Origin of the sequence: Hymenobacter sp. CRA2, assembly GCF_002007105.1 — a bacterium.
Lineage (GTDB): Bacteria > Bacteroidota > Bacteroidia > Cytophagales > Hymenobacteraceae > Solirubrum.
In genome coordinates this window covers 859793-914158 of the sequence record NZ_MVBC01000001.1, presented here as the reverse complement: position 1 = coordinate 914158, position 54366 = coordinate 859793, and the positions used below count along the sequence as shown (strand labels likewise).

Sequence of the window (54366 nt, the reverse complement as noted above, 5' to 3'; positions counted from 1 at the left end):
ACATTGTCCTTTGGTATATCCGAGAAATCAATTTGAACACTATTTAGAAATACTTCAAATTTAGGATCCACCAAGAACCGCATACCTATTTCAGAGCGCACAAGTGCTTCTGACAATATTGCTTGCTGAGCATGCTCTACATATATTTCTGTTCCATGGCCTGCGCGCGGTGTTGCATCACCTATTTTTTTAAATCTTAGGTTGCCGCCGTTTTTCAGAAACACCCTAAAGACATTTTCATATCCATCCCTCCAAGTCCTCACAAAGTAATCTTTGCCAAAAGCGAAGCCAGAAAAACGACCTTTGCCGTTTTTGCCAAATACAGTTCTAGAACCCTCTATGTTATTATCAAATGGAATTTCAGCATGTAGTCCCTGATATTTAGCTCTATCATAAGATAACATTTGAAATCTAGTCATGAACTGATTTTCAGTCATTCCATGTCCATTGTCCTGTACTGCGAACTTATCACCGTCTTTTTCAGGCCAAGTGATAATAACTTGTGATGCGCCCGCGTCCCAAGCATTGGCAACAAGTTCCATTATGGCAACTTTAGGAGACTTTATTATATGTATACCTGCATATTGCTCCAGGAATCTATCGTCAAATAGTGGTAGCGACGGAATGCTTTTTGGTTTTTTCATGGCCTTAGAATAAAACGCCGAGCAAAATAGATAAAACAATGTAAACTCTCTTGTCTAACCCAAGTTTTGGTATTGCATGACCTATACAGCGGCTCCAAGACACCACCGCCGCCCGGATACTGGCTATCCAGGCGGCGGGGGTTGTTTAGAGATTCAACTTCCCGCTAACTTAAGCCCCCGGCCAACTGGTAAGGCCTTCTGCGGTTTACCTTATGGCTTATGCCTAATCAAACAACCCTACTACGCTACGGCATTGGGCTACTTCTGATCGGTTGTACTTCCAAGAACTCTTCCCAGCTAGCCTACGACTACTCCTTGGCGGTAGAGGACACCAATCCGATGATTGGGCCGGAGGCTAGCCTCGAAGTAGAAATGAGCCCCAATGCCAGTGGCATCAATGCAACGCTTTACGCTTGCTCCCGCTACGATACGCTTTGGGCGACGCATCCCAATGCGCTACCCCGGTTTCGGCGCGTTCCGTTTGATACGCTCCGAATCAGCCTTACCACTAACCAGGTCGATTCTATCTATCAGATGGCCCGGCAGGTGTTTGCGCTACCGGTTAGTTTGAGAACCCGTGACCCAAATGCGCCGCCCCCGCCACCGCCGGCCCACGACCTTGACAACTTCTTAGTAGTGCGCTTCAGACCATACGGCTACGGTGGACCGCATTTTGAATGCGGTGGATACGAAGAGAACAATGCGGCGGCTTACCGCCTGCAGAGCTACCTAACTCGGATAAAGAACCACGCCCCCAAGTAGAGGCTTATACTCAATCGACATGCTGCCCCTCGCTCTGACGCTAAACCCGCGCCAGCTGCTCATTACTAGCCGCTGACTACCGCGCCGCAACCCAGCAGGAAGTACTAAGAGCACGAAAACAATGGTTTCCGTGCTGCTAGGAATTCCCATGAGCCCAGAATCAATGGTTTCTCAGCAACTGGGAATTCTCATGAGCACAAAAACAATGGTTTCTGGGCTCATGGGAATTCCTATAAGGGCAGAAACAATGATTTCCGGGCTCGTGGGAGTTCCTAGCAGCACGGAAACCATTGTTTTCGTGCTCATGGGAATACGGCTGGCTCGCGTGGCGGCCAACGCCTCGCCTGCGTTGCGAAAACGATAAAAAATCGATGCTTGCCCGGTGCACTTTGCTTATAACGAGTGCTATATTCCAGCAGTAATACAATTAATCCGTTTCGTTTATGTCAACTGAGATTACCGGGCTGGCCACTTCGGCGCCCACCAAACCCAAAACCGTGCGGCGCACGGCCCAACTCCCCAGCAAAGGCGTGTCCTTGGGCGCGCTGGCCACTACGGTAGCCGCCGGCTGGCAGGCCTCCAGGCTGCCCGCGCTGCTGTGGCTGACCAAGGACGACTTTGCGGCCCAGGTGGCAGCCTTCGTAGCCAACCACCAGGAGGCCGACAGCGCCGGCGACGCCCGCGCCCCGCAGGCCAAGCGCCTGAAAGCCCTCGACAAGCAGCTAGACGCCGGCCTGCGCTACGTGAAAGGCTACCTGGGCGAGCAGTACGACGACGAAGAAGCCTACTACGGCGAGTTCGGCATCGAGAAGGTGGGCAAAAGCTATCAGCTGCCCACCGCGCGCCCCGAGCGCGTGCAGGCCGTGGGCAAGCTGCTGGCGGCCCTGCGCAAGCACAAATTCGACAAGAACAAGTACGGCACCGCTTACTGGCAGCCCCTCTACGACGAGTACCAGGCCTTGCTGGCCGACGCCACCACCAGCACCGGGCAGCGCAGCGGCAAGGTGAGCCAGAAAGACCAGGGCGAGGCGCAGGTGCGCAAGGGACTGCGGGCGCTCATTCACCACATCAAGGCCAACTACCCCGACACCTACGAGGCCGAGCTGCGCGGCTTCGGGTTCCAGAAGGAGACGTTTGGCGGGTAAGTGCGGCGCGGCTGCGTTGAAGTCACCGGCCCGGTTGCCCGTAGCGGCGGCCGGGCCGGTGTGGTATTAGTCCATGCAATGGGCTTGCTTACTTATGGACTCGTGGCAGCTAGAGCCCGGCAGGTGGTGCAGGTAGCGGTTGCTTTTCCAGGTCGCGTGGGTGCGTGCCCAGCGGATCTATCCCGAGTTGGGCCCGCATGTCTTCGGCCAAGGCATCGGCTGCTCGCCGAAGCTGCACCTTGGTGTGGTCCATGCTATCCAGGTGCTCCCGATTCAAGAAGTTGAATGCATTGCTTTGGTCGGCCAGCTCTTGCAAAAAGCCTGTGGCCTTCCACAGCTTGTTGTAGGTTTCCTGCTGGGCATACAAAATGCCTTTGGCCGTTATCTGGTTAATCAGCAAATGCTTGGGCTGCATATCCCGCCAGGACCGCAAGGCCTCCTCATGGTCATGTTCATTCTGGGCATACTCCTTCAGCGTCGCCGCAACGGCCAAGTTGGTGGCCCCCTGCAACAGGGCACTAATCATTTCCTCGTACCAGGCGAGGCGTTTACCAAAGGCCTGTTGGTCGCGAAACTGTTCGAAGCCGCGTTTGGCGCCAAACGCTCCGCCAATCCAAGCTCCGATGATGGAAAGCACTGCAGTCAGGAGCAGTTTGAGCAAGTCCAGGTTCCCTTCTGTTTTTTCCAAGGCCAGAAACATTCCTAGTAGCATCTCTTTCATAAGACCGAGTCGTTTTTGGTTTCAAATAATTTATATTATTTGTTAATAATATTCAATATAGCTTCTGGATACGTCTGCCGCGAGTTGAGCGCCACGGAACTCGTGACTAGCCAACCAGGGAGGCTGTGGCTGCCTTGTTGACACGGCGGCACCGCGCCGTCCGGACGTCGTCGTGCTGGTAGGCAAGTTGGAAACCCGCGTTATTACAGGCCCGAGTTACACTGCGCTAAACTCGCGGCAGCAGAAGCCGAGCAACTTTGCCCGCAACCTACTAGTAAGCACTACGCAAGCCGCCGAGCTTTCCTTTAACCCCTACCCCAACCCTCCCATGACCCCGACCAACCTCGAAGCCACGCCGTGCAAATCCGTGCAGGAACTGCTGGAGCGCTACAGCGCCATTGCCTACGACAAGCAGAACGACCTGTTCGAGGTCATCGGGGAGAATGACTGGAGCTTCGATATGGCGGCGGGCACGATTTCATTTGGGCCGGCGCTGGTGTTTCCGGTGCAGATTCTGGGTACGTTCTCGCACTCGTCCGAAAGCTGGCTGTGGGCCTGGGCCAACACCCAATCGGGCATCCCAAAGCAGCTGCTGGAGCAGGCCCTGCAGCTCAAAGCCTACGGGGAGCAGCAGGAAATCGACCTGCTCAAGCACGACGCCGTGGATGCGGAGGAAGACGACCTGCACCTGATCGGCGCCATTGCCTCGGGCATGTTCGACGCCAGCGGCTACTACCTGGCCGACTACGGGCAGGGCGTGATGCTCATCACCGTGAAGAGCCCGCTGATCGACCAGCACCGCAAGCACGACGTGGCCCGGCTGCTGCACGCCTTTCCCGAGGCCATTTCCTTTTATGAGATGCACCACCGCCCCGCCTTCATCAGCTACGCCACGCTGAAAGGCTACACCGTAGCCGAGCAGGCCGACACGGTCACGGCCACCGGCGCCGGCGGCAGCCTCACCGCCACCTTCGACGACCTCGGCCGCCTGAGCAACCTGACGGGCAGCAGCGGTAAGTAGCCGTTTCAGCGCCAGAATCTGATGCCGGGCTCTGGCGCTGAAACGTCGTTTCGGGTTGCTTCCTCTGGCTTCTGCCTGGCTGCGCTGCCCTGCCGTTCGACGAGCCTAGGACAGAGCGGAGCCCAGGCCCCTCGACGCCGCTGGCTACCGAGCAGAGCCCGGCAACGCCTGCCGCAACTTGCTGGGGAACTTCAGTTCCTGATCGGCTTAATTTCCTGGTAAGCTCTTGGTAGCTTTGAAGAATGAAGCAACTCTACTTGTTGGCGGCATTAAGCTGGCCTGCTCTTTCCAGCGCCCAATCAGTGGGCATTGGCACCACCACCCCCGTTGCCAGCGCGGCGCTGGAAGTGCGGAGTACCTCCCAGGGCCTGCTGCTGCCCCGCCTGACTACGGCCCAGATGAATGCCATCAGCGGGGCCGTACCAGGACTTCAGATTTTCAATACGACCGACAGCAAGTTCTACGGCTGCACCGCCGCCGCGGTATCCGGCAGCGTGGTGCAGAACGTCAGCAGTCAAACGCTTAACGGCGGCTTTCCAACCTTTGAGCTAGCGCAGAGCTTTGTGCCCACCGGCTCCGGTGTCTGGCAATCGGTTACCGTTTATAGTGGCCGCACGGGCAGCAGCACCGTCAGCGTAAAGCTGTACTCCAGCAATTCGCCTACCGGGACGCCCCGGGGCACGACGACACCCCAGACGTTGAACTTAGTCGCCGGTCAGCCCTTCACCATTTCGGTTGCTTCGCTCGGCGTTTTTCTAGCCTCAGGGCAGCCGTACAGCTTCTCCGTTACGTTTGGTGGCAGTGATGTTTACCTGGCCGGCTCGGGCAGCGACCCTTACCCGAACGGCCAGTGCTACGGCGTCTCTGGCGGGTTTCCGTTTTACGATTTGAAGTTTCAAGTTGACTACGGCACCCCGGCGGTGTGGGTGCCCTTACACTAGCGGGCAAGCTGTAAGCGGCAGGGGCTCATGCGGCGTGCTGATACCGGCTTGCCGTAGCACAACCGTTTGAAGGTTTGGCCCCTACCTGAGAGGCTAGTTGGTAATGCGCAACGTGAACCGGCCCGGGTTACGCGGCGCTACATGCGTATTAGCAACGGGTCCCACCCTGGCGCGTCGGAGGCCAGGGTGGGCCGTACCACTGCGTGAGCTAGTGTTTTGCCTTCCGAAACAGGTACTGGGTGCCCATCCGGTCCGTTGACACGTGGACCAGCTCCCAGCCCGCGACGGTGATACCGCTCAGCTGCTGGTTGACTACTTCCATATTCTTCCGCAAAACCGTATGGTACTTGTTCGATACACCGCCGGGTAACTCCTCCAGCGGCATTTCTGACTTGCCCTGAAAAGCCGGCGCGAAGATAATTTTGGCCTGGCCGCCCATTTGTGACTCTGACTCCAAAACCGTCATAAACTCGTAGGCAGGGGCTGTCTGGGCGAAGCTCGCGGTAGCGCCGCTTAGCAGTAGGCCGGCCGTTATAAGAAGTGCTTTCATAGGTTTAAACATAGCTCTCCCGACGCCAATGTAGCGCCGCGACCAGGCCGGCCGCTACCTGAAGGTCATGAAAAAGCTTGTTCTGCTGTAGGCCTGTCTGCTCGCATTGAGTGCGCATCCGGTGGCATTAGCCGATTTGGAAGTAGTGAAATAGGGGAAATACCCGGCGTTGGCGGAGCCAACAAGGCTTTAGAAGCATTCCATCAGATCGTGCAGCAGCTTTACCAGGAAGGCTATATGTTGCAGGGCAACGCCTTGGCTAGGAAAAACACTGCCTTATTCGTGAAAAGCCGTTAGCCCGTCACACGGGTTCAGGCAGTGTCGGCAAACACCGGCACGTCGTAGCCTCCGCTGGGCATGACTAACGATCTGGGTGTATATTCAGCATCAGCGGGGAGGGCGGGGCATGGACAGCCCGTGCCCGCCGCCCGCCCGGATGACATGGACATCTACTACCAGACCCTGCCGCCGTCGGCGCACCTAAGGCCCTTCATCCGGGAGTACCTGCTGCTGGACGTGACGGCCGCGCCCGGCGAAGCGGTGCCGGCCAAGGCCATGGCCGCCAACGTGGAGCAGTGCCTGGTGTTTTACCTGCGCGGGCATGTCACGGCCGTGGATGCGGCCTCGGGCGCCACGCGGGTGTACGCCCCCACGGCCCTGAACGGCACCCAGTCGGCGCGCTTCGATTTCTACATCACGCCCCGGTTCCGGATGCTGTCGGTGCAGTTTCAGCCGGGCGTGCTCAGCAAGTTTGTGCGCCTGCCCCTGCCCGAGTTTACCAACGCCCGTATCGACGCGGAAGCGGTGCTGGCCGCCGATATCCGGCAGGTGCAGGAGCAGCTGGTGAATGCCCCCACGTACGCGGCCCTCATCGAGCAGACGGAAGCCTACCTGTGGCAGCGCATTCAGCGTCTGCGCCTTGCATTCGAGCCCTTCGACCGGGCCTTGATGCGGCTGGCAGCGCAGCCGCAAGCCTATTCGCTCGACCAGCTGGCCCAGGATGCCTGCCTGTCGGTGAGCCAGCTGGAGCGGCGGTTTCGGCAGCAGCTCGGGGTGGGGCCCAAGCTGTTCGGGCGCATCTGCCGCTTCGGGCAGGCGCACGCGCTGAAAGCGGCGCGGCCCGAGCTGGACTGGCTACAGGTAGCGGTGGAATGCGGCTACTACGACTACCAGCACCTGGCCAAGGACTTCCGGCAGTTTGCCCACGCCACCCCGCCGGCCCTGCTGCTAGCCCAGGCCCAAGCCCCCGACCGCCTGGCGCGGCCACCCCGCTGACATTGCCGATTTTTTACCACTAGCCAGGGCCGGGCGGCGGGTAGGTTAGGGGCATCATTCGCCTTAACCTCCCACGTTGCCATGAAAAAGCTATTTGGCCTGAGCGCCGCCGTGTTGTTGCTGCCCGCCGCGGCGTGGGCCCAAAGCAAGGACGAGACGGAAATCCGCCGGCTCGAAGAACTCGAAATCAATACCGTACAGCGGGGCGACACCGCGGCGCTACTCAGCCTCTGGGCTCCGCAGTTCGTGGTGAACAACCCCTACGGGCAGATCGTGACGCGGCCCCAGATTTTCGGCTTTATCCGCCAGGGCCAGATCGACTATTCGACGGTAAAGCGCATCGTGGAGCGCGTGACGGTGGTCGACAACCTCGCCGTGGCCATGGGCCGGGAAATCGTGACGCCGCAGCGCGGGACGGAGTTTGCGGGCAAAACCGAAACCCGGCAGTACACCGACGTATGGCTGAAAACCCGCGCCGGCTGGCGCCTGACGGCCCGACAGGCCACCATCACGTCCTTGAAGTAAGCGGGCCGGGGCCTTATATCACATGATTATGCGAGGGGCTGATGCCACCTGTGGCACAAAACTGGCATCGGGGGAATAGACAATGTTAACCACCTCATTCCCTATGAAGACCACCTTTTCCCTCCTTGCCCTGCTGGCTACGGTATCGGTACTATCGACTAGCTGCAAGAAATCGGCCCCGACGCCGAAGGAGAGCTACGCCCTTACCCACGAGTTCAGCACGGTGCTGGGCGTGACGCCCGCCGAAACCGAGCGCACGGAGCAGCCCACCAGCAAGCTAATCGGCACGGCCCAGGTGACCGACGACGCGCTGTCGCTGACCATTGCCGTGCCGGAAGAGGAAGAGTTGGTGCTGCGCATCGACCAGGACCGGCTGGCGAAGGATTACGTGGGGCAGTACTTCCTGCGCGGGGCCAATGACCGCAGCGGCGCGGCCGATGTTACTTACAGCTACTCCTTTGCCAGTGGCAGTGCCCGCCAGACGCGGGTGTACGATAACCAGCCCGGCAGCCCCGGCGCCACCAGCGGCTTCGTGCAGATAACCGCCTACGACCCGGGCTCGGCCCTTATCAGCGGCATCTACCACGTGCAGCTCGCCTTCGTGCCGCAGCCCAAGGCCCCGGTGACGGTAACGGCTCCGCTGTGGCAAATCACCCTGGAAGGCAAGTTCAACAACGCGAAACTGACGCGCTAGGAGCTGAGGGCAGTAACTGGAAAGAGTGTGTTTATGCTTTCCGGGCCGTCCTGCTCTATCTGGCGTCCGCGCCGTCGAAGCAGCTCTACCGCTTCGTTGTCTGGCTCTGATGGCATCGTTCAGTAGAGATGCTTCAACGGCGCTCCGCACGACGTTCTTGTGGCTTACTAGCCACACGGCCCGGGATGTGGGAACCGGGCAGCCTTTTCCCGCTGAGCAAGGTGGTAGCCGTACTTTCATCAGCACTGTGGCGCGTGGTATCTTAGCTGAACGCACCCTTAAGGTGCCCGCCGACGCCCCATGGAACAGCATTACAATCTGCCGCAAGACCTGGTAGGCGGCCAGCCGGCCGGGGAGGTGTACATCCTGCGCCATACTTCGCCGGGGCCCAACCATCGCACCCAGATTACCCTGCACTACAACCTGTTCAGCTTTCCGCTGGAGGGCGAGAAATGGGTGCTGCACCCGGTCAGCGCCCTGCGCGTCGACGCCGCGCAGTTCCTGCTACTCTCGACGGGCAACTGCCTGATGAGCGAAAAGCGCGCCGGGCCGGGCGGGGCTTTTCGCAGCACCATGCTCTTCTTTACCGACGCGGCCCTGGCGGCCTTCTTCCACAAGTACCCCGAGCTGACGCCGCCGGGCCCGGCGCAGCCCAAGGCTCCGGCCGCCACGTTTCCGGTCGACGACTTCCTGCGCAACTTCGTGCTGTCGCTGAACCTGCTGCTGGAGGCGGGCACCGCGCTGCCGCCGAGCCTGCTGCAGCTCAAGCTGGAGGAGCTGCTGCTGTACCTGGCCCGGCGCTACCCGCAGTGCCTGCCCACGCTGCGGGCGCTGGCCGCCGAAACCACCGAGAGCCTGGAAATCCGGAAGGTGGTGGAAGCCCACGCCGACCAGCCCATCACGGTGGAAGACCTGGCGTTTTTGTGCAACGTGAGCGTTTCCACGTTCAAGCGCCGCTTCGGGCGGCTCTACGGCACCACGCCCAACAAGTGGCTGGTGCAGCGGCGCCTGGCCACCGCAGCCGACCTGCTGCGGCAGGGCTCCCTGAAAGCCAGCGACGTGTACTACCGCGTAGGCTACCAGAACATGTCCAGCTTCATCCAGTCGTTTAAGCAGACCTACGGCGTGACGCCGAAGAAATTCCAGCGCCAGAGTTTGAACGTTTAGCCACACTTTTTGCCCGTTTGCCCCTAACCCGCCGTCCCCGGGCCGATCTAGCTTTGCAGGGTAAGTAATTCACCTGCAACATGAAAAGGATTCTGACCCTGCTGGCCGCCACGGCCCTGAGCAGCGCCGCCCTGGCGCAGAGCTTCACCCTGAAAAGCGCCGACCTGGGCGGGCAGCTCCCCGCGCGGCAGTACTTCAACGGTATGGGCTTCGGCGGCGAAAACCTTTCGCCTCAGCTTGCCTGGGAGCACGCCCCGGCTGGCACCAAGAGCTTCGCCGTGACCATGTACGACCTCGATGCGCCCACCGGCAGCGGCTTCTGGCACTGGGTGGTATTCGACATTCCGGCGGAGGTGACGGAGCTGAAAGCCGGGGCCGGCGACCCGGCCAGGAAGCTTCTGCCCACGGCCGCCGTGCAGGCCCACAACGACGCCGGCCTGCCCGGTTACTTCGGTGCGGCGCCCACGGCGGGGCCGGCCCACCGCTACATGCTCACGGTGTACGCTCTGGATAAAATGCTGAGCCTGCCCCCAACGGCTACGCCCGCTTATATCGGCTTCAACATGAGCGGCGCTACCCTGGCCAAAGCCTCGCTGCTGGTGTACGGGCAGAAGAAGTAGGCCGCATCTGGGCAGTCCTGCTGGTCAGCTGGCGCAACGCCACTGCCCCGAACGCACGTAGGGGAATAACCGGGCCGCCGACTAGCTGCACGCTCAGTCGGCGGCCCGCCACTATTCGCCGCCCTATGCACCGCACCCTGGAAATCACCGTTCCCCCGGCCGCAACGGATTCGTTGCAGGCCGAGCTGACCGCCCTGGAAGAAGTTATCGGCCTGACGCTGCTGCGCGGCGGCTCGCTCAAGCCCGCCGGCGACGTGCTCACCGTGCACGTGCTCAACCGCGGTGCCGACGCGGTGCTGCGCCGCGTGCGCGACGCCGTGCCCGATCAGCACGGGGTGAGCATCGTCACGGCCGAGGCCACCAGCTTCATCAATCCTGATGACTACGACCTCGTGCGCAGCGACCGGGACGAGGCCATCTGGGAGGAAATGGAGAGCGGGCTGCGGCACCAAGGGCACATCACGGCCAATTACCTGCTGCTGATGGCGCTGGGCGGCATCATTGCCGCCGTCGGGCTGGTATCGGAGCCGGTGCCGCAGGCGGTGGCCTTCGTGGCCTCCGCCATCATCGCGCCGGGCTTCGACCCGATGACCACGGTGGCCTTGGGCCTGGTGCTGCGCCGGAGCCTGCTGGTGAAGCGCGGTTTAGCCTCGGCGCTGGCCGGCTACACGGTGCTCATCCTGGCCGCAGCTGCCACCATGGCGGCGCTGGTAGCCGCGGGCGAGGCCGACGCCGCGCTGCTGGCCGGCAACAAGGAAGTGGAGCACCTGGCTCACCCGAAGCTGATGGAGCTGGCCGTGGCCGCCGCGGGCGCTTTGGCCGGCGTGGTGATGCTGGCGGCTTTCCGGCGCAGCTTTCAGGCCGGGCCCCTCATTGCCATGGCCTTTATTCCGGCCGCGGCCCTCATCGGGGCCGCCCCGGTGGTTGGCCGCCCCGACCTGGCCCTGGAAGGGCTGGCCCGTTTCGGGGCCGACTGGGGCTTTATCTTGGCACTGGGCGCACCGTTTTTGTGGCTCAAGCAACGCTTCCTGCACCGGCGGCAGCCGCTGGTATAGGTTGGCGCACTGACGCTTGAGCACCGGCGTGGCACCTAGCCCCGCTGGTTAAGGAGCGAATAATATAGTTCTGACTTATATCGGTAAAAGATTATATTGACTAAGCAATTCGGCCCGCTTGGCTCCGGGGATCCTTGCCAATCCACAACTATAACCAGCTGCCATGAACAAGATATTTCGCTTGTTACTCCTGAGCTTGCTGCTGACTGGTGCCGGCCCCGCAGCGCTGCACGCGCAAAACAAGTGCTTTGAAAAGGCTTCGGCCGCCGACGTGCAGCAGCTGCGCTTTCTGCTGGGCCAGTGGCAGGGGCAAGTCACTGAGCAGGGCGCTACCCGGACTCTTCAACTGCACTTCTTTGAGCGTGACGGGCAAATCATGGCCACGGCGCTACAAGCCGGCGCGCTGGTCCCGCTGACCCTGCAGGCCAGCCTGTGCGCCCCCGGCAAGTTCCATTTCTTCGGTTTGGGGCCGCACGGGGAAGATTTCCGCTTCAACGCCCGGCAGCTGAACGAGGGCCTGAGCGGTACTTTTACGGCGGGCAGCTCCTGCGGCACCAGCAACAAGCCGACTTTCGCCCTGCGCCGCACGCCTGCGGTGGCCCATTGAGGTATCAGCAACTAGGGGAGGCGCCCTACTCCACTGCGACCCACTGGGTGCGCCGGAGCAACCCGACCTACGAAGCGGCGGGCCCGAGGCGGGTCTTTCCGCCCAGGTCGTCTACCTTGTACTCCGCGCCGTTTTCGATCAGCAGGCCTTTGGTCTGACCGGTGCGCTTGGTCTGGCCGTGCTTGATGTCGATTTTGAGCACCTTGCCCTCGTAGTCAGGCGTGATGTCGCCGACGACGGAGTGGCCGATGACCAGGCGCCCGGCCTGGTAGAAGCGTAGCACCTGCTCCAGCTCCTGCTGGGTGGTGCGGTGGTAAGAGGCACCGCGCGGGTCGTTGAAGAAAAAGAACACCCGGTACAGCCAGTTCAGGGCCAGGCTTCGGTCCCAGTAAGGGCCGTCGTAGGAGCTGAGGACGAGGCCTTCGCGGGTGCCGGCGAGGCGCTTAGCGGCCCGGGTGCCGTAGTAGGTACGGGCAATGCGGTTGAGCTCGGTGAGACCCAGGCCCTGCTGCACCAGCTTGGTTTTGAGGCCGGCGTGCACAAACAGGTAAGGCCCGATGCGCTCGGCTACGTTTTTGGTGCGCAGCCAGCGGCCCAGCTCGGTATTGGCAGCGTACAGGGCGGGGCCGGCCTGGTCCCAGCGCGCACGGCCGCTGATCTGCCGGGCCACCTCGATGTACTTGTACTGTGCGTAGGACTGGTCGCCGTAGAGGTTCATCACCTCGTGGTTGCCGAGCACGTAGTGCACCCGCCCGCCGGCCTGCTCAGCCTGCGCCTCCAGCTTGTAGATCAGCCAGAGCACGGGCGTCACGTTGTCGCCGCGGTCCACGAAGTCGCCGTTCAGCACCAGGTGGCCGGGTCCGAAGGTCCAGTTGTAGCCCGCATCCACCACGCCGTGGCTGCGCAACAGGCTGATCAGGCCGTCGAAGTTGCCTTCGATATCGGAAATGGCCAGCAGCCGGGCCGGCATGGGGTAGGTTTCGGCCGGCCGCAGGTGCGCCGCGCGCAATGCTACGGAGAAGGAGTCTTGGTCCGGATTATTGACCCGAACCTGCAGCGGCTCACCGGCCCGCAGCGGGGCGCTGCGCAGCTGGTTGTGGCGGTCCACCACAAACTGCCGGTTGCCCACCACGTAGGGGCCGTCGACGCCATCGAGGGCCGTGGGCACGGGCTGATCGGTGAAAAAGCCGAATTTCTCCTGGTTGACCAGCGCATCCAGCCCCGACCAATTATACGTGTACCGGCCGGTTAGCTCGTCTACGCTGTTTTGACCCAGAATCAGGGTGGTCAGCACCCCATACGCCACCGCTGCAATCACTCCCCACTTAACGATTTTTTTCAGGATGGACTTGGGTGTTTTCACAGGGCGGAAGTTGGGATGGAGAGTTGGCAAGCAGGAAAAGTCGGCCATTCGGGCAGCGGTGGCCCCGACCAGCAAGGGCCGAAGATAAGCGTCCCGGGCACGCGCTCCGCGGCAGAATTCAAGTTCCGCTATATACCCGCCGTTTTCCTGCCCCAGAGCCACCTGCTGGCTTCGCGCCAATTGGCTAACGGCCCGTGCTTCCTGGTGCTAGCCCTGAATAGCCGACTCAGCAGACGCCAAACAGCCGGCTTCTGCGCGTAGCAAAAGCCGGCTGTTGCTGAGTGGTGTTGGCCGTTTAGTGGCGGCCGTGCCCATGGCCATGGCCATGCCCGTGGCCGCGCCCATGCCCGTGGCCATGAGGGCCGCCAGCGGGCACGTAATACACCGGCTGGGCCGGAACCACCACGACGGGCCGCGGCTGGTAGTAGTGACGATGGTGGTGCTTATGCTTCACCGGGCGGGCTTCGTGCACCACGATTACCGGCGGCGGGGGCGCCGGCTGACCGATGTTGATGACTACCTGGGCACGAGCTGGCGCGGCGCTAAAGGCCAGGGCGCCGCCGGTCAGCAGCAGAGTGGCGAGGAGAAAAGATGGACGCATACGGGGAACGTTGAAGCGGAGGAATAACTGTGGTCCTGACCCGGGACAAAGATTAAGCCAACCCCAACCGCCGCCCAACTCCCGGGCCTAAGGCACGACCAAGCGCTGCCTGAAGCGCGAGGGGTGTATTATTACGCATATCAAGCTCAGGATCATGGCATCTGAACGACAACGGGCGGTTCGACTGGCGGCGTGGTACAACGCCGTGCCCAACGTGCTATGGTCGGTGCTGGGCCTGGCGCCCGTCGTCGTGTTTGCCTACCAGCACATGGAGCGGCCGTGGCTGTACGGGCTGAGCGCGCTTAGTTTGCTGCTGTACCTGGTGCCGGCGGCCGGGCTAGAGCGGCTGCGGCTGAGCGCCCAGCCAGCGGCTTACCGACGGCTGGGCGTGCACCGGCTGAACCGCTTCGCGCAGAACGGTGAGCTGGTGAACCGCCGGCTGCGGCAGCACTTTCCGGAGTTTCGGCAGGTGCAAGGCCGCACCTCGGCCGTGCGGCGGCTGCGGGCTTCGTACCACCTGGAGCGGTTTCACCTGGTGCTGCTGTTGTTCTTTCTGCTTACCAGCCTGTACGCGGCGGCCCGCGGCTACCTGGGCTGGGCCCTGCTGATTCTGCTCGCCAACGTGGGCTACAACCTCTACCCCATGTGGCTGCAGCAGTACCTACGGGCCCGGCTCCGGGCTGCCACCCGGCGCTGAGGGGTCAGCCTGGCGTCAGCATTGCCTTTGGCGCGGTGCCCAGCGGCCTGTACCACATCAGCCAGCCCGTCCCGATGGCACTACGCTCACCAGCAACGTGTAGGTGCCGCGCTGAGTGCGTACCCATTTGTTATGCTCAGCTGGCCCGGCTGCGGCCAGGACGGCCTGCTTTGGCGGGTCAGAGCACCATACACGTGGTAGAGAGTATCGGCAGCGCGCCGGCCTACCCAGCCTTGCTGTCCGCTTCGTCGTCTTCCCTACTCTGAAAGCGCAGGTCGCCGCTGAGCGCTTCGTGCTTGAGAATGGAGTCGTGCACCACCCGGGCCTGGGCCCCGGTCTTCTCGGCTTTGCGGAAGAAGGTGGCCGCCGCCGCGGGGCGGCCGTTTTGCTTGAAGTGGTTCCCGAGCGTCTGCAGCAGCATTTTGGTTTCCTCCAGCCCGCGCATGCTCTGGTAGAGCATGGCTTCCACCGAATCGGCTGCTTCCGAAAGCAGCGTGCTGATGGTGTAGGCGTGCCCGGTGTGGCAGCGGTAGCGGATGATGTTGCCCTCGATGAGCTGCGTAAGGGCGCCGTGGCATTCCGGGCAGGTAAACGGCGTTAGCCGGCCCTTGTCGATGATGCCCATTTCGAAGGCGTTGTCCTGCTTGGCAATGGCGAGTTCGAGCTGCAACAGCTCCAGCTCGGCGGCGGCGCGGCGGCGCGCGCGCGGCGCGGGCTCCAGCGTGAGGCGCACCAGCAGGGCGGCCAGCTCGGCCAGCGGCACCACGTAATCGGCTTTCACGAACTGCAGGGCATTGATGGGCATGGCGGGCGTGACGGCGTCATCCGGGTCTTGCACCACCGTCACGCCGCCCAGGCGCTGCACCGTCCACAGGCCGGAAGTGCCGTCGTCGAGGTAGCCGGTGAGCACCACCCCAATAACCCGCGGCCCGTAGGAGTAGGCCACGGAGCGAAACAACGCGTCAATAGAAGGCCGAAACTTGTTTTCCTTGGGGCCGTGCGTAATCAGAATCCGGTCGTTCTCGACGAGCATGTGGCGGTCGGCGGGGGCAATGTAAATGGTGCCGGGCTCCACCGTCTCGCCGTTGTGGGGTTGCTTAACGGGAAGCGGCGCCACCGCGTCCAGCAGCCGGGCCAGGGAGTTGGATGAATCGGGTGCCACGTGCTGCACCACGAAAATGGGCGCCGGAAAATCGTGGGGCAGCATCTGAACCAACTCCCGCAGGGCTGCAATGCCCCCCGCCGAGGCTCCAATGACCACAATGTCTCGTTGCTGATGTTTGCGGTCAGAGCGGGGAGCCATGTCGTGCACTTGAAGTTACAACCAAGCTATTATACTGACTTCGCAGCCCGCATGGCTGGCGGCGCTCTTACTTTGCTGGCTACTTGGCTTGGTCCGCCCGTTTGGCAACCAGCCGTGGGTGCCTTGCTGCTGGGCTGTAATAGGCCCCTGAGGCCTACAAGGGGCAATGGCTGCGCTAAAGGGATGTTGGCGTTTCCCAGGCTTTGGCCCGCACGCGGCGGGGCTGATTTTCATTGGGTTAGTGCGCTGTTAGTGTGCTTAGGATGGCGCAGAGTTGGCAAAATTGCACTAACTAGGCCGCACGAACTACCTGCATACCCGTCGGCATAGCCTATGCAAACCCAGTTACTTCCCGCCGTGGACGCCCCGGCCCTGAGCACCAAGCCGCACTACGCCATCCTCGACGGCCTGCGCGGCGTAGCGGCGCTTACGGTGGTGGCTTTTCACCTGTGCGAGTCGCACGCTACCAGCCACTTCGATCAACTCATCAACCACGGCTACCTTGCCGTCGACTTCTTCTTCCTGCTCTCGGGCTTCGTCATCGCCTACGCCTACGACGACCGGTGGACGCGCATGACGGTGAAGGACTTCATCAAGATCCGGCTGGTGCGCTTGCAGCCCCTGGTGGTGCTGGGCATGATTGTCGGGGCGCTGTGCTTCTACTTCCAGGATTCGGCCATGTGGCCCGGCATCAGCGAGGTACCCGTTTGGAAGACGCTGCTGGTCATGCTCGTTGGCTTCACACTGCTGCCGCTGCCCTTGTCGATGGACATCCGGGGCTGGCAGGAAATGCACCCGCTCAACGGTCCGGGCTGGTCGCTCTTTTTCGAATACGTAGCCAATCTGCTCTATGCCTTTGGGGTGCGCCGCCTTTCCCGCGGTCCGCTCGCGGTACTGGTGCTGCTGGCCGGCGCGGCGCTGGTGTACCTGGCCCTCACAGCCGGCGACGTGGTCGGCGGCTGGGCGCTGGAGCCCAAGCAGTTGCGCATCGGCTTCAGCCGGGTGATGTACCCGTTTTTTGCCGGGTTGCTGCTGGCACGCGTCGCCAAGCTGCCCCGGGTCGGGCATGCCTTCTGGTGGTGCAGCCTGCTACTGGTGCTGGTGCTGGCCTTTCCGCGCGTGGGCGGCCCCGCGCAGCTGTGGCAAAACGGCCTGTACGAGGCGCTTAGCATCGTAGTGGTGTTTCCGCTGATTGTGTGGCTGGGAGCCGGCGGGCAGATAAGCAGCCCCGGCGCGGCGCGGGTCTGCAAGTTCCTCGGCGACATTTCCTACCCCATTTACATCACCCACTTCCCGCTGGTATACATCTACACGGGCTGGGTCAGCAACCACAAGCTCCCGCTGCAGCAAACCTGGCCCGTAGCCCTGCTTACGTTCTGCTCCGCGCTGCTGCTCGCCTACGCCAGCCTGAAGTTCTACGACGAGCCGGTGCGGCGCTGGCTGCGCCAGAAGCTGCTCACGCGCTAAGCAGCGCCAGAGCAGCTGCTTGCACCTTCTCAGACGTCCTGCCTCATCAATACCCGATGGATGAGGCAGGACATTCCATTAGACTACGCCTAAAGCACTCGGAACGGTCCTGTAGAGCAAAGCAGAAGCATCTCTCCCGCTTCGGCTGGCGCCCCCTCTCTTTTTCGGAGAGGGGGCCGGGGGGTGAGGCGCAACGTCAGCGCTTCGACGGGATTCAGCATAACATTTCAAGATACCACCTGACACCGGCTACCCCATGCGCGACTGGCACGACCTGCGCTACCTGCAAACCGGTACGCCCCGCCAACAGCAAGCCTACGCGGCCATTACGCAACTGGGCATTCTTACTGCCCTGCAGGCATTTGGACCAGTGCTGGCCGGCACCATTCCGCTAGCCATCGATGTGGCCGGCAGCGACCTGGACTTTATCTGTGAAGTGCCTGAGGCAGAGTTGGGCGCTTTCGGGCAGCTGCTGCGCCGCCACTACGGCCGCTTGCCCAGCTTTTCCCTGGCTGAAGCCAGTTTTCAGGGTTTGCCTACCGTCGTAGCGAGCTTTGAGGCAGTCAGCTTCGCTTGGGAAGTCTTTGGTCAGCCGCGCCCGGTGGCCCGGCAGCACGCGGTGCGGCACCTGCAGGTGGAATACGCAGTGTTGCAGGCTGGTGGGGAGCCTTGGCGAGTGGCCGCGCAGCAACTAAAGCAGCAAGGGCTGAAAACGGAACCGGCTTTTGCCCGGCTACTGCAGCTACCCGGCGACCCGTATGAGGCCTTGCTCCGCTTGGAACAACTGTCGCCGGCCGAGCTATATGACTTACTGCAGCAGCGCCCCATTGCTTAAGAGCCTGCACATCGGCAGGCCAAGCTGGTTTTGACTGCTCGGGCGCAACGAAAAAGCGGCTGCAACAGGCGCGCATCAAATAAATCGGGGCCAGCCTGGTGTATTCGGGTACCGCCCGGCCTGCGACGGGCTGGGTCAGGGGGACGGCTTCGGACAACAAACCCTATAAAATAACTCGGCAACTAATTCCTTAACCGCATTCGGGACAATAAGCGGCCACGGACCTTAGCACAAAAATTTACTATTTACTTCGACGCGCTTCAGCATGAATATGCTTAAATTAGCCGGGTCTGACGTAATACAATCAGCCCTCTTAGTTTTCATCTGCACTGCTCCCAGTCATAGGCGTTTCGCGTTCGAATGAGTCATAACGCCTTTTTTAGCAAATACCCCATCAGCTGGCCAACCCGGACTCACCCACCGAAACTGATACGAACCTTCCGCTCGCACCCTTCATTGCCCACCCAAGTCTATGAAAAAAATACTACTTTTCTGCTTCTTTATTCTAGTTGGTGCCGGTATGCTCCGGGCCCAGCAGATAACCATAGCCCCGGATGGCAGCGGGACCTACCGCACCATTCAGGCGGCCCTCGACGCGGTACCACTCGATAACCGCACGCCCATCACCATCTTCATCAAAAACGGCACTTACAAGGAGAAGCTCAACCTGGGCAAGAAGCGCAACTTCGTGAAGCTCGTAGGCGAGTCAGTGGAAGGCACCGTGCTGGTATACGACGACTACAATGGCCGCGTGGTAGAAGGCGCCGCCGAGCCGCTGGGCACTTCGGAGGCCTCTTCGTTCCGGGTGTTTGCCAACAACTTCTCGGCCGAGAATATCACCTTCCAAAACACGGCGGGCCTGGCCGGCCAGGCCCCGGCCATGTGGGTATACGGCGACAAGGCGCAGTTCCGCAACTGCCGCTTCCTCGGCTTCCGCGACACGCTGTACGTGTACGGCTACGGCTCGCGCCAGTACTACAAGGACTGCTACATTGAGGGCACCACGGACTATATCCTGGGCTCGGGCACGGCCTGGTTTGAGAACTGCACGCTGTTCTGCAAGCCCAAGGGCACCTGCATCATGGCCCCGTCGACGCCCGACACGGTGACGTTCGGCTTCGTGCTGCAACGCTGCAAAATCGTTGGCGACGCCCCAGACGACTCGTATTTTCTGGCTCGCCCCTGGAAGCCGTTCGGCAAGACCGTGCTGCTCAACTGCGAGCTGAGCGCCGTCGTCAAGGCCAAGGGCTGGGACCATTGGGGCAAGGAAGACAACAAGCAGGACGCCTTTTTCGCCGAGTACAAGTCGAAAGGCGACGGGGCTGCCAAGCCCAAGCAGCGCGCTCTGTGGTCGAAGCAGCTAAGCCCGCAGCAGGCCGCTCTTTACACCCCGGCCACGGCCCTGCGCGGCTGGGACCCCACGGTGGTAGAATAACCCGCCTGCCTCGTAACGAACGGGCCCGGTTGCCGCACGGCAGCCGGGCCCGTTCGTGTTAAGTGCGGTTGAGCTTAGGCTTTCGGCCGCGACGGGCGCACTTTGGCCTTGCGCAGCCACTGCAGGGCGGCCCGCACCTTCGCGTCCTGGTTGAGGTCGATGAAGTTGTCACCGCCATCGATGGGCTCGTCGGGCAGCACCTGCTCCTGGTAGAGCGTGCCGGTGCGGTCGATTTCGCGCTGGGTGGCAATGCTCAGCCCCGACTGCGCCGACAGCTCAAAGCCCTCGTTAGCGGTGGTAGCGCCGTAGCTCGGTTCGCCGAAAAAGCGCGTGCCGGGCCGCCCCTTCAGGCTGATGGCCACCACTTCGCCGGCGCTGGCGGTGCGCCCGCTCAGCAGAACCGCCACGGGCTGCGGCTTGCGCGGCATGGGGCAAGTGGCGGGCCCTAAGCGGCTGAAGCGCATGGTATCCACGTACAGGTCGCCGCCACGTAGGCGCCACTGCTCCGTGGGCTTACCGCTGGGGTCGACGAAGCCGCCCAGCAGCCCGTCGCCGATAAGCGGGGCCAGCCCGGCCAGCATGGGGTGCATGGCGCCGCCGTCGTTCAGGCGCAGATCGATAATCCAGCCGCGCAGGCGCCGGGGCTGCACGCGGCACAGCGAATCGCGCAGGGCCTGGGCCTGCCGTTGTACATCTTCCAGGCTGCGGATCTGCATGCTGGGCACCCGCACGTAGCCGTAGCGCCCATCGAGCACGCGCACCCGCACGCCGGGCTTCTGCTTCAGGGCCGCTTTCACGGCTGCGTTGGTGTAAGGTGCGCGCGCGGGGCTCCAGCCGTAGCTACGCCCTTTGTAGCTGAACCAGCCGTGCGAATCGCGCAGCTGCTCAAACAGGTAAGGGTATACGGGCAGCGTGGCCTGCACCGACTGCGCCCCGCGCGCCTTCTCGTACACGGCGGCCTGCAACTGCGCCCAGTCGACCTGGTCGCGCTGCAGGGCGTGCTGGCGCAGCAGGGCCAGGCTTTGGTCGAGGTGTTGCTTAACCGAATCGGCTATCTGATAAGGATTGTTCTGGCCAGTGACAAGGTGAGCTCCTCCCAGCAGTGCCGCTAGCACAATGGTTTGTTTCATGCTTAAAGATGCAAACCGCGCCCGCAGGCATCAGCTCTGCAGCCACAAAATCAGTAGCAGGGCGCGCAGCCTGGCGGTAGGCAAGGCTTCTTTTGAGCGGCCTTTAATAGCACGGCAGGCGCAATTTAGCGTCTACAAACCGGCGGCTCTGCGCAGGCGGGGCCGCCGGTTTGCGTTGGGCCTGGGCACTATAAAGGCGGCTACGGATCAGTACCACAGACCTGATGCAGCCCTGCGCCCTGCGCGGGCGTACAAGGAAGGCGCCCAGAACAAACCGGGTGCTTAACTGCTTCGAACCCATGCGCCATTTGCTTGCTTTTACCCTGATGTGGTTGCTGGTGGGCTGGAGCCCGGCCTTGCGGGCCGCGCCGGCCGACGAGCTGCCTTCGCGCCCCAAGCCCTTCCGCTTTGTGAATGACCAAGCCAGCCTGCTCAGCGCGGCGGATGCCCAGACGTTGGAAAAAGGCCTGCGGCAGTACGCCGCTAAAGCCGGTCTGCAGATTGTGGTGGTGACTGTGCCCAGCCTCGGCGGCCGCGACGTGGCCGATTACGCCCGGCAGCTCGGTACTGCCTGGGGCGTGGGCCAGCGCGATAAAGACAATGGCTTGGTGCTGCTGATAGCCGCGCAGGAACACCAGGTCAGCATTCAGGCGGGCAGCGGCCTGCGCCAGCAGATTACGCCCGCGCTGACCAGCAGCGTCATCAGTCAGCAGCTCGCGCCCAGCTTCAAGCAGGGCAACTATTTCGCGGGCCTGCGCGCCGGGCTGAACAAGCTCATGCAGGCCGCCGACCCCAGCGGTACTGCCCGCCCCGAGCAACCCGCTTCGGCCAGCAACGACGCGCTCAGTTCTTCTGCGGCGCCCGCCACTGTGGATGCCAGTAGCTCGGCCCTGGAAGCTCCCGGCGCGGACCCCGCCGAAACGCCTTTTTCGCCCACTGCGCAGCCCGAACCAGTTTCGGCTCCTAGCCCCGGCTTCAGCATCGGCGGCATGCTCATTGGGGCGCTGCTGCTGGGCGGGGCCGTATGGCTGATTACGCGCCTGTTTCGGCGGCGCACTACTGCCCCGGACCCAGCCCCCAACTTTTATCCCAACCAAGGCGGCCCCGGCCCAGGGGGCTACAACCAGGCGGGCGGCTACGGCCGCGGCCCCGCCGGTCCGGCCCCGGACTTTTATCCCAACCGCGGCGCCGGTAGCGGCAACGGCCTCGGCGGCGTCCTGCTCACGGGGGCCGCAGCCGCCGCGGGTGCTTACCTGGGCAACCGCATGGCTTCCGGTCACGACCACGACAGCTACGCCAACAACGTAAACCCCGGCGACAATGCCAACACCCCACCGCTACCCACCGGGCAGGGCGGTTTTCCAGCACTCGGCGGCGCCGGGGGTGGCTACGCTGACCAAGACGACCCCACGCCGGATTACTTCTCCGACGATGCCACCAACTCCCCGGACTATTTCTCCGACGACAGCTCCTACGATGACCCCTCCTCCGACAACACCGGCGGCGGTGGCTTCGACGACGACAATAGCAACAGCGGCTCGTGGTAGGTCCATAATAGCGGCTACCCTTCACGCACACGGGGCGCCGACCAGCTGGTCGGCGCCCCGTGTGCGTGAAGAGCCCGGTACGAGCTAGTGCATAGCCACCACCGCCGGCGCATTCAGCTGGGCGGAGCGCTCCGTAGTGGTGCGCAAATCCAGCACGAACTGGTGCACCTCGGAGCCGGTTTTTACCACGAACGTGTACTCGCCGTCAGGCAGCTTCTGCACGTTGATTTTGTGGCCGAAGGAGGGCTTCCGGCTGGTGGCCTCGAACAGCTTGGCCCCGTCGTGCTGGCGTACCAGCTGCACTTTGCTGAGTTGCTGCGCGGGGTTGCTGACGCGCACCAGGTACACGAAGTTACCGACCTTATCGATGTACACGGGCTGGGCCGTGTTGGTCGTCGCCGCTGCTTCCGGCTCCGACTGGGCGTGCGCCAGGGGGGTGAAACCAACGCTGGCCAGGGCGGCGAACAGCACGAAACGGGGGGCTTGTTGGAACAGGGTTTTCATAGCAGTAGGGTTGAAAAAGGGCGAAAAAGAAGTTGCGAGGTTGGTCAGTTGCTGACTCTGGACATTAGATGCGGAGCGGGTAGATACCGTTGCCTGAAGCTGCTCACATGATGATGTGAACCAGCCCGATACGGCACCTGCCTACAGAGAAGCGGTGGCGAGGCTGGTGGATTTCGGCCCACGCGCCTTCACGGTACGCACCACCGCGCCGCGGCAGGCTGAGTTGTTGTCTACCTGCAGCACGTAGCGGTAGGCTTCCGGACCTACGTTCATCAGCAGGGCGTAGCGGCCGGGACGCAGGTCGCGGAAGTTGAAACGGTGCCCGTAGGTCGGGGCTGAGTAGGTTTCGGCAAACACGGTGTTGCGGGTGGCCAGGCGCACAATCTGCACGCGGCTGGGCTGCTGGCCGGGGTTGGCCACGCGCACCCGGATGCTTTCGGCGTCGGCGTTTTCCACCGTCACCAGGGGCTGGCCGGGCTGGGCCTGCGCCGGCCGGGCAGCGGTGGCCCCGAGCAGGAGCAGCAAGGCCAGACCGCCCTGAACGGTACGCCGGGCCAGCGGCGCGGCAGCAGGTTGCGGGGCGGCTACGGAATCGGAGGTGAACAAGCGTTTCATAGCGGTAGGTTGAGGAAGTCGTTGTGTAAGAGAGGAGAACTGTGGCGCAGCAGAGCGCGAAACGGGGAAGGCACCTGGCCAGTGTGCGCTTTCGGACGATACCGCGTCGCTGCTATGGGTATACTGCCAAGCGCCGTGCCATTCCCACAACAATCTGATGCACAATATTATATCAACCAAAGCCGCCACGAAACCGCATGAAAATGTGTGCGAAACCGAACAGCCTGTTCGCTTTTGCGTGCGCCGCAGCCCGGAAGAGGTTTTTGCCCCCGGCGGCATCACATGAAAAAGCCAACGGCCCGGTCCCTACGCGTGCGGGACCGGGCCGTTGGCCACTGACTGACGCCTCGACGGGCGGCGGTTACTGGATGAAATGCGGGCGAATGAGGTTTTCGAAGGTGAAAATTTCGTCCCACTTAGCCTGGCTGAGCAGCTGCCGCTCGGCCACTGCAATCTGGTACACCGATTTGCCGGTGCGCAGGGCTTCCTTGGCAATTTCGGCCGCGGTTTCGTAGCCCAGCACCGGGTTCAGCTGCGTGACGATGCCCACGCTGTTGCGCACCAGGTCTTCAGCATGCTTGGCGTTGGCGGTGATGCCCAGCACGCACTTGTCGCGCAGGGTATGGCAGGCGCGCGTCATGTAGGAAATGCTGGTAAACAGCGCGAAGCTGATAACCGGCTCCATCACGTTCAGCTGCAGCTGGCCCGCTTCGGCGGCCATGGTCACCGTCAGGTCGGCCCCGATGACGTAAAACGCCGTCTGGTTGACCACCTCCGGCACCACTGGGTTCACCTTGCCGGGCATGATGCTGGAGCCGGGCTGCAACGGCGGCAGGTTGATTTCGTTCAGGCCGGCGCGGGGGCCAGAGGAGAGCAGGCGCAGGTCGTTGCAGATTTTGGAGAGCTTTACAGCCGTGCGTTTCAGCACGCCCGAGAGCTGCACGTAGGCGCCCGTGTCGTAGGTGGCCTCGATCAGGTCGCCGGCCAGCACCAGGTCCAGCCCGGTCAGGTCGCGCAGGTACTGGGTCACCAGCTCGGCGTAGCCGTCGGGGGCATTCACGCGCGTACCGATGGCGGTGGCGCCCATGTTGATTTCGCGGATCAGGCCGCGCGAGTCGTCGATGCGCAGCAGCTCCTCGCGCAGATTGGTGGCAAAGGCCTTGAACTCGTCGCCCATGCTCATGGGCACCGCGTCCTGCAGCTGGGTGCGGCCCATTTTGAGCACGTTGCGAAATTCCTCACCCTTGGCGGCAAAGGCATCGGCCAACTGCACCAACGCCTCGCGGTAGCCCACCAGCTTGTGGTTCAGGGCAATGCGGAAGGCCGTGGGGTACGCGTCGTTCGTCGACTGCGAGCAGTTGACGTGGTTGTTGGGGTGGCAGTAATGGTAGTCGCCCTTCTGGTGGCCCATCATTTCCAGGGCCACGTTGGCAATGACCTCGTTGGCGTTCATGTTCACCGAGGTGCCCGCCCCGCCCTGAATCATGTCGGTGAGGAACTGGTCGTCCAGCTCGCCGGCCACGACCCGGTCGCAGGCCCGGCCGATGTACTCGGCGATGGTGGCGTCGAGCACGCCCAGGTCGCGGTTGGCCAGCGCGGCGGCTTTCTTCACGTAGGCCAGCGCCTTCACAAACAGCGGCTCGGTGCGCAGCGGGATACCCGTGATATCGAAGTTTTCGAGGGCGCGCAGCGTCTGAATGCCGTAGTAGACGCCGTTGGAAATCGGCCGCTCGCCGAGAAAATCATGTTCGAGCCGGGAGGTGGGCATGGGCATGGTGGGGTCAGATGGGGAATGTCTTGTACGCAAAGTAACAGCCGGGTAGCCGAACCGGTTGGGCCGGCGCCCCCTACCGGCCCAAACGCACGACAGCCGCGCCTCTTACCGGAAGAAGCGCGGCTGTCATACCCCGAACAAAGTCAGCAACCGAAGCCTACTGGTTGCGCACCGGTGGATCGACGGTGATGACGCCCCGGCGCTTCGGCGCTTTGCGCAGCTCTTTGCGGGCTTTGCGCTTGGCGCGGCGCAGGCGGCGGCGGCGGCCGTAGCGCTTGTAGCGCGGGCGGTGCACTTTCTGGGTGATGCCGGCTACTTCAACCGGAGCAGCGGCTTCCGGGGCCGCCAGCGCCGCTTCGGCATCGGCCCCGAACAGGCTGAAGCAAAGCAGCAGGAGTATGATTCTGAGCATAAAAAATGTGAAAGCGAAAAGGGCGTTACCAGCCCGAGGAGGCGTTGTACGGTTGTTATTGTCCAACAGCGCTTTAAACGGGCGCGCAAAGTTACGCGTTCTTCGCTCAGCCGCCCAAGCCGAATTGGCTTATACCTGGAGCGGCTGCTGGGCCAGCAGCCACGCGGCGGCATCGGCCTCGTTTTCGAAGGAGCGGTACTGCAGCGCGAGGCCCTGCACATTGGTGGTAATGTAGGCCGTGGCTAGGCGCACCAGCACATCGCGCGACACCACCACGGCCCCGAAACGGTAGCCGGCCACCTGCACCGCCCGCGGCAGCCACTCATGGGCCACCCACTGCTGCTCCTCCTGGCTAAAGGGGCGCATATCGAGCTGATTGATGAGCATGCGGTTCCAGCCCCGGCGCTGCATGGCCTGGCTCATGTGCGTAAACAGGGCGCGGGTGTCGCTCAGCTGCCGCTCGTTGCGGCTCCAGTACACCCGCACAAATCCACTGGCGTCTTCCAGAATTCGGCCGGCGGTATTTTCAAAGTAGAAGGCAACGGGTGCGGGCATGGCGCAAAAGTAGCAGCGCCCCGCCGAAACTCCCGGCTGGGCGGCTACTAACCTACTGCGGCCCCGGAGAGTTTTCGGGCGTGGCCGGCACCTCCACGTTGGGCGTCTGCGGAAAGCCGATGAAGTGCGTGACGCGCGGCCCCGCCGGCCCGCTGTGAAAGCTGCGCACGCGCGCCTCCACGGCCTGGTCTTCGCGGGTGAAGCGGTGGTGCTGTCGCTGATGCTCGCCCCAGGTGGCGACGTAGAAAAACTCGGTAATCAATTCGGGGCGGGCCACGTCGGCGAAGACGCCGGCCCGCAGGGCACCGTCGCGCAGGCGCAGGCGCGTGAGCGGGGCCACCGCGTCGCGGAAGGCGGGCTGCTCAGCCACGGGCACGTGATATTCCACCATCACCACCACGGGGCCGTCGTCGGGGTCGATGGGCTCCTGCACCACGGGCTCGGGCCAGTGCTCGGCGGGGGCCAGGTCCAGGTTTTCGGCCTGCCGCATGGGGAAAGGCACGGCCAGCACCAAGCTTACCAGCATCCAGCCGCCGGCCACCAGCAGGGAGGTTACCAGCCCCAGGCGGTCGGCCATTTCGCCCCAGACAATGCTGCCCAATGACAGGCCCGCCTGAAACACGAGCATATACATGCTCACCACGCGGGCCTGCACCCATTTGGGCACGTGCAGCTGCACGGTGGTGCTGAAGGAGGTCATCGTCAGCAGCCAGGCAATGCCCGAGAGGAACATCACCGGAAACAGCCAGTACTCGGAGGGCGCTAGCGCCAGGGCCAGATTGGTGCCCACAAACACCACCGAGCCCAGCAGCACCCGCTGGTTGAAGTTGAGCCGGTGCCCGATGCGCCCGATCAGAAAAGCTCCCGTAATGGCCCCCGCGCCCAGCCACGAGAGCAGCACGCCGTAGGAGCCCGAGCTGAGCAGCAGGCGCCGCGCCGTGACCACCGAAAGCAGGGCCCACATGGCCGATGCCCCGAAAGAAAACGCAAAGGCGCGCACCAGCACCGCATAGATGGCCGGCGAGTACTGCACGTAGCGCAGGCCCGCGCGTAGGGCGCCGGCAAAGTTCTCGGCGGGGCCCGTGGCCGCCTCCGTCTCCCGTCGCCAGCGGTACACCACCAGCCAGGTGCCCACGAAGGAGACGCCGTTGAGCAGAAACACGTAGCCGGGCGAGTAGTAGGCAATGATGAGGCCGCCGATGGCCGGCCCGACGGCGCGGGCAATGTTGTTGCTGACCCCGTTCAGGGTAATGGCGAAGGGCAGCACCGAGCGCGGCACCAGTTCCACGGTCACCGTCTGCCACACCGGCGCGTTCAGGGCCGAGCCGATGCCGAGCAAAAACGTGAAGCCCAGCACGCTCAGGGCCGATACCTGCCCGGTGAGCGTGAGGGCGCCCAGGGCAAAGGCTACCACGCCCATAAAGCCTTGCGTGACCAGCAGCATCTTGCGCCGGTCAATCAGGTCGCCGAGGGCACCGGCGGGCATGCTCAGCAGAAAGGCCGGCAGCGAGGTGGCGGCCTGCATCAGGGCCACCAGCAGGGCCGAAGTGGTAAGCGTGGTGACCAGCCAGACCCCGGCCACGTTCTGCATCCAGGTGCCGATGTTCGACACCACGGAGGCAATCCAGATGGCCCGGAACAGGGAGTAAGAAAACGGGGACCAGAGCGTGGCCTTGGCGTCCGGCGCGGGCGCGCCGGCAGTAGTGGCAGCGTTCATATAAAGCAGTCAGATCCTCCGGCCGCCTATCCGCGCCGGAAGTATGGGCTTTGGTACGCAGGGCCGGGCGCCAGGATGCTGCAACCGCCGCCCGGCACCAGGCTTTTTCACGCTGGGCCGCCGCATTCTTTTTATAGCCAACGCATTACCGCTATTCCCTTCCTGGCCTCCGGGCCGTTTTCACGCCGCATTTGAAGCAAAAAAATGCCTTCCGCCGGGGAGGCGAAAGGCATCAGAGGAAGTGTTCAGGCCAGGCCGGGAGCGTGGGGCGCTACGCCTTGCGGGGCAGCTTGCGCACGAAGGCTGCCACGGCTTGCTGAAACTCCCTGGGGTTTTCGAGGAAGGGGTAGTGCTTGCCGGGCAGCACCACTACTTGCTGGTTGGGGAAGCGGAAGGACTTGTAGTGCTCGGGGCCGGTTACGTAATCGTCCTTGCCGCTGATGACGAGCACCGGCATCCGCAGGGAAGCCGAAGCGGGCGTGAAGTCCTGCAGGTACTCGGGCTGCTTGAACACGGCCTGCCCGAAGTCACGGTTGGCCGGCACCGAGCGCACTACCTGGCTGGCGCGGGCGGCCGCCGTGTCGCTCACGTACATGAGCTTGCCCATGAGCTTCTGCTGGCCCAGCAGGCCCATCACCATGCCCCAGCGCTGCGGCAATGGCATGGCCGGGTCGAGCGGGGGGCGACCTTCGGCGGGCAGCAGGCTGTAGCCGTAGGTGGCGGTGGTTTCCATGGTGGCCGGTAGGTTCAGGATGCTGTTCACCAGGATCAGGGCCTGTACGCGCTCGGGGTGCTTGGCGGCGTACTGCGTGGCAATGGTGCCACCGAAGGAGTGCGACATTAGCACCCAGCGTTCCAGCTTCAGCTGCTGGCGCAGCTCTTCCAGGTCCTGCACCTGCCGCTCCAGCGAGTAGTTGCCGGCTGGGTCGCTGGCCGATTGGCCGCTACCGCGCTGGTCCAGGTAAATCATCTGCAGGTCTTTTTCCAGCCCGCGGCCGCCCAGGGCTTCGAAGCTGTAGCTGCCTGCGCCCGGGCCGCCGTGCACAAACACGCAGGGTACACCCTGGCCCGAGACCTTCACGTAGAGCTTGACACCGTCGGAGGTGGTAATGGAGGGAGTGCCGTTGGTCAGGGCGGTGGTGGCGCGTTTCTGCGCCGCGAGCGGAGCAGCGGCTCCGCACCACAGCAGGCAGCACAAAGCGAGTAAGCGAAAACGGGAAAGCAGCATAGGGAACGGATAAAGATGTAGGGCTCAATATAAATGTTTGCCCCTCCCCTTACTGCTACCGGCCTCCTTAATCAGGCCGCTCCTGCTTGGAAGCTGGGAACTGTGGGTTCATCTCCACCAGCGTATCGCGTAGCGTTTTGGCCACGGCGTAGGCCTTGTACCAGTTTTGATCGGCCGGCACAATGTGCCAGGGACAACTGTCGGGGCTGCAGTGCCGGAACGCGTCCTCGTACACCCGGCGGTACGCGGGCCACTGCTTGGCCTTGTCCTCGTCGCCGGCCTCGTACTTCCACTGCTTGCTCGGGTCGTTGACGCGCTCCAGCAGCCGCTCCCGTTGCTCTTGCTCCGATACGTGCAGGTAAAACTTCAGCACCGTGGTGCCGGCCTGCTGCAGCAACTTCTCGAAATCGTTAATGCGGGCAAAGCGGCTCCGCGCCTCCACGTCGCTGGTCAGCCCCGTCACGCGCGTGATGAGCACGTCCTCGTAGTGGGAGCGGTTGAACACGTGAATCATGCCCTTGGGCGGGGTACGCTGGTGGATGCGCCACAAAAAGTCGTGAGCCAACTCTTCCTTGGTGGGCTCCTTGAAGGCGTGCACCTCCACGCCCTGCGGGTTCAGGCCGCTGAATACCGTCCGGATCAGCCCATCCTTGCCGCTGGCATCCATGCCCTGCAGCACCAGCAGTACGCTGCGGCGGTTCTCGGCGTACAGGCGCTCCTGCAGGCCAATCAACTCCTGCCGAATACGCTTCAGTTCGCGCAATGATTCGGTCTTGTGAAAGCCCTGCGGGGCGCGGGTCGTAAGCTGGGTCAGGTCGAAGTCGGCAGCCATGGCAAAGCAACTGAATGGCTTCCGCTCTACGCAGGCCAGGCCAAAATAGCTGCCGCGGGCGTTACACCACGCTTTGCTCCAGACTCAGCAGCAGCGCGTCAATGCGGTCGGCGTAAGCGTTTACCTGCTCCAGCCCGGTGCGGGCTTCTTCCAGCTGCCCGCGCTGGTACTGCCGCACCAGCTCGTGGCCGGCATCCAGCATCTGCTGTAGGGCGCGGTCGATTTGCCGAACTTCGGTGCGGGCGCCGTACTTGGGCTTCACCACGGCATCCAGCCACTGGGCCAAGGGGTTGCTGCGGCGCTCAAATAACTCCGTATTGGCCTCACGGACACCATAGATGGTGGAGCGCAGCCGGGATTTGAATAAAACCTGTTTGATGCGTGCCTGCTGAAAGTCCAGACTCGTAATATCAAGGGCAAGAGCCATGAGTCAGGAATAAGGGCGCTAGGGGGTAGTGACGGCACGGAATGGTTCCGTGCAGGTGGTATAACACCAGTGGAGCCCTTACTAGTTCAGCGGTATCGTAAGCAAAACCGAAAACAGCGGCTGGCCTCGCCCACGAGGGCAAGCGCACTCAGCGCTGCGCCACCAGCCAGCGCACGGCTTCGCCTTCGTCGGTAAACTGATGCACGGAACAGTAGTCGCCGTGGGTGTGCGGCAGCGGCGGCAGGCTTTCGTCGCGCACGTGGTCGATTTGGTGCGGCCCGATGAGGAAGGCTAGGTACGTGTGGTCGTGCAGGTGCTGGCGCAGCGTGGGGTAGAACACGTCGGTAAGCCAGTGTACGTCGCGCGAGTCTACCTGCACCCGCCGGCGGGCATCGATCAGCCAACGGCGGCAGGCGTCGCAGCCCGCGGCGTAGCGCAGCATCTCCTGGTAGCCCGCCCGTAGCTCCGAGGAGTTGACGGGCCGCGTCCAGCGTGCTGCCACCAAGCCCAGGTCGGCCCGGTGCTGCAGCAGTAAATAATCCGTAACCGCGACGGGTGACACCATACGCAAAGCAATAGCAGGAATTGACAAACGGCACCTCAAGGTACGGCTGCCAGCGCGGAAGTGTTCCGCAAGGCCCTGTGAGCCGGCCGGGGCACTACGCCAACAACAGCCCGCTCAGCACTGAGGGGCTGTTGTTCATGGTAAAAATATATGCACCCGAAAAAATCCAGCACGGGTATGCAGGGCTGCAGCCCGACTTATTCCCACGCCAATGTATCCCTGCAATAGCGGGTGGGCGGCAGCCTGCGGCTAATTACTCAGCGAGCTACTTATTGAATGCGGTGCTGCTTGTTGAACTCGACTACGGCAGGCGAGGCAGCGTTTTGCTTGGTGGTGATGACAATGACGCCAGCGGCGCCGTCGGGGCCAAACTCCTTGTTGGCGGCTTCGCCCTTGAGCACGTTCATGCTTTCGATGTTTTTCGAATCCAGCTGCTGGGCGGCCGCCGCCGAGGAAAGCTGCCCGTCGAGGTAGTACAGGGCCTCTGGTTTTACCGTTTCGGTTTTTCGGTCGCAGCCCCCGAGGGCGAGCAGGCCAGCCAGCGGCAGCAGCAACAGGTAGCGGGCCGCCTGCGCGGCGGCGGTGCGGGGTTTGTTCATCATGGCAATGCGGGTTTTGAGAAGGTGAAGATTAAAATGACTGACCAGGCCATTGGCGCGCGTTCCAACGTTCTGGCGCAGTAAGCTGTATTGGTAGGTTTTGCTGTCGAGCATGCCCGACTGGAGCACGCGGTAATCGGTCTGGAACTCCAGGTTTTCGTGCAGGGCCTGCCGCAGCAGCCACACCCCGGGGTTGAACCAGTAAAACAGCAGGCTCAGCTGGGCCAGCAGTACGTCCACGGTGTGCCACTCGCGCACGTGCACCCGCTCGTGGCACAGGATGGCCGGCAGCTCCTCCTGCTGGTGCTGCGCGGGGTTCAGGTACACCGTCTGCCAGAAGGCAAAGGGCGAGATGGGCTCGGCCACGGCCCGAAACGGCACCCCTCCAAACGTGGCCGGGCGCGAGCGGCAGTGCAGCCGGTACAGCGACCCGAGTTGCAACACCAGCCGAACCGCCAGCACCACCACGCCCAACCAGTACACCAGCAGCAGCCCGTCGAGGGCGGCCGGGGTAGCCGCCGCTGCCGGAGCCAGAACGGCCCAGTCAGGAGCGAGGCGCAACAGCTCGGCGGGGGCTGGCTGCTGCCACCACCGGCTTACGTCGATGAGCGGGTAGATGGGCGCCCACAGCAGCGCCGCGAGCAGCAACGCCCGGTTCAGGCGAAAGAAAGTCAGGCGGCGCAGCACCAGGTAGTACACCCCGCAGAACAGCAGCAAGGCGCCGTTCACCTTTAGCAGGTAGAGCAGCAGATCCGGCGTGCTCATTCCTCCTGCCCTTTCTCAATCATGCGCACAATCTCCTTCAGCTCGTCGGCGCTGATTTTCTGCTCCTTGGCGAAGAAGGAAACCAACTCCTTATAAGAGTCGCGGAAGTAGCTGCCCACGAAGGTGCCCAGGAACTTCTTGCGGTACTCGGCGGCCGGAATGAGCGGGGTGTAGCGGAAGCTGTTGCCGAGCTTTTCGCTGCGCAGGTAGCCCTTGCGCTCCAGGTTGCGCACCGTAGAGGCCAGCGTAGTGTAGGGCGGCCGCGGCTCGGGCAGCAGCTCCAGCACCTCTTTTACAAAGCCACCATCCGGCAGCTGCCAGAAGGCCTGCATGGCGTCCTCTTCGGGTTGGGTTAATCGTTCCATAATCAGCAACTACGATTGTTTCGTAATACTACGAACATTTCGTAAAAAGGTATTCGCAGCGGGTAAAATATTTTGACGCTAAACCAAAAAAGGCGCCCTGCACGGGGCAGAGCGCCTTTTTCAAGGAGTAAAAAAGTCATCGAGGCCGAACAGTCAGGGGCCACCATCCTCCCGCTACCTGATCCATCAGTTTCAGATTAGCTAATGGGCTTCGGCGTCAAGCAGGACCAGCAGAGCAGCGGTCAGAAGACGTTTCATGCCCGCAGGCTTACCAGATGGTAGCGCGCTGCTGGTCGTTGCGCACCATCTTGTCGCCGGGCTTGCAGCCGAAGGCCTGGTAGAACTCCGGCATGTTCATCAGCGGGCCGTTGGTGCGGTACTGCGCCGGCGAGTGAGGGTCGGTGAGTACCTGCTGGCGGATGTACTCGGGGCGGGCGCTGGTGCGCCACACCTGCGCCCAGGCCAGGAAGAAGCGCTGCTCGGGCGTGAAGCCGTCGTAGCGCGGGCGGGGATTGTTGCCGTACTTCCGCTGCAGCTGCTTTTGCAGGGCCGAGTAGGCCAAGGCCGTGCCGCCGAAGTCGGCCAAGTTTTCGCCCATGGTCAGCTTGCCGTTCACAAACACCGAGTCCAGCGGCTGGAAGGCCGAGTACTGGGCGCCTACCAGGTCAGCGCGCTTGGTGAATTCCGCCGCGTCTTCCTTGGTCCACCAGTCGCGCAGGTTGCCCTCGGCGTCCGACTGCCGGCCCCGGTCGTCGAAGCCGTGGGTGATTTCGTGGCCGATGACGGCGCCCATGCCGCCGTAGTTCACCGCGTCGTCGGCCTTCGGGTCGAAGAACGGCGGCTGCATGATGCCGGCCGGGAAGACGATTTCGTTGAGCGAGGAGTTGTAGTAGGCGTTGACGGTGGGCGGCGTCATGCCCCACACCGAGCGGTCAATGGGCTTGCCGTAGCGGCTGATGTTGTCCTTGGCTTCCCACAGGCGGGCGTTGATGACGTTCTGCAGGTACGACTCGCGCGAAATCGTCAGCGCGGAGTAGTCCTTCCACTTGTCGGGGTAGCCGATTTTCACCGTGAAGGCGTTCAGCTTTTTCAGGGCTTCCTGCTTGGTGCCGGCGCTCATCCAGGGCAGCTGCTGGATGTGGTCGGCCATGGCCGATTTAATATTGGCCACCATTTCCAGGGCTTTGGCCTTGGTTTCGGGCGTGAAGGCCTTGTCGACGTACAGCTGGCCGAAGGCTTCGCCCAGGCTGGCGTCAGTAGCGCGCAGCATGCGCTTCCAACGGGGCTGCTGCTGCTTGGCGCCGCTCAGCACCTGCTGAAAGCGGAACGACTCATCGACGTAGGCCTGGGGCAGGGCCGAGGCAAACGACGACGTCACGTGCCAGCGCAGGTAGGTTTTCCAGTCGTTCAGCGGCTCGGTCTTTAGGGCGGCGCTGGCATCCTTGAGGAAATCCGGCTGGCCCACAATGACTTCCTTGGCCGAGCCGAGCCCCAGCTGTTGCAGCATGGAGGCCACGCCCAGGTTGGGAAACTGCTGATTGGCCTCGGCCACGGTCATCTTGTTGTAGTTGGCGTACGGGTCGCGCAGGGCCACGCGGTCCTTCGAGGCCTTGGCGAAGCGCGTTTCCAGGCGCAGCACCGTGGCGGCGTTTTTCTGGGCCGCGGCCTCGTTGTCGCCGAGCTGCTTGAAGGTGTTTACCAAGTAAGTGGTGTACGCCGTGCGGATCTGCTTGCTGCGCGCGTCGTCCTTGAGGTAGTAGTCGCGGTCGGGCAGCGTCAGGCCGCCCTGCGAGAGGTACACCGCGTACTGCGTGCTGATTTTGCGGTCCTGGTTGACGCCTACCCCGAACACCGAGCGCGTTTGCAGCTGCTGCTGGCGCACCAAGGCGTTTTGCAGACTTTTCAGGTCCTTGATGGCCGTGATGCGGGCCAGTTCGGGCTGCAGATACTTCAGGCCCGCCCGCTCGATGGCCACTGTGTCCATGGCTGTAGCGTAGAAGTCGCCCACCTTCTGCAGGTTGGAGCCCTTCTGGGCGGTTTTGTTGGCGGCCGCATCGTTCAGAATCTGGCGCAGCACGGCGTTGTTCTGGTCGATGAGCGTATTCCACGAGCCCCAGGTAGATTCGGTGGCCGGAATGGGCGTGCTCTTGAGCCAGGCGCCCGAGGCATACTGGAAGAAGTCGTCGCAGGGCGAGGCGGACTTATTGATGGCCGTTACATCAAGGCCGACACCGGGCTGGCTGGGCTGCTCGGCCTGGGTGGGCGCAGCGGTGGCTGCCGTGGGCGCGGTGGCGGCGGCACTGCTGGTGGAGCTGCTGGAGGCGCAGCTGCTCAGGAAGCCGGCCAGGGCGCCAGCCGCGAGCAGCAGGTACTTGTTGGTAGACATGGGAGAACGAACAGTGGTAAGGCTCAGAAAGTAGCCGAGAAGTTACGAAAGCTGCATCAAAGGCCACGCGCTGCCCAAGGATTCACAACTTTCTCCCGCCTTTCTTGCGCACCCGCCAACCGCCGCTTCGCTTTTTATACTCCTCCTAACTGATAGCTCACCTGCAGCTGCAGCCCGGTGTTGCGGGCTTTGCTGAGCCGGTAATGGTCGATGTAGGCGCGCTCATACGGGTAGGTGGGCACCGACGGCAGCGAGCGGTATGCGGGGCTAAAGGCGCCGCTGAAGCGCAGGCCTACGCTCAGCGCCCGCGTCAGCTCCCGGCCCAGGCCGGCGGCGTAGCCGATTTCCCAGCGGCGAAAGTCGGCGGTAGACTCGGTGGCCGAATACGGCAGGTAGGCGTAAGCGCCGCTGTTGCGCACGTAGTCGCGGGTTTGCAGCTTGTTGCGCCCGGCCAGCAAGTAGCTTGCCTGCGGCCCGGCTTCGGCAAACCACTTGCCTGCGCGCACCCGCGCCAGCAACGGCACCGCGAGGTAGTGCAGCCGGCTTTTTTCCTCGTGCTCGTAGTAGCCCAGGGAGCCCTCCCAGCCTAGCGGCCCCTCCGACTGGTAGCGGGCCCCGCGGCCTTCGTACAGCAGCTCGGCTTGCAGGGCCACACGGCTGCTCAGCGGCTGCCGCAGCCATACGCCGCCCGTCGGCCCCAGACGCCCGGGCCCCCGGTCGTTTTCGGCCGTTGGTTCGCGCTGGTAAGTGCTGCCCATCAGGCCAGCCTTGGCACCGAACTGTAGGGATTGGGCCCGCAGCGGGGCGTAGGCCCCGATCAGCAATGCCGACAACAGGAGTAAGCGAGTAGTCATAAGCTGCGCGGTAACGATGAAAATCCTATTCTATCAGCAGGAGGCAGCAAGGCACTGGATGGTTGCAAATGCCTCAGCGGCAGCCTGAAATAAAAAGGCGACCCGCCATACGGTGGGCCGCCTTTTGCTTGGGGCATTGCGCCGAGTGCTTACCAGATTTTGGCCCGGTCGGTTTCGGCGCGCACCATCTTCTGCCCTTGCTGGCAGCCGAAGGCCTGGTAGAACTCCGGCATGTTCATCAGCGGCCCGATGGTGCGGTACTGGCCGGGCGAGTGGGGGTCGGTGAGGATCTGCTGGCGCAGGGCCTCGGGGCGAATGTTGGTGCGGCGCAGCTGGGCCCAGGCCAGGAAAAAGCGCTGCTCAGGCGTGAAACCGTCGATTTTGGGCCGCGGCCCGTCGCCGTACTGCTTCTGCAATTGCTTCTGCAGGGCACCGTACACGATGGTCAGCCCGGCGAAGTCGGCCAGGTTTTCGCCCATGGTCAGCTTGCCGTTCACGTGCACCGAGTCCAGCGGCGAAAAGGCGTCGTACTGGCGGCCCACCACGGCGGCGCGGCGGTTGAACTCGTCGTTGTCGGTCTGGGTCCACCAGTCGCGCAGGTTGCCCTGGCTGTCGTACTGACGGCCCTGGTCGTCGAAACCGTGGGTCATTTCGTGGCCGATGACGCCGCCGATGGCCCCGTAGTTCACCGCGTCGTCGGCTTCGGGATTGAAGAACGGCGGCTGCAGGTACCCGGCCGGGAAGACGATTTCGTTCATCGGCGGGTTGTAGTACGCGTTGACGGTGGGCGGCGTCATGCCCCACTCGTTGCGGTCGATGGGCTGGCCGAGCTTCCGGGCGTTGTCCTGGTAGTCCCACTGGCGGGCGGCCAGCACGTTCTTGAGGTACGACTCGCGCGAGATGCTCAGGGCCGAATAGTCCTTCCACACGTCGGGGTAGCCGATTTTGACGCGCAGCGCGTTGAGCTTCTTCAGCGCTTCCTCCTTGGTGGCCGGGCTCATCCAGGTGTTGGTGCGGATGTGGTCGGCCATGGATTCTTTCACGTTGGCCACCATCTCCAGGGCTTTGGCCTTGGCCTGCGGTGAGAAGGCCTTATCGACGTACAGTTGCCCGAAAGCCTCGCCCAGCGTAGCGTCGGTGGCTGCCAGCATGCGCTTCCAGCGCACCGTCTGCGACTTGGCCCCGCCCAGCACCTGCGAAAAGCGGAAGGTTTCGTCGACGTAGGCCTTGGGCAGCGCGCTGGCCACGGAGCGCACCAGGTGCCAGCGCAGGTAAGTTTTCTGGTCGGCCAGCGGCTCCTGCTGAATGACCTTGTTTACCTCATCGAAAAACGCCGGCTGGCCTACCACGACTTCCTTGGCCGCAGCCAGCTGCAGATCGGTGAGCAGGCGCGGCACTTCCAGCTGCGGGTAACGCTTGCTGGCGGCGGCCACGGTCATCTTGTTGTAATTGGCCTGCGGGTCGCGCAGCTCCACGCGGGTGCGGGCGGCTTTGGCCAGGCGCGTCTCCAGCCGCTCTACCGTGGCGGCGTTCTTCTGGGCGGTGGCGGCGTTGTCGCCGAGCTGCTTGAAGGTGTTGCGCAGGTAGGTGCGGTATGCCTCGCGGATCTGCTTGCTGCGCGCGTCGTCCTTGAGGTAGTAGTCGCGGTCGGGCAGCGTCAGGCCGCCCTGCGCCATGCCCACGATGTACTGCGTGGAATTTTTCTCGTCGATGTCGACACCGGCCTGGAAGTAGGCGCCGGTTTGCAGCTGCTTCTGCCGGGCAATGACGTCGACGAGCCCGCGGCGGTCCTTCACGGCGCTGATGCGGTCCAGCTCGGGCTTGAGCGGCGCGATGCCGGTCCGCTCAATGACTGCGGTGTCCATGGCTGAGGCGTAGAAGTCGCCGACCTTCTGGGTGTTGGTGCCCTTGGCGGCGCCGGTGTTGGCCGCGGCGTCTTCCAGGATGCGCCGCATCAGGGCCTGGTTGCGGTCCTGCAGCAGGTTGCGCGGGCCCCAGCTGGAAGCGTAGCCGGGAATGGGGTTGTTTTTCAGCCAGAGGCCGCCCGAGTACTGAAAAAAGTCCTCGCAGGGCGACACCGAGCGGTCGATGTCGGCCACGTCGATGCTCAGGCCTTTGACGGTGGGCTCAGTAGAAGCCGGAGCAGCGGCAGCCGTGGCAGCGGCGGCCGGGGCAGTGGTAGCAGCGGGCTTGTTGGCCGCGCAGCCAGCAAGGGCCAGCACGCCGGCCGCCGCGGCTAGCCGGGGCAGAAAGGATACGTAGTTCATGCCTTATAGAGTGGGAATGGAGTCCGCAGGGAAAGAAAAGACCGGCGCAGCAGGGCAAAGCTGCATAGGCCAACGGCCGCGCCGGTCACGTTGCCTAGACTAAATAAATAGCCTCGTCGTCTCCGGCAAGGTAACATTGCTGGAGACGACGAGGCTTTCGTAGAAGCCACGCCTGCCGTGTTTTTTGCAGGGCTCTAAAAGCTAAGGAGCTAGCTCCCCTCCTCAGCTGAGGAGGGGTTGGGGGTGGTTGAAAGGCTAGAATTAAAAGCTAACCAGCGTCAGCACGCGAGATGTCTCGACCCTGCTCGGCATGATGTTCTGTTTCAGTCTAGCCCTAGCTTTTCAACCACCCCTAGCCCCTCCTCAGCTGAGGAGGGGAGCTAGTTCTAACTTCCTCCCCTGGGGCCACACGGCTAGCGCGGCTTGGCCCGCTCGTACTGGCTGGGCCAGGCCACCTCTGCGCCCAGCTCCTGGGCGGCGTGCAGCGGAAAATGCGGGTCGCGCAGCAGCTCACGGGCCAGCAGCACTAGGTCAGCCTGCCCGCTGGCCACGATTTCCTCGGCCTGCCGGGCACCGGTGATGAGGCCCACGGCCCCGGTGGCCAGGCCGGTTTCCTGCCGCACCCGGGCGGCAAATTCCACCTGGTAGCCCGGCCCGACGGGAATCGGCGCTTTGGGCACGTTGCCGCCGGTGGAGCAGTCAATCAAGTCCACGCCGAGACCTTTCAGCACCTGCACCAGCGCCACGGAGTCATCGGCCGACCAGCCCTCGGGCACCCAGTCGGTGGCCGAAATGCGCACCAGCAGCGGCAAATGCGGGGGCAGCACGGCGCGCACGGCCTCGGTTACCTGCACCAGCAGCCGGATGCGGTTCTCGAAGGGGCCGCCGTACTCGTCGGTGCGCTGGTTGCTGAGCGGCGAGAGAAATTCGTGAAACAGGTAGCCGTGAGCTGCGTGCAGCTCGATGACGCGGTAGCCGGCGGCTATAGCGCGGTGCGTGGCGGCCACGAAGTCATCAATGACCTGCTGAATGCCGGCGCGGTCCAGCGCCTGCGGGGCGGTTTCGGTGGGCAGGAAGGGCAGGGCGCTGGGGGCTACAGTGGCCCAGCCGCCGTCGGCGGGGGCTACTTCGGCGCCGCCCTTCCAGGGGCTAGCGTGGCTGGCTTTGCGGCCGGCGTGAGCCAGCTGAATGCCGGCTACGCTGCCTTGGGCTTCGATAAAGGCCGTGATGCGCTGCAGGAAAGGCAGGTGCTCGTCTTTCCAGATGCCCAGGTCGTCGGGGGTGATGCGGCCCTCGGGCGACACGGCCGTGGCTTCCTGAATCACGAGGCCCGCCCCGCCTACGGCGCGGCTGCCGAGGTGCACGAGGTGCCAGTCATTGGCAAAGCCGTCCTGGGCCGAGTACATGCACATCGGCGACACGACCAGGCGGTTTTTGAGGGTGACGCCACGCAAGGTCAGCGGCGTAAACAATTGAGCGGCCATAAAAAGGCGGAAGAAATGCGGTGGATGAATGGCCGACTGGTGGCCACTTCGTAGAGTTGGGTAAACCGCTTTGGCGCCGCGAGGTTGCGGCTGAGCTGCGCGGTTTCCATTTTCACGCCATGAACGTCATCGACAAACTCGCCTGGCTGCACCTGCACGAGGGGCGTCTGCTGAGCACCCGCAGCCGCGGCAAAGACCGGTACTACATTCCCGGCGGCAAGCGCGAACCGGGCGAAACCGATGCCGCGGCCCTGCGGCGCGAAATACGGGAAGAGCTGACGGTGGAGCTGCTGCCCGATTCGTTGCGCTACGCCGGCACCTTCGAGGCGCAGGCCCACGGGGCACGCGGCCGGCGTGCTGGTGCGCATGACGTGCTACTGGGCCGCCTACGAGGGTCACCTAGCGCCCGCCGCCGAAATCGAGGAGCTAGCCTGGCTGCGCTACGCCGACCGGCCCATCGTCTCGCCCGTCGACCAGCTCATTTTCGACTGGTTGCGCGCCCAGGGCTTGCTGGCCTAAGCTTGATTCCAGGCTCTGGCCTGCGCATAAGCAAGGCGGGTGGCCCGGCCCGCAGCTGGCATCTTACGGTCCGGCTAAACTTATTCCCCACCCGTAGGTATTGAACGGGACCACTCCTGCTTATACCGGCGCCAGCCTCGGCTTTTGGCCACTTCCTTTTCCTGCCATGCGCACCATCAAACAGCAACACCGCGCCGTCAATGCGCCCATCGACGACCTGGTTACGTACCGCGCGCTGCCCACTCAGTCCGTCGAGCACCTTGACCCCTTCCTGTTCCTGAATCACCACGGCCCGCAGGTCTACAAGCCCAACAACCGCGGCCTGCCCTTCGGCCCGCACCCGCACCGCGGCTTCGAGACGGTGACCTTTATTCTCGAAGGCGACATCATGCACGAGGACACCGGTGGGCACCAGAGCGTCATCAACGCGGGCGGCATTCAGTGGATGACGGCCGGCCGCGGGCTGATTCACGCCGAGGTGTCGTCGCCGGAGTTTAAGCGTACCGGCGGGCCGCTCGAAATCCTGCAGCTGTGGGTGAACCTGCCGGCCAGGGACAAGCTTACCGAACCGCGCTACATCGGCCTGCAGGAGCCCGAAATTCCCCAGACCAGCCTCGACGAGGGCCGCGTGACGGTGCACGCCGTATCGGGCGAGTGGGCGGGCCTGCGCGGAGCCGTGCAGCCCCTGGCCAATATCCAACTGGCTACCATTGACTTCAAGGCCGGCGGCCAGCTTACTCTGACCATTCCGGCGGCCCATACCATTTTCTTTTACACCGTGCGGGGCACGCTGCGCGTCAACGGGCAGGAAACCGAGGCGCTGCGCCTGACGGAATTCAACCACGACGGCGACGAGCTGCAGATCGAAGCGCTGAGCGACGCGGTGCTGTTGATTGGCCACGCCCAGCCCTTCAACGAGCCCATTGTGGCCTACGGCCCCTTTGTGATGAACAGCGCCGACGAAATTCAGCAGGCCTACCGCGACTACCAGGCCGGCAAATTCGGCCAGTGGCGCGGCTAATCAGTATGAGTTGAAAAACGGGCCGTGGCCTGGCTGCCGGCGCCTCAGTGCGCCAGCAGCCAGGCCACGGCTTCTTCTTCGTTGTCGAAGTAGCAGTAGTTGATCTGTCCGCGCGCCGACATCATCACCGAGGCCGAAGCCAGCCGCGCCACCGCGTCGCGCGCGGCCAGGATGGCGCGGCAGCGGTAGCCGCCCTGCTCCACGGCCCGCGGCGTCCAGTTTTCGGTGAGCCACTGCTGCTCGGCTGTTGAAAACGGCACCATGAAGCGCTGATCGGCCAGCACTTTGCCCTTGCCGGACTCAATAAGCCACTGCAGGGCCTCCTCCATCAGCTCGCGCCGGGCCATGGTGCCCGCGGCATTGGGGTGCCACACAATCCGCAAGAATCCCCGGGAATCGTCGAGCAGACGACCGGCTTCGTTGGAGAAATACAGGGATGGTTGTCCCATGATGGGAAGAATTTGGCGGCCTTGGGCGGCGAAAAGTCTCAGCCGACAGAAAATATTCTGCTGGGTACGCAGGACGTTACTGTCGCGTTTCGCCCGAAAACACAATTTAACCCATTACCCCAACCTATTGTTACCCGTCTCAATTTGGGCTCCTGCCCTGCTGCATAGTTATCTAGCGCAACCACCTAGAAAAATAACAATTTAATACCCTTATAATATTGCAATTTTATCTTCGCAATCCGGTAAACTTGTAGAATCATCCGAAACCCTGCACAGAGGGCAACGGGCTGGTTAAAAGCTTTTACCCTTTGGTTGGAGAGTGAAGAAGCGGTTTTTCTTCTGGGCACTGCTAGGGCTGATGTTTAGCAGCTTGGCGGCGGCGGCCCAAACAGGTATTGCGGAGCCCTCAATGGCCGGTTGCGACGCAGCCGTGCGGCAGTTCATGCAACGTTGGAAAATACCAGGCGCGTCGGTGGCCATCAGCCACCAAGGGCGGCTGGTGTACGCCCGCGGCTTCGGCTACGCCGACCTGGCCCGCACCGAGCCCATGCAGCCGGCGCACCTGCTGCGGGTGGCCAGCGTATCGAAGCCGGTGACGGCCGTGGCCATCATGAAACTGGTGGAAGACGGGCAGCTGACCCTCAACCACAAGGTTTTCGGCCCCAGTGGCTACCTGCACAGCGCGTACTTCACCGACGTCATCCGCGACCAGCGCATCTACGACATTACGGTGCAGCAGCTGCTGGAGCACACCGGCGGCTGGAACCGCAACGCCGGCGTGGACAACTTCTCCAGCTCCGACCCCATCGACTTTCCCCTGCACGTGGCCAAGGCCATGGAGGCCAGCAACCCGGTGGCCGATTCGGTGCTGGTGCGCTTCGTGCTCAGCCGCGGGCTGAACTTCACGCCCGGCTCGCGCTTTGCCTACTCTAACATGGGCTACCTGATCCTGGGCAAGGTTATCGAGCAGGTAACCGGGCAGCCCTACGCCAGTTGGGTGCAGGCGCACATCCTCACGCCGGCCGGCATCCAAGAAGCCCACCTGGGCCACAACCTGCTGGCCGACAAGCTGGAGCGCGAAGCCGAGTACTTCAGCGCCGATACGCGCGAGTCGTGCTACGGCACTGGCAAGCGCGTGGCCATGCCCTACGGCGGCTGGAACCTGGAAGCCATGAACGCCCACGGCGGCTGGCTGTTTTCGGCCCGCGACCTGGTGCGCCTGCTGCTGGCCGTCGACGGCTCGCCCACCCGGCCCGATCTGCTCAGCGCCACTACCCTCGACACCATGGCCACCTCCGACGAGCCCAACAAGCGCTACGCCAAGGGTTGGATGGTGAACAAGGACCGCAGCAACTGGTGGCACACCGGCTCCCTGGATGGCTCGGCCAGCTGCGTGGTGCGCACCTCGGCCGGCTACACCTGGGCCATTGTGCTGAACGGCCGCGCCGTGCCCAACCGCTTCTGGCACGACCTGGAAGAACTGGGCTGGGACTGCGTGCGCCAGGTAAGTCAGTGGCCCACCTACGATTTGTTTCCGCCCGAGCAAAACGCGGCGCACCTGCGCATGCAACCCCTCGGCCCCACCGCGGCCCGCCTTTCCTGGACCAACGGCAACGGTACTGACCGCTTGCTGATTCTGCAGGAAAAGGCGCCGGTAGACGACCTGCCCCAGGACGGGACTAACTACGTAGCTGCCGCCAACTTCGGGCAGGGCGCCATGCTCGGCAACGCCTCCGTGGTAGCCGCCGGCCCCGACAGCACCGCCACCGTGCGCGACCTGCTGCCCGGCCACACGTACTACGCCCGCCTGGTGGAATACCGCCAGAGCGACGCTACCGGCCAGCACCCCGTGTACGCCCTCGATGGCAACCCGGTACTCTCCTTCCGCATGCCCGCGCAGCCCTCGGCCATTGCCCGGCGCAGCAAAACCAGCCGCATGCCCGTGGCTACCGCCCGCCGCAAAACTGCCAAGCCCGCTGCCCGTACAGCCACGGCCAGCAAGCCACGCGGCGGAGGGTCCGCGTCGACCAGCATGAAGGCCCAAGTGCCCGTGCCGACGGCATCGTACTGGTCGCGCCTGTGGGCAGCCGGCCGCGACTTGCTGAAGTAATCAGCTGCGTATTCACCGATTTACGGCCCGGCAGTACGCCGGGCCGTTTTTCTTTCCAGCCGGGTTCTGGGATTGTAGCTGCGCCTTAAAGGCTATCAGGCGCTTCCCGAATGAACGTCAGGCCCGCGGCCCGAAACCGATGCTTGGTCGACAATGGCGCTTACAGCCGCTTTTCGTAGCAGAAGAAGCGCAGGCCCGGCCGAAACGCCAGCGTGATTTCGCCCGCAAACCGGTAACCCAGTTTCGGGAATAGCCGCTGAGTAGACTGATTTTCGGAGTTCGTATCGACGCGCAACGAGTGCAAGCCTCGCTCGCGGGCCAGCTGCTCGGCCTGTGCCAGCAGCGCCGCCGCAATGCCCTTGCCCTGTACGGCAGGGTCGACGGCCAGGCGGTGCGTGACGATGGCCGTTTCTGCCGGGTCCCAGTCGGCTTGGGCGTACTCGGGGTCCTGATCAGTAGTGAGGGCAGCCACGCCTGCCACGGCCTCATCAAGTTCGGCCACCCACAGCTGTGCCCGCTCGATGTCCTGCCGAAACACGGCTTCGTTGGGGTAATCGGCTTCCCACTGAAAATTGCCGGCGGCCTGCATCAGCGGCACCACCCGGCGCACGATATCGAGGATGGCGGGCAGATCAGTGGTGACGGCAGGACGGACGGTGAGCATACGCATTAAGGGAAAAGGCATGCCGCCGCAGGGGCGGGCTGGGCAAAGCTACTCGACCAGGGCTTGTTCGGGCACCGGCGCTTGCTCAGGCTGACGCCGGTGCCCTCCGCCCGAGAGGGAGCGGGCGGCCAGCAGCGCGCTAATGACCGTGAGCACGGCCGCCAGCAAAAACGGCGCGCCGGGAAAATACACGGGCGCTTTCGGGCCCGTGAAATAGGCGAAGAGGCCCGTCATCAGCGGCGGCCCGACGATGGATGTGGCACTGACGAGGCTGGTCAGGCCACCCTGCAGCTCGCCCTGCTCGTTGGGCGGCACCTGGGCCGAAATCAGCCCCTGAATGGCCGGTCCGGCAATGCCGCCCAGGCAGTACGGCACCGAAAACAGGAACATCATCCAGCCCTGCGTGGCGAAGGCGAAGAGCAGAAAGCCCAGCGCGTAGAGCATCATGCCCACGTACACGGAGCGCTCCGAGCCCAGGCGCGGATTGATGTAGCGAATCAGCAGACCCTGCACCACGGCCACCAAGGCGCCGATAACGGCCAGGGAGCGGCCTACCCAAGCCTCGTTCCAGCCGAACTTTTCCATGGTGAAATACGACCAGGTGCTCTGGGTGGCGTGGGCCGCTACGTAGATGAAAATCAGCGAGCCGACCAGACCGAAGATGACCGGGTAGCGCTGCAGCTGGCGCAACGAGCCGACGGGATTGGCCCGGCGCAGGTCGAAAGGCCGGCGGTGCGCGGCGTCGAGCGACTCGGGCAGCACAAAGAAGCCGTACAGCCAGTTGACAAACGTGAGCAGGGCCGCTACCATAAACGGCACCCGTGGGCCCCAGCGGTGCACATCCAGCACGCTGCCCGTCAGCTGCCCCAGCCAGCCCAGCACCTGCGGCGCCCAGTGGCTCAGCTCGCCGCCGATGGCCGGCCCGATGATGAAGCCCAGCCCGAAGGCCGCACCCACCATGCCGAAATTCTGGGCCCGCTTTTCGGGCGTGCTCACGTCGGCAATGTAGGCAGTGGCCGTGGTCATGCTGGCCCCGGTAACGCCGGCCAGCAGGCGCCCCACGAACAGCCAGCCGATGGTGGGGGCAAACACAAGCAGCAGGTAATCCAGCCCGAAGCCAAACAGCGAAAACAGCAGCACCGGCCGCCGGCCGTACCGGTCGCTGAGGTTGCCGAGCACGGGTGAAAACAGGAACTGCATCACGGCAAACGCAAACACCAGCCAGCCGCCGTACCGGGCCGCGTCGCTGATGGAGCCGCCGGTAAGCTGCTGAATCAGCTTGGGCACCACGGGAATGATGATGCCAAACCCGATGACGTCAATGAGCAGCGTGACGAAGATGAAGCCCAAAGCGGCCTTGCGCGGTTCCTGTGCCATAACCTGGGGTGTTCGGGTGAAACAACGGGCAAAGAAATGCTAAAAATATTGAATATACAGCTCGACCTATACTAAAAAATTTAGCCTTTAGTTGCTGCCAGCGCTTGGTGTTGCTGTAGCCAGGCCAAGGCCGCGTCTTCATCGATAAAGCGTTGCATCAGACAGCTTTTGCCATCGAAGTACACTTGGGGCGGAATGACCTTATCAGCCGGCACGGCGTCGGTCATCTGAATGGGTGCCACCAGATACGCCAGGAACACGCGCCCACCCAGGTGCTGCCCCAGCCGGGGGGCAAAGTCATTGAGCAGCCAGGGCGTAATAGCTACTTCCACGTTGAGGCGCCGCCGGGCATCGAGCAGCCAGTAGCGGCAGCCGTGGGCCAGGGCAGTTTCTAGCAGCGCCGGGTAGCTGGCGTACAGCTCGCCCTCTGTGACGGCCCGGAGCCAGCGCCCGATCAGCAGGCCGGGCCCGGGACGGTAGTCAATCTGCAGAAAGCTGAGGTGGGGCATAGGGACGGGAGCGGGAAACAAAAGTACGTGCGACGAAATCAATTGGCCCGGCGGGACTTGCCCGGATGGCTACGGGTGCGGGCTATTCGGCCCGAAGTAAGGCCCAACGTTCAGCCCGCCGGAGTTATTTGCTTTTGGCGACGCCGGAACGGTACTTGCCGGCTCACTTTCACCCTTTCCTTTATGCTTCAGGGCTTACGCACCATCGTGTACCCCGTCGGCGACCTGGCCCGTGCCCGGCAGTGGTACGCCCAGGTTCTTGACCAACAACCTTACTTCGACGAGCCCTTTTACGTGGGCTTCAACGTCGGCGGCTACGAGCTGGGCCTCGACCCCGACGGCGCCGTGGGCAGCGCGGCGGGCCCAGTAACGTACTGGGGCGTGGCCGATGCGGCCGCGGCGTACGCCCGCTTGCTGGAGCTGGGCGCCCAGGCCCACGAGGCCGTGCACGACGTAGGCAGCGGTATCCTGCTCGGCACGGTGCAGGACCCGTTCGGCAACCTGTTCGGCGTGATTCAGAACCCGCATTTTCAGTTGCCGTCCTAACGGCCGCTGACGGGCTGGCCAGCCCTCTGCACTTACGGCTTTAGCAGACTGCGAATGAGGCGCTACTGCGTGCAACCCGGCACGCACGAAGCCAGTAGAATTATTAGCCCAATCAGCCTCATTTCCAACCTACTAAACCCGTAATTGCCATGGCTATTCAACGTTATTCCGACTCGTTCGGAGACCTGATGCCGCAGAGCTTCTCGGCCATGATGGACCGGTTTTTCAGCGACTCGCTGAACTCGCGCGGGCGGCTCAACGCCTTCACGCCGCACGTGGACGCCTACGAAACGGACAAGGGCTACGAAATCGAAGCCTCGCTGCCCGGCATGAAGCGCGAAGACATCAAGGTGGAGTTTCAGCAGGGCCGCCTCTCGATTTCGGGCGAGCGGCGGATGAACAATGAGCGCAACGACCGGCGCTACCACGTGCTGGAAAGCCAGTACGGCTCGTTCCACCGCTCCTTCCAGCTCCCCGACGTAGCCTCGGCCCAGGGCATTGAGGCGCACTTCGAAGACGGCGTGCTTCGCATTTCGGTGCCCAAGGACCAGCAGAAAACAGTGCGTCACCAGATCCAAATTCGCAGCGGGCAAGCCGGCGGTACTGCGGCCGGTGGGCAGGTATCGGAGCGCATGGGCCAGCAGGCCACCGATGTACCCGTGGAAAGCCACGAAGGCAGTGAAGGCGCCGGTGTACGGGGCGGCCGCATGACCGAGCCGCAAAGCAACGCCATCATGGCCGATGCCAGCGGTGCAGCCGGCAATCAACTAAACGTTGGCGGCCAACCCGGCAGCATGTCGCCGTCCTGGATCAACCCCAGCTCTTCCGCCGACAGCTACGGCGACGGGCACCCGGACGATGGTGCCGGCACCGGCAGCCGCGGGGCCGGCATCTGAGCCCTGGCGCGTTCGAGCTAGTAATTCAAAACCGGGTTTCTTCCGCTGAGGAAACCCGGTTTTGTTATGTAGATCCAATGTACGTACCCCTTAGTCTGACCAGAGCGGTTCCAGCCCGGCTGCCAGACTGGCGTGCTCATACGGCGTTTAAACCGAGATACGCGGCCACTTTGGCACCCAACTATGACAGCATGCCGAGTAGTTTGGTTGGTACGCGGTTTGCAAATAACCCTCTGAATCACAGAAGGAGGACCTACACCATGAAGCTCATTAGCCAAGAATTCCTGCAGAACATTGCTCCCCAACTTGACCTGCTCAACACGTTGGGCGGCGGGGTGGCACAACCGCAGGTGCGCGTGCAAAAGCGCGAACAAGGCGTGGTCATCCGGGTGTCGGCGCCGAGCGTGCGGCCCGAGACCTTCCACGTCGTGCTGAACAACAACCGCTTGGACATTTTCGCCGAGTACCGTCATTCGCCCGAGGATGAGCTGGTGGCCCCGCTGTTCGTGCACACCTTCCAGCTGCCCCGCGAGTTGGACCTCACCCGCATCGAGGCGGAGCACGAAGGCGGTGAGCTGCGCGTACGGATTCCGTACCAGGACCCGAGCAACCGCCAGCGCGAAATCGACATTCGCTACAACTAAGGCACTGCGGGCTGCGGCCCTTGCTTGTTCATAACGTCGGGACCGACCGACACCCGTACATGGTTTCACCGCCACTGCGTTGCTGCAGTGGCTTTTTCGTTTTTAGCGGGCTTGTCGGTCGTCTTTCGGGCTGGAGCGACGGCGGCGCCTCCGCCATTACCCAAAGAGCAGGATCAGCTGCAGAAACATCACCACCAACGAGAGCAGGAACCAGCGCATGATCTGGCCGCGGTAGTGCCGGGGCAGGCGGTTGCTGAGCATCAGCAGGGCCACTACCACCAGCGCCAGGTGCCCCAGCAGAAAAATGGTGGTCTTCACCCAGTTCGGCACGATGGTGTTTTCGGCCTGCATCTGGTTGCTCTGGCCCAGGCTTGAGGTGGCCCAGCTCAGCAGCAGGTACGCCACCGTCTCGAAGACGATAAAGCCCGCTAAACCAATAAGAAATACGCGGGGGCCGGAGGCTTCGGAGCGGACGTCGGCAGCCATAGAAAGGAGGGATGAGGAACGGGGCAAATTACCGGTTCGGGCGCAACCCAGCACCATTCGAGGCACGAGTTAGGGCCGAATTCGCGTTATCTTCGCTCCCGAGCCTGTTTTGCCTGCCATGCCCCGCGTCCGTCGCACCACCGCTCCAGCCGCCCGGCGGCCCGCCCCTCCCCGCTCCTCGGGAGCTGGCAAGGCGCTGCTGTGGGTATTGCTGCTCGTGGTGCTGGGCACGGGCGCGTTCTACGGCTACTACCGGCGCCAGCTCAACCGCTACGCCCGCCGGGCCTGGGCCACGCTGGTAGCCGACAAGCTCACCGGCCGCGAAAAAACCCCGCTGCTGGAAGGCTACTCGGTGCATGGCATCGATGTGTCGTCGTACCAGGGCCGCATTGATTGGGACGAGGTGGCGCAGCACCGGGTGCGCTTTGCCTTCATCAAGGCCACCGAGGGCGTGAGCCTGCGCGACCGGCGCTTCGCGCGCAACTGGCGCGGCGCCAAGCAGGCCGGTATCTGCCGCGGAGCGTACCACTTCTTCCAGCCCAACTACGACGGCACGGCCCAGGCCAACCTGTTTGTGCGTACCGCCGACCTGCAGCCCGGCGACCTGCCGCCTGTGCTCGACGTGGAAGCGCCCGAATTTCACGATGTGGCCGTAATGCGCCAAGGCATTGCCACCTGGCTGCGGCTGGTGGAACGCCACTACGGTGTGCGGCCCATTCTCTACTCCAACTACAGCTTCTACCGCCGCTACCTCGCCGGCCACTTCGATAAGTACCCGCTCTGGCTGGCCCACTACGAAGTGGAGCGCCCCGCCCTGCCCCGCGACAAGTGGATTATCTGGCAGCACTCCGACGAATCGTACGTGCCCGGCATCCGCGGCACCGTGGACTTCAACGTGTACCAGGGCAGCTTCCAGGGGTTGCTGGCGCTGCGCATTCCACCCAAGCGCCCCGAAGCCTCCAAAGAAGTCCGTAACTAGCTCTTCGGCCTCGATTTCCGCCTATGATGCACCGTATTATCCGCCTGGTACTCCGCTCCACCGCCGCTCTGCTGACTGCTACTGCCCTGCTCACTAGCTGCAGCAGCAGCAAAGGCGTCATCGAGTCGGGCAAGGCCTCGTACTACGCCGATAAGTTTGCCGGCAAGAAAACGGCCAGCGGCATTCCGTACCGGCCCGGCAAAAAAACGGCGGCTCACAACACGCTGCCCTTCGGCACGGTGGTGCGCGTGACCAACCCCGCCAACGGCCGCTCCGTCAAAGTCACCGTCAACGACCGGGGCCCGCACGTCAAGGGCCGCATCATCGACTTGTCGAAGAAGGCCGCCCACAAGATTGGCGTCGACAAAGCCGGGGTGGCGCCCGTCAAGGTTCAGGTGGTACGCCGGGCCAGCGCCGGCCGGTAACTCATTCTATAGTAGCTTCTTTCGCCATGCGCATCCGCAAAAAAGTAAAATGGGTCTTGCCGCCGGTGACAACCAGCCGGTTCATCATTCTGAGCCAGTTTGTGAAAGCCGCCGAGCAGCAGGGCTGGTCCGAAACCGAAGTGCAGTTCGTCATCGATGAAATCGTGGAAGCCCGCGAAGACGCCGAAGCCTACGAAATCTTTCAGGACTATACCGTGGCTTAAGCCCTTCCGGCTGCTGAGCAGAATGCGCAGGTCCTGTTCACCTCGGCTAGCAGCTGTCTGATACGCGTCGTTCACGTATGGTGAGGGCCTCCCTGCGTCAGGATGCCCGCCAAAATTCACTGACGAAAAAAGCCCGCGGCATTGTGCCGCGGGCTTTTTCATCACTGCAAAGTCGAAGTGAGGCTTACTTGCCTTTCTTCTTTTTGCCTTTGTTCTTGAGGTCTTGCTGCGCGGCACGGGCCAGGCTGTCCTGCTCGGCTTTCATGCGGGCCGTGGTCATGCGGCCGCTCGGCGACATGTAGTCGCCTTCCTGCAGCTGGGCAGTGCTGCCATCGGCCAAAATCACCACACCGTCGGGCTGCACTTTGGTGCCGTTGGGCAGCGTCACGAGGGCTCCAACAGGCATGGTATGGCCGTTTTGGGTGTGCATTACTTTGCCTTCTTTCATCGCAAAGCCATCCTTCACACCGGCGGTGCCCATTACGGGGCGCTGCGGTACGGCAGCGCGGCGCGGGGCCGGGCGCGTCTGCGCTTGAACGGCCACTCCGAGCGTGAGCAGCCCCAGGGTCAGGAGAGTCGAGAAAAACTTCATGGGAAAATGGGGAGGTAAGAGAGGTTGAAATGAAATATACGACAAAGACGGCATACCGGGCAAATACAACCCGCGCCGGCTGCCGGCCGTTGAGGCAACAAACGGACCAACTTCGGTATTCGTTCACCCTGACGCCGCAACGCCATGACTACGAAAGGCCCTGACGAGATTTACCAGCAATTCAAAGCCGACGTTAACATGACGGCCGCCGAGATTGAGAAATGGCTGAAGACGGAAGAATCCAAATCCGTGGGGCAGGATAGCGGCGACGGGGAGAGCATCGGGCACCACTCCGGCCAGCGCATCATCGAGATTCTGCACAAGAAAAAAGCCGACCTCACGGCCGCCGACGAAGAGCACATGCACAAAGTGCACAGCTACATCAGCCGTCACTCGGCTCAGGGCCCGCACGATAAAAAGGAGGTGGAAACCTCGCGCTGGCGCTACTCCCTGATGAACTGGGGCCACGACCCGCTGAAAAAGTGAATGGCTGAATGACCAACTGGTTAAATGGTTGATTGTTCTTACTTGCACTAGCAGAACGGCCAGCCATTTAGCCTTTGGCCATTTGACAATTCTTCCAATGGACTACAAGGACTATTACAAGATTCTGGGGGTGGAGAAAACCGCCACCAAGGACCAGATTAAGAAGGCGTACCGCAAGCTGGCCCGGCAGTATCACCCCGATGTGAACCCCAACGACCCGGAGGCGGAGCGCAAGTTCAAGGAGGTGAACGAGGCCAACGAAGTGCTGTCCGACGACGAGAAGCGCCAGAAGTACGACCAGCTGGGCGCCGACTGGCAGCGCTACCAGCAGGGTGGCGGCCGCGGCGGCTTCGGCGAAGCGGGCGGTTTCGATTGGTCGCAGTACGCCGGGCAGGGCAGCTTTGGAGGCGGGGCCGATTTCGGCGACGCGGGCGACTTCTCCGACTTTTTTGGCTCCCTTTTCGGCAACATGGCCGGGGGCCGCGCCCGCAGCAGCCGCCCCGCCGCCGGCCACGATTACCAGGCCGACATGGAGCTGACCTTGGAGGAAGCCTACCACGGCGGTCCGCGCACCGTGAACGTGAACGGCAAGAGCCTGCGCCTGACCATCAAGCCCGGCGTGGAAGACGGCCAGACCATTCGGCTGCGCGACCAGGGCGCCCCCGGCCGCAACGGCGGCCCCAACGGCTCCCTGCTCATCACCTTCCGCATCCGCCCCGACGCCCGCTACGTGCGCACCGGCCACGACCTGACCATGGACGTGCCCGTGAGTTTGTTCAAAGCCCTGCTGGGCGGCGAACAGGTGGTGGAAACGCTCGGCGGCCCGGTCAAAATCAAGCTCAGGCCCGAAACGGCCAACAACACCCGACTGCGCCTGCGCGGCAAAGGCTTCCCCGTGTACGGGCAAGCCGGCCAATACGGCGACCTGTACCTACGCCTGCAAGTGGAGCTACCGCAGCACCTCACCGAGCAGGAAAAGGAGCTGGTGCGCCAGCTGGCCCAGCTCCGCGGCGAAACCGTGTCGGCTCAGCCGGCCTAACCCAGCCCAGCTTCCGCCATGCCCCACTACATCACCCTCACCTTCCGCGACTGCGCCAGCACGTACGGCCTCCCCGAAGACGCCCTGCACGAGCTGGCCGATCTGGGCTGGCTGCGCGTGCGCCAGCCCGCCGAGCCCGAGCCGCTCATCGAAGACGAAGCCGACCACTTGGCCCGCCTGGCGCGGCTGCACCACGAACTGCACCTCGCTCCCGAAGGCATTGACCTGGTGCTGTCCATGCGCCGCCGCATGCTGCAGATGCAGTACGAGCTGATGCGCCAGTCGGCCCGCACCGCCCAGCTCGAAGCCTGGATTCGCCGCCACCCGGCTACGGACGCGGACTAAAACGCGGCTGTACCTTGATATTGATGGAGTGCTGCTGACCAAGCGACCGGTGCAGGCTGCTATCGGCGGGGCCGCTTTCATCAGATTCGTTACGGCGCAGTTTGAATGCTACTGGCTGACCACACATTGTCGAGGCGAAGCGGCCACGGCCGTGCGCTACTTGGCTGGCTACTACGATGCTGATACTATCGAGCTGCTGCAGTCTGTAAAACCCACCACCTGGGACACGCTGAAAACTGAAGCCCTGGACTTCACCACGGACTTCTTCTGGTTAGAAGATGCGCCTTTCGAAAGCGAAAAGCGGGTACTGGAACGCTACGGCCGCTTACATCGGCTGATTTTGGTGGAGCTGGACCGGCTAAACGAGCTACCCCAGCTGCAGCAGTTGCTGGCGCGCGTTGGGCGAGCCTAGTGCCCGTTCACCAGCAATGCCAAGCCGGCCCCCAGTACCGTCGCCAGCAGCTTGCGCTTGTTGATGTGGTGCTCAGGGCTGACCTCGAACAGGATGGTGGTGGATACGTGCAGAAAATTGCCGCTCACGAGGCCCAGCAGCGCCGGGTACCAGCCACCTTGTTCCGTAGGGCTGATGCCGGCATAGTCGCTGGCCAGCACGCCCAGCGGCGCGGCGGCGGCAAAGAGCACCAGCCAGGGCAGAGCCTTGCCGAAGCTGCCGAGGCGCGTTACCAGCACGGCCATCAGGGCAAAGGCGGCCGGGATGTGGTGCAGGGCTACGCCCGTAAGCACGGCATAGAAGCCGCCCGGTACTTCGCCGTGGGGGTTATGCACCAGAATGCTGCCTTCCAGAAAGGCATGCACCGTGAGCGAACCAAGCAGCAGGAAGGGTACGCCCGCGTGCGGGTGCTCGGCGTGCACGTGCTGGTGACCATGCTCCACACCCTGCGAAAACAGCTCCAGTACCAGCTGCCCGAAGAAGCCCGCCAGCACGAAATAGCCCACGCGGTGCGCCTCGCCCGTCAGCGCTAAGGCCTCGGGCAACAGGTGCGTGAGTGTGAGCGTGACCAGATAAGCGCCGCTGAACGCCAGCAGGGGCCGCAGCCAGGTGGTGTGGACGGTGGGCACAAAGCGCGTGAGCCAGCCAGCGCCCAGCACCGTGGCGAACAGCAGCAGTAGAGCTACGAACATGCAAAGACCAGCCCGGCCGGCACCTTGCGGCGCCCGGCCTGGGCTTTATTTCTTGAGAATGAAAATCATGCGCGGGCTTTCGCCCTCCACGTAGGGTTGGAGGTCGTAGTCGCCCAGCACCTCGCCCAGCCGCAGGCCGGCCAGGTAAAAGTATTCACGAAACCGCTCCACGCTCAGGGCGCGCACTCGTTCCTGAAAAAACTGCGGCTGCCCTTCCCGGTCGGTAAAGCGAATGTCCTTTACGACAAAATCCCGCTCAAGATGCCGCCGCAGCTCAAAGGCGATGCCATCAACGGTTTTGGTTTCGTGCGCCACCAGCTCGCGCACGATGCGGTCGGTGTTCATGAAGTCGATGACCATCTTGCCGCCGTACTGCATGGCGTCGGCCGCGTTGCGTAGGGCCACCACGTTTTCGGCCTCCTCGTCGAAGTAGCCGAAGGAGGTGAACAGGTTCAGCA

The 54366-nt window shown here is 63.1% G+C and carries 59 protein-coding genes and 1 pseudogene (2 of these 60 only partly in view); 29 read left to right on the top strand and 31 right to left on the bottom strand.

What is annotated here, in order from left to right; all coding sequences use genetic code 11:
- Nucleotides 1–644 carry the 5' portion of an ATP-binding protein gene (locus B0919_RS03810; protein WP_078010852.1) on the bottom strand. Its footprint begins 472 nt before the window's first position, so 644 of the gene's 1116 nt are visible here — the first part of the coding sequence; it begins with the start codon at nt 642–644; its stop codon lies beyond the left edge, outside the window.
- 1205 nt (nt 645–1849) lie between these two features.
- Here B0919_RS03810 and B0919_RS03800 point away from each other — a divergent pair.
- Complete coding sequence (locus B0919_RS03800; protein WP_078010850.1) at nt 1850–2551, top strand: hypothetical protein; 702 nt, start codon at nt 1850–1852, stop codon at nt 2549–2551.
- 109 nt (nt 2552–2660) lie between these two features.
- Here B0919_RS03800 and B0919_RS03795 read toward each other — a convergent pair whose 3' ends face one another.
- Nucleotides 2661–3272: a hypothetical protein gene (locus tag B0919_RS03795; RefSeq protein ID WP_078010849.1), complete on the bottom strand. Its 612-nt coding sequence runs from the start codon at nt 3270–3272 to the stop codon at nt 2661–2663.
- Nucleotides 3273–3600: 328 nt separating this feature from the next.
- On the opposite strand from B0919_RS03795, the gene B0919_RS03790 reads away from it, so the two are divergent.
- Nucleotides 3601–4293 carry a DUF6882 domain-containing protein gene (locus B0919_RS03790; RefSeq protein ID WP_139361883.1) on the top strand — a complete coding sequence of 231 codons (693 nt, stop codon included), beginning with the start codon at nt 3601–3603 and terminating at the stop codon, nt 4291–4293.
- Between the two features lie 242 nt (nt 4294–4535).
- Nucleotides 4536–5234, top strand: coding sequence for a hypothetical protein (locus B0919_RS03785; RefSeq protein ID WP_139361882.1), 699 nt, complete (start codon nt 4536–4538; stop codon nt 5232–5234).
- 208 nt (nt 5235–5442) lie between these two features.
- Here B0919_RS03785 and B0919_RS03780 read toward each other — a convergent pair whose 3' ends face one another.
- Entirely contained in the window at nt 5443–5784 is a 342-nt protein-coding gene (locus B0919_RS03780; protein ID WP_139361881.1) for a hypothetical protein, read from the bottom strand.
- 417 nt (nt 5785–6201) lie between these two features.
- Between B0919_RS03780 and B0919_RS03775 the strand changes: the two genes are divergently transcribed.
- The 7 genes from B0919_RS03775 to B0919_RS03745 all read left to right on the top strand — a co-directional run bounded on the left by B0919_RS03775 (nt 6202) and on the right by B0919_RS03745 (nt 11727).
- A complete protein-coding gene (locus B0919_RS03775; RefSeq protein WP_176132835.1) occupies nt 6202–7059 on the top strand; it encodes a helix-turn-helix domain-containing protein in 858 nt (285 codons plus the stop codon).
- 81 nt (nt 7060–7140) lie between these two features.
- A complete protein-coding gene (locus B0919_RS03770) occupies nt 7141–7584 on the top strand; it encodes a nuclear transport factor 2 family protein (RefSeq protein WP_078010844.1) in 444 nt (147 codons plus the stop codon).
- 103 nt (nt 7585–7687) lie between these two features.
- The gene (locus B0919_RS03765) at nt 7688–8278 is read left to right on the top strand and encodes a hypothetical protein (protein ID WP_078010843.1); all 591 of its coding nucleotides are present in this window, start codon (nt 7688–7690) and stop codon (nt 8276–8278) included.
- Between the two features lie 300 nt (nt 8279–8578).
- Nucleotides 8579–9445, top strand: coding sequence for a helix-turn-helix domain-containing protein (locus B0919_RS03760; protein WP_078010842.1), 867 nt, complete (start codon nt 8579–8581; stop codon nt 9443–9445).
- Between the two features lie 80 nt (nt 9446–9525).
- Nucleotides 9526–10065, top strand: a complete 540-nt coding sequence (locus tag B0919_RS03755; protein ID WP_078010841.1) for a YbhB/YbcL family Raf kinase inhibitor-like protein — start codon at nt 9526–9528, stop codon at nt 10063–10065.
- 125 nt (nt 10066–10190) lie between these two features.
- Nucleotides 10191–11120: a DUF389 domain-containing protein gene (locus B0919_RS03750; RefSeq protein WP_078010840.1), complete on the top strand. Its 930-nt coding sequence runs from the start codon at nt 10191–10193 to the stop codon at nt 11118–11120.
- A gap of 163 nt (nt 11121–11283) precedes the next feature.
- Nucleotides 11284–11727, top strand: coding sequence for a hypothetical protein (locus B0919_RS03745; protein WP_078010839.1), 444 nt, complete (start codon nt 11284–11286; stop codon nt 11725–11727).
- 67 nt (nt 11728–11794) lie between these two features.
- Here the strand turns inward: B0919_RS03745 and B0919_RS03740 are convergent, their stop codons facing one another.
- Both B0919_RS03740 and B0919_RS03735 read right to left on the bottom strand, forming a co-directional pair.
- Nucleotides 11795–13090, bottom strand: a complete 1296-nt coding sequence (locus B0919_RS03740) for a metallophosphoesterase (protein ID WP_176132834.1) — start codon at nt 13088–13090, stop codon at nt 11795–11797.
- Nucleotides 13091–13385: 295 nt separating this feature from the next.
- The gene (locus B0919_RS03735; protein ID WP_078010837.1) at nt 13386–13691 is read right to left on the bottom strand and encodes a hypothetical protein; all 306 of its coding nucleotides are present in this window, start codon (nt 13689–13691) and stop codon (nt 13386–13388) included.
- A 154-nt stretch (nt 13692–13845) separates the two neighbouring features.
- Between B0919_RS03735 and B0919_RS03730 the strand changes: the two genes are divergently transcribed.
- Nucleotides 13846–14388, top strand: coding sequence for a hypothetical protein (locus tag B0919_RS03730; RefSeq protein WP_139361880.1), 543 nt, complete (start codon nt 13846–13848; stop codon nt 14386–14388).
- A gap of 223 nt (nt 14389–14611) precedes the next feature.
- Here B0919_RS03730 and B0919_RS03725 read toward each other — a convergent pair whose 3' ends face one another.
- Nucleotides 14612–15691 (bottom strand): chemotaxis protein CheB, encoded by a 1080-nt coding sequence (locus B0919_RS03725; RefSeq protein ID WP_078010835.1) that lies wholly within the window; start codon nt 15689–15691, stop codon nt 14612–14614.
- Nucleotides 15692–16024: 333 nt separating this feature from the next.
- Here B0919_RS03725 and B0919_RS03720 point away from each other — a divergent pair, with 333 nt between their 5' ends.
- The 3 genes from B0919_RS03720 to B0919_RS03710 all read left to right on the top strand — a co-directional run bounded on the left by B0919_RS03720 (nt 16025) and on the right by B0919_RS03710 (nt 19428).
- Nucleotides 16025–17158 (top strand): acyltransferase family protein, encoded by a 1134-nt coding sequence (locus B0919_RS03720; RefSeq protein ID WP_078010834.1) that lies wholly within the window; start codon nt 16025–16027, stop codon nt 17156–17158.
- A 256-nt stretch (nt 17159–17414) separates the two neighbouring features.
- Nucleotides 17415–17993 carry a DUF4269 domain-containing protein gene (locus B0919_RS03715; RefSeq protein ID WP_078010833.1) on the top strand — a complete coding sequence of 193 codons (579 nt, stop codon included), beginning with the start codon at nt 17415–17417 and terminating at the stop codon, nt 17991–17993.
- Nucleotides 17994–18465: 472 nt separating this feature from the next.
- Nucleotides 18466–19428: a pectinesterase family protein gene (locus B0919_RS03710; RefSeq protein ID WP_078010832.1), complete on the top strand. Its 963-nt coding sequence runs from the start codon at nt 18466–18468 to the stop codon at nt 19426–19428.
- A 74-nt stretch (nt 19429–19502) separates the two neighbouring features.
- On the opposite strand, the gene B0919_RS03705 is transcribed toward B0919_RS03710, so the two are convergent.
- On the bottom strand, nt 19503–20558 hold the full coding sequence (locus B0919_RS03705; protein ID WP_078010831.1) for a S41 family peptidase: 1056 nt from the start codon (nt 20556–20558) through the stop codon (nt 19503–19505).
- Nucleotides 20559–20857: 299 nt separating this feature from the next.
- On the opposite strand from B0919_RS03705, the gene B0919_RS03700 reads away from it, so the two are divergent.
- Nucleotides 20858–22105 (top strand): TPM domain-containing protein, encoded by a 1248-nt coding sequence (locus B0919_RS03700; protein WP_176132833.1) that lies wholly within the window; start codon nt 20858–20860, stop codon nt 22103–22105.
- An 84-nt stretch (nt 22106–22189) separates the two neighbouring features.
- On the opposite strand, the gene B0919_RS03695 is transcribed toward B0919_RS03700, so the two are convergent.
- The 16 genes from B0919_RS03695 to B0919_RS03620 form a co-directional block, all read right to left on the bottom strand.
- On the bottom strand, nt 22190–22609 hold the full coding sequence (locus tag B0919_RS03695; protein ID WP_078010829.1) for a hypothetical protein: 420 nt from the start codon (nt 22607–22609) through the stop codon (nt 22190–22192).
- A gap of 141 nt (nt 22610–22750) precedes the next feature.
- Nucleotides 22751–23224 carry a hypothetical protein gene (locus B0919_RS03690; RefSeq protein WP_078010828.1) on the bottom strand — a complete coding sequence of 158 codons (474 nt, stop codon included), beginning with the start codon at nt 23222–23224 and terminating at the stop codon, nt 22751–22753.
- Nucleotides 23225–23585: 361 nt separating this feature from the next.
- Nucleotides 23586–24992 carry an aspartate ammonia-lyase gene (gene aspA, locus B0919_RS03685; RefSeq protein WP_078010899.1) on the bottom strand — a complete coding sequence of 469 codons (1407 nt, stop codon included), beginning with the start codon at nt 24990–24992 and terminating at the stop codon, nt 23586–23588.
- 163 nt (nt 24993–25155) lie between these two features.
- Entirely contained in the window at nt 25156–25410 is a 255-nt protein-coding gene (locus B0919_RS03680; RefSeq protein ID WP_078010827.1) for a hypothetical protein, read from the bottom strand.
- 129 nt (nt 25411–25539) lie between these two features.
- The gene (locus B0919_RS03675; RefSeq protein WP_078010826.1) at nt 25540–25965 is read right to left on the bottom strand and encodes a hypothetical protein; all 426 of its coding nucleotides are present in this window, start codon (nt 25963–25965) and stop codon (nt 25540–25542) included.
- A gap of 52 nt (nt 25966–26017) precedes the next feature.
- Nucleotides 26018–27682, bottom strand: a complete 1665-nt coding sequence (locus B0919_RS03670) for an MFS transporter (RefSeq protein WP_078010825.1) — start codon at nt 27680–27682, stop codon at nt 26018–26020.
- Nucleotides 27683–27953: 271 nt separating this feature from the next.
- Nucleotides 27954–28910, bottom strand: a complete 957-nt coding sequence (locus B0919_RS03665) for an alpha/beta fold hydrolase (protein WP_078010824.1) — start codon at nt 28908–28910, stop codon at nt 27954–27956.
- A gap of 67 nt (nt 28911–28977) precedes the next feature.
- Nucleotides 28978–29742 carry a PPK2 family polyphosphate kinase gene (locus B0919_RS03660; RefSeq protein WP_078010823.1) on the bottom strand — a complete coding sequence of 255 codons (765 nt, stop codon included), beginning with the start codon at nt 29740–29742 and terminating at the stop codon, nt 28978–28980.
- A 61-nt stretch (nt 29743–29803) separates the two neighbouring features.
- Nucleotides 29804–30169, bottom strand: coding sequence for a hypothetical protein (locus B0919_RS03655; protein WP_078010822.1), 366 nt, complete (start codon nt 30167–30169; stop codon nt 29804–29806).
- A gap of 148 nt (nt 30170–30317) precedes the next feature.
- Nucleotides 30318–30734: a hypothetical protein gene (locus B0919_RS03650; RefSeq protein WP_078010821.1), complete on the bottom strand. Its 417-nt coding sequence runs from the start codon at nt 30732–30734 to the stop codon at nt 30318–30320.
- A gap of 269 nt (nt 30735–31003) precedes the next feature.
- Nucleotides 31004–32098, bottom strand: a complete 1095-nt coding sequence (locus B0919_RS03645) for a M56 family metallopeptidase (RefSeq protein ID WP_078010820.1) — start codon at nt 32096–32098, stop codon at nt 31004–31006.
- The gene (locus B0919_RS03640) at nt 32095–32463 is read right to left on the bottom strand and encodes a BlaI/MecI/CopY family transcriptional regulator (RefSeq protein ID WP_078010819.1); all 369 of its coding nucleotides are present in this window, start codon (nt 32461–32463) and stop codon (nt 32095–32097) included. The genes B0919_RS03645 and B0919_RS03640 overlap by 4 nt, the downstream gene beginning before the upstream one ends.
- A gap of 268 nt (nt 32464–32731) precedes the next feature.
- On the bottom strand, nt 32732–34849 hold the full coding sequence (locus B0919_RS03635; protein WP_078010818.1) for a M13 family metallopeptidase: 2118 nt from the start codon (nt 34847–34849) through the stop codon (nt 32732–32734).
- Nucleotides 34850–34983: 134 nt separating this feature from the next.
- On the bottom strand, nt 34984–35703 hold the full coding sequence (locus tag B0919_RS03630; protein ID WP_078010817.1) for a porin family protein: 720 nt from the start codon (nt 35701–35703) through the stop codon (nt 34984–34986).
- Between the two features lie 149 nt (nt 35704–35852).
- The gene (locus B0919_RS03625) at nt 35853–37970 is read right to left on the bottom strand and encodes a M13 family metallopeptidase (RefSeq protein WP_078010816.1); all 2118 of its coding nucleotides are present in this window, start codon (nt 37968–37970) and stop codon (nt 35853–35855) included.
- 413 nt (nt 37971–38383) lie between these two features.
- Nucleotides 38384–39454: an NADH:flavin oxidoreductase/NADH oxidase gene (locus B0919_RS03620; protein WP_078010815.1), complete on the bottom strand. Its 1071-nt coding sequence runs from the start codon at nt 39452–39454 to the stop codon at nt 38384–38386.
- Between the two features lie 119 nt (nt 39455–39573).
- On the opposite strand from B0919_RS03620, the pseudogene B0919_RS25600 reads away from it, so the two are divergent.
- From B0919_RS25600 to B0919_RS03610, 3 genes and pseudogenes are all read left to right on the top strand, one after another.
- Nucleotides 39574–39768: pseudogene (locus B0919_RS25600) on the top strand (NUDIX hydrolase); the annotation flags it as partial.
- Nucleotides 39769–39820: 52 nt separating this feature from the next.
- Complete coding sequence (locus B0919_RS25595) at nt 39821–39973, top strand: hypothetical protein (protein WP_254846472.1); 153 nt, start codon at nt 39821–39823, stop codon at nt 39971–39973.
- A gap of 166 nt (nt 39974–40139) precedes the next feature.
- On the top strand, nt 40140–40994 hold the full coding sequence (locus B0919_RS03610; protein ID WP_078010814.1) for a pirin family protein: 855 nt from the start codon (nt 40140–40142) through the stop codon (nt 40992–40994).
- A 44-nt stretch (nt 40995–41038) separates the two neighbouring features.
- On the opposite strand, the gene B0919_RS03605 is transcribed toward B0919_RS03610, so the two are convergent.
- Nucleotides 41039–41443, bottom strand: a complete 405-nt coding sequence (locus tag B0919_RS03605) for a hypothetical protein (RefSeq protein WP_139361879.1) — start codon at nt 41441–41443, stop codon at nt 41039–41041.
- Between the two features lie 358 nt (nt 41444–41801).
- Here B0919_RS03605 and B0919_RS03600 point away from each other — a divergent pair, with 358 nt between their 5' ends.
- Entirely contained in the window at nt 41802–43553 is a 1752-nt protein-coding gene (locus B0919_RS03600) for a serine hydrolase domain-containing protein (protein WP_078010812.1), read from the top strand.
- 160 nt (nt 43554–43713) lie between these two features.
- On the opposite strand, the gene B0919_RS03595 is transcribed toward B0919_RS03600, so the two are convergent.
- From B0919_RS03595 to B0919_RS03585, 3 genes are all read right to left on the bottom strand, one after another.
- Nucleotides 43714–44217 carry a GNAT family N-acetyltransferase gene (locus B0919_RS03595; RefSeq protein ID WP_078010811.1) on the bottom strand — a complete coding sequence of 168 codons (504 nt, stop codon included), beginning with the start codon at nt 44215–44217 and terminating at the stop codon, nt 43714–43716.
- Between the two features lie 48 nt (nt 44218–44265).
- Nucleotides 44266–45594 (bottom strand): TCR/Tet family MFS transporter, encoded by a 1329-nt coding sequence (locus B0919_RS03590; protein WP_078010810.1) that lies wholly within the window; start codon nt 45592–45594, stop codon nt 44266–44268.
- An 80-nt stretch (nt 45595–45674) separates the two neighbouring features.
- A complete protein-coding gene (locus B0919_RS03585) occupies nt 45675–46103 on the bottom strand; it encodes a hypothetical protein (protein ID WP_078010809.1) in 429 nt (142 codons plus the stop codon).
- A 183-nt stretch (nt 46104–46286) separates the two neighbouring features.
- Between B0919_RS03585 and B0919_RS03580 the strand changes: the two genes are divergently transcribed.
- From B0919_RS03580 to B0919_RS03570, 3 genes are all read left to right on the top strand, one after another.
- Complete coding sequence (locus B0919_RS03580) at nt 46287–46649, top strand: VOC family protein (RefSeq protein ID WP_078010808.1); 363 nt, start codon at nt 46287–46289, stop codon at nt 46647–46649.
- A gap of 149 nt (nt 46650–46798) precedes the next feature.
- Entirely contained in the window at nt 46799–47545 is a 747-nt protein-coding gene (locus tag B0919_RS03575; protein WP_078010807.1) for an Hsp20/alpha crystallin family protein, read from the top strand.
- 260 nt (nt 47546–47805) lie between these two features.
- Entirely contained in the window at nt 47806–48189 is a 384-nt protein-coding gene (locus B0919_RS03570) for an Hsp20/alpha crystallin family protein (RefSeq protein ID WP_176132831.1), read from the top strand.
- A gap of 156 nt (nt 48190–48345) precedes the next feature.
- Here the strand turns inward: B0919_RS03570 and B0919_RS03565 are convergent, their stop codons facing one another.
- Entirely contained in the window at nt 48346–48675 is a 330-nt protein-coding gene (locus B0919_RS03565) for a hypothetical protein (RefSeq protein ID WP_078010805.1), read from the bottom strand.
- Nucleotides 48676–48793: 118 nt separating this feature from the next.
- Between B0919_RS03565 and B0919_RS03560 the strand changes: the two genes are divergently transcribed.
- From B0919_RS03560 to B0919_RS03550, 3 genes are read left to right on the top strand one after another with little or no spacing between them, the layout of a single operon-like run.
- Complete coding sequence (locus B0919_RS03560) at nt 48794–49654, top strand: glycoside hydrolase family 25 protein (protein ID WP_078010804.1); 861 nt, start codon at nt 48794–48796, stop codon at nt 49652–49654.
- A gap of 23 nt (nt 49655–49677) precedes the next feature.
- On the top strand, nt 49678–50079 hold the full coding sequence (locus B0919_RS03555; protein WP_254846466.1) for a septal ring lytic transglycosylase RlpA family protein: 402 nt from the start codon (nt 49678–49680) through the stop codon (nt 50077–50079).
- Nucleotides 50080–50105: 26 nt separating this feature from the next.
- On the top strand, nt 50106–50303 hold the full coding sequence (locus B0919_RS03550) for a hypothetical protein (RefSeq protein WP_078010803.1): 198 nt from the start codon (nt 50106–50108) through the stop codon (nt 50301–50303).
- 184 nt (nt 50304–50487) lie between these two features.
- Here B0919_RS03550 and B0919_RS03545 read toward each other — a convergent pair whose 3' ends face one another.
- Nucleotides 50488–50895, bottom strand: a complete 408-nt coding sequence (locus B0919_RS03545; protein ID WP_078010802.1) for a DUF6799 domain-containing protein — start codon at nt 50893–50895, stop codon at nt 50488–50490.
- 144 nt (nt 50896–51039) lie between these two features.
- Here B0919_RS03545 and B0919_RS03540 point away from each other — a divergent pair, with 144 nt between their 5' ends.
- The 4 genes from B0919_RS03540 to B0919_RS03525 all read left to right on the top strand — a co-directional run bounded on the left by B0919_RS03540 (nt 51040) and on the right by B0919_RS03525 (nt 53177).
- The gene (locus B0919_RS03540) at nt 51040–51381 is read left to right on the top strand and encodes a DUF3140 domain-containing protein (protein ID WP_078010801.1); all 342 of its coding nucleotides are present in this window, start codon (nt 51040–51042) and stop codon (nt 51379–51381) included.
- Between the two features lie 97 nt (nt 51382–51478).
- The gene (locus B0919_RS03535; RefSeq protein ID WP_078010800.1) at nt 51479–52420 is read left to right on the top strand and encodes a DnaJ C-terminal domain-containing protein; all 942 of its coding nucleotides are present in this window, start codon (nt 51479–51481) and stop codon (nt 52418–52420) included.
- A gap of 18 nt (nt 52421–52438) precedes the next feature.
- Nucleotides 52439–52765, top strand: coding sequence for a chaperone modulator CbpM (locus B0919_RS03530; protein WP_078010799.1), 327 nt, complete (start codon nt 52439–52441; stop codon nt 52763–52765).
- 28 nt (nt 52766–52793) lie between these two features.
- On the top strand, nt 52794–53177 hold the full coding sequence (locus tag B0919_RS03525) for a hypothetical protein (protein ID WP_078010798.1): 384 nt from the start codon (nt 52794–52796) through the stop codon (nt 53175–53177).
- Here the strand turns inward: B0919_RS03525 and B0919_RS03520 are convergent.
- Both B0919_RS03520 and B0919_RS03515 read right to left on the bottom strand, forming a co-directional pair.
- On the bottom strand, nt 53174–53908 hold the full coding sequence (locus B0919_RS03520; RefSeq protein ID WP_078010797.1) for a ZIP family metal transporter: 735 nt from the start codon (nt 53906–53908) through the stop codon (nt 53174–53176). The genes B0919_RS03525 and B0919_RS03520 overlap by 4 nt on opposite strands.
- A 45-nt stretch (nt 53909–53953) precedes the next feature.
- A protein-coding gene (locus tag B0919_RS03515; protein ID WP_078010796.1) for a class I SAM-dependent methyltransferase crosses the window boundary here: on the bottom strand, nt 53954–54366 show its 3' portion. Its footprint extends 337 nt past the window's final position; 413 of the gene's 750 nt are visible here — the last part of the coding sequence; its start codon lies off the right edge, out of view — the gene reads right to left on this strand; it ends in the stop codon at nt 53954–53956.

Bases quoted from the DNA above. Each gene is read 5' to 3' on its own strand.
- B0919_RS03800 (WP_078010850.1), top strand. From the start codon at position 1,850: ATGTCAACTGAGATTACCGGGCTGGCCACTTCGGCGCCCACCAAACCC.
- B0919_RS03795 (WP_078010849.1), bottom strand. From the start codon at position 3,272: ATGAAAGAGATGCTACTAGGAATGTTTCTGGCCTTGGAAAAAACAGAA.
- B0919_RS03790 (WP_139361883.1), top strand. From the start codon at position 3,601: ATGACCCCGACCAACCTCGAAGCCACGCCGTGCAAATCCGTGCAGGAA.
- B0919_RS03785 (WP_139361882.1), top strand. From the start codon at position 4,536: ATGAAGCAACTCTACTTGTTGGCGGCATTAAGCTGGCCTGCTCTTTCC.
- B0919_RS03780 (WP_139361881.1), bottom strand. From the start codon at position 5,784: ATGAAAGCACTTCTTATAACGGCCGGCCTACTGCTAAGCGGCGCTACC.
- B0919_RS03770 (WP_078010844.1), top strand. From the start codon at position 7,141: ATGAAAAAGCTATTTGGCCTGAGCGCCGCCGTGTTGTTGCTGCCCGCC.
- B0919_RS03765 (WP_078010843.1), top strand. From the start codon at position 7,688: ATGAAGACCACCTTTTCCCTCCTTGCCCTGCTGGCTACGGTATCGGTA.
- B0919_RS03760 (WP_078010842.1), top strand. From the start codon at position 8,579: ATGGAACAGCATTACAATCTGCCGCAAGACCTGGTAGGCGGCCAGCCG.
- B0919_RS03755 (WP_078010841.1), top strand. From the start codon at position 9,526: ATGAAAAGGATTCTGACCCTGCTGGCCGCCACGGCCCTGAGCAGCGCC.
- B0919_RS03750 (WP_078010840.1), top strand. From the start codon at position 10,191: ATGCACCGCACCCTGGAAATCACCGTTCCCCCGGCCGCAACGGATTCG.
- B0919_RS03745 (WP_078010839.1), top strand. From the start codon at position 11,284: ATGAACAAGATATTTCGCTTGTTACTCCTGAGCTTGCTGCTGACTGGT.
- B0919_RS03735 (WP_078010837.1), bottom strand. From the start codon at position 13,691: ATGCGTCCATCTTTTCTCCTCGCCACTCTGCTGCTGACCGGCGGCGCC.
- B0919_RS03730 (WP_139361880.1), top strand. From the start codon at position 13,846: ATGGCATCTGAACGACAACGGGCGGTTCGACTGGCGGCGTGGTACAAC.
- B0919_RS03725 (WP_078010835.1), bottom strand. From the start codon at position 15,691: ATGGCTCCCCGCTCTGACCGCAAACATCAGCAACGAGACATTGTGGTC.
- B0919_RS03720 (WP_078010834.1), top strand. From the start codon at position 16,025: ATGCAAACCCAGTTACTTCCCGCCGTGGACGCCCCGGCCCTGAGCACC.
- B0919_RS03715 (WP_078010833.1), top strand. From the start codon at position 17,415: ATGCGCGACTGGCACGACCTGCGCTACCTGCAAACCGGTACGCCCCGC.
- B0919_RS03710 (WP_078010832.1), top strand. From the start codon at position 18,466: ATGAAAAAAATACTACTTTTCTGCTTCTTTATTCTAGTTGGTGCCGGT.
- B0919_RS03705 (WP_078010831.1), bottom strand. From the start codon at position 20,558: ATGAAACAAACCATTGTGCTAGCGGCACTGCTGGGAGGAGCTCACCTT.
- B0919_RS03700 (WP_176132833.1), top strand. From the start codon at position 20,858: ATGCGCCATTTGCTTGCTTTTACCCTGATGTGGTTGCTGGTGGGCTGG.
- B0919_RS03695 (WP_078010829.1), bottom strand. From the start codon at position 22,609: ATGAAAACCCTGTTCCAACAAGCCCCCCGTTTCGTGCTGTTCGCCGCC.
- B0919_RS03690 (WP_078010828.1), bottom strand. From the start codon at position 23,224: ATGAAACGCTTGTTCACCTCCGATTCCGTAGCCGCCCCGCAACCTGCT.
- aspA (WP_078010899.1), bottom strand. From the start codon at position 24,992: ATGCCCACCTCCCGGCTCGAACATGATTTTCTCGGCGAGCGGCCGATT.
- B0919_RS03680 (WP_078010827.1), bottom strand. From the start codon at position 25,410: ATGCTCAGAATCATACTCCTGCTGCTTTGCTTCAGCCTGTTCGGGGCC.
- B0919_RS03675 (WP_078010826.1), bottom strand. From the start codon at position 25,965: ATGCCCGCACCCGTTGCCTTCTACTTTGAAAATACCGCCGGCCGAATT.
- B0919_RS03670 (WP_078010825.1), bottom strand. From the start codon at position 27,682: ATGAACGCTGCCACTACTGCCGGCGCGCCCGCGCCGGACGCCAAGGCC.
- B0919_RS03665 (WP_078010824.1), bottom strand. From the start codon at position 28,910: ATGCTGCTTTCCCGTTTTCGCTTACTCGCTTTGTGCTGCCTGCTGTGG.
- B0919_RS03660 (WP_078010823.1), bottom strand. From the start codon at position 29,742: ATGGCTGCCGACTTCGACCTGACCCAGCTTACGACCCGCGCCCCGCAG.
- B0919_RS03655 (WP_078010822.1), bottom strand. From the start codon at position 30,169: ATGGCTCTTGCCCTTGATATTACGAGTCTGGACTTTCAGCAGGCACGC.
- B0919_RS03650 (WP_078010821.1), bottom strand. From the start codon at position 30,734: ATGGTGTCACCCGTCGCGGTTACGGATTATTTACTGCTGCAGCACCGG.
- B0919_RS03645 (WP_078010820.1), bottom strand. From the start codon at position 32,098: ATGAGCACGCCGGATCTGCTGCTCTACCTGCTAAAGGTGAACGGCGCC.
- B0919_RS03640 (WP_078010819.1), bottom strand. From the start codon at position 32,463: ATGGAACGATTAACCCAACCCGAAGAGGACGCCATGCAGGCCTTCTGG.
- B0919_RS03635 (WP_078010818.1), bottom strand. From the start codon at position 34,849: ATGTCTACCAACAAGTACCTGCTGCTCGCGGCTGGCGCCCTGGCCGGC.
- B0919_RS03630 (WP_078010817.1), bottom strand. From the start codon at position 35,703: ATGACTACTCGCTTACTCCTGTTGTCGGCATTGCTGATCGGGGCCTAC.
- B0919_RS03625 (WP_078010816.1), bottom strand. From the start codon at position 37,970: ATGAACTACGTATCCTTTCTGCCCCGGCTAGCCGCGGCGGCCGGCGTG.
- B0919_RS03620 (WP_078010815.1), bottom strand. From the start codon at position 39,454: ATGGCCGCTCAATTGTTTACGCCGCTGACCTTGCGTGGCGTCACCCTC.
- B0919_RS25595 (WP_254846472.1), top strand. From the start codon at position 39,821: ATGACGTGCTACTGGGCCGCCTACGAGGGTCACCTAGCGCCCGCCGCC.
- B0919_RS03610 (WP_078010814.1), top strand. From the start codon at position 40,140: ATGCGCACCATCAAACAGCAACACCGCGCCGTCAATGCGCCCATCGAC.
- B0919_RS03605 (WP_139361879.1), bottom strand. From the start codon at position 41,443: ATGGGACAACCATCCCTGTATTTCTCCAACGAAGCCGGTCGTCTGCTC.
- B0919_RS03600 (WP_078010812.1), top strand. From the start codon at position 41,802: ATGTTTAGCAGCTTGGCGGCGGCGGCCCAAACAGGTATTGCGGAGCCC.
- B0919_RS03595 (WP_078010811.1), bottom strand. From the start codon at position 44,217: ATGCTCACCGTCCGTCCTGCCGTCACCACTGATCTGCCCGCCATCCTC.
- B0919_RS03590 (WP_078010810.1), bottom strand. From the start codon at position 45,594: ATGGCACAGGAACCGCGCAAGGCCGCTTTGGGCTTCATCTTCGTCACG.
- B0919_RS03585 (WP_078010809.1), bottom strand. From the start codon at position 46,103: ATGCCCCACCTCAGCTTTCTGCAGATTGACTACCGTCCCGGGCCCGGC.
- B0919_RS03580 (WP_078010808.1), top strand. From the start codon at position 46,287: ATGCTTCAGGGCTTACGCACCATCGTGTACCCCGTCGGCGACCTGGCC.
- B0919_RS03575 (WP_078010807.1), top strand. From the start codon at position 46,799: ATGGCTATTCAACGTTATTCCGACTCGTTCGGAGACCTGATGCCGCAG.
- B0919_RS03570 (WP_176132831.1), top strand. From the start codon at position 47,806: ATGAAGCTCATTAGCCAAGAATTCCTGCAGAACATTGCTCCCCAACTT.
- B0919_RS03565 (WP_078010805.1), bottom strand. From the start codon at position 48,675: ATGGCTGCCGACGTCCGCTCCGAAGCCTCCGGCCCCCGCGTATTTCTT.
- B0919_RS03560 (WP_078010804.1), top strand. From the start codon at position 48,794: ATGCCCCGCGTCCGTCGCACCACCGCTCCAGCCGCCCGGCGGCCCGCC.
- B0919_RS03555 (WP_254846466.1), top strand. From the start codon at position 49,678: ATGATGCACCGTATTATCCGCCTGGTACTCCGCTCCACCGCCGCTCTG.
- B0919_RS03550 (WP_078010803.1), top strand. From the start codon at position 50,106: ATGCGCATCCGCAAAAAAGTAAAATGGGTCTTGCCGCCGGTGACAACC.
- B0919_RS03545 (WP_078010802.1), bottom strand. From the start codon at position 50,895: ATGAAGTTTTTCTCGACTCTCCTGACCCTGGGGCTGCTCACGCTCGGA.
- B0919_RS03540 (WP_078010801.1), top strand. From the start codon at position 51,040: ATGACTACGAAAGGCCCTGACGAGATTTACCAGCAATTCAAAGCCGAC.
- B0919_RS03535 (WP_078010800.1), top strand. From the start codon at position 51,479: ATGGACTACAAGGACTATTACAAGATTCTGGGGGTGGAGAAAACCGCC.
- B0919_RS03530 (WP_078010799.1), top strand. From the start codon at position 52,439: ATGCCCCACTACATCACCCTCACCTTCCGCGACTGCGCCAGCACGTAC.
- B0919_RS03520 (WP_078010797.1), bottom strand. From the start codon at position 53,908: ATGTTCGTAGCTCTACTGCTGCTGTTCGCCACGGTGCTGGGCGCTGGC.